This is a genomic window from Methylophilus sp. UBA6697 (genome assembly GCF_002454655.1).
In the GTDB taxonomy this organism is placed as follows: Bacteria; Pseudomonadota; Gammaproteobacteria; order Burkholderiales; family Methylophilaceae; genus Methylophilus.
Genome location: NZ_DKJH01000027.1, coordinates 1 through 48,569, shown reverse-complemented (window position 1 = coordinate 48,569; position 48,569 = coordinate 1). Strand labels below are relative to the sequence as shown.

52 protein-coding genes and 1 pseudogene are annotated in these 48,569 nt (G+C 51.9%); 39 read left to right on the top strand and 14 right to left on the bottom strand.

The window, feature by feature from the left end; genetic code table 11:
- The 5 genes from B3355_RS08905 to B3355_RS08885 form a co-directional block, all read left to right on the top strand.
- Nucleotides 1-526 (top strand): TonB C-terminal domain-containing protein (locus tag B3355_RS08905; protein ID WP_292782829.1); only part of this gene is annotated, 526 nt, incomplete at its 5' end.
- 49 nt (nt 527-575) lie between these two features.
- Nucleotides 576-2,204 carry a putative porin gene (locus B3355_RS08900; protein WP_292782826.1) on the top strand — a complete coding sequence of 543 codons (1,629 nt, stop codon included), beginning with the start codon at nt 576-578 and terminating at the stop codon, nt 2,202-2,204.
- A gap of 9 nt (nt 2,205-2,213) precedes the next feature.
- Complete coding sequence (locus B3355_RS08895; RefSeq protein WP_292782823.1) at nt 2,214-2,888, top strand: hypothetical protein; 675 nt, start codon at nt 2,214-2,216, stop codon at nt 2,886-2,888.
- 46 nt (nt 2,889-2,934) lie between these two features.
- Nucleotides 2,935-3,621, top strand: a complete 687-nt coding sequence (locus B3355_RS08890) for a CAAX prenyl protease-related protein (protein ID WP_292782820.1) — start codon at nt 2,935-2,937, stop codon at nt 3,619-3,621.
- A gap of 128 nt (nt 3,622-3,749) precedes the next feature.
- A complete protein-coding gene (locus B3355_RS08885; RefSeq protein WP_292782817.1) occupies nt 3,750-4,733 on the top strand; it encodes an EpsD family peptidyl-prolyl cis-trans isomerase in 984 nt (327 codons plus the stop codon).
- A 91-nt stretch (nt 4,734-4,824) separates the two neighbouring features.
- On the opposite strand, the gene B3355_RS08880 is transcribed toward B3355_RS08885, so the two are convergent.
- From B3355_RS08880 to B3355_RS08860, 5 genes are read right to left on the bottom strand one after another with little or no spacing between them, the layout of a single operon-like run.
- A complete protein-coding gene (locus B3355_RS08880; protein WP_292782814.1) occupies nt 4,825-6,249 on the bottom strand; it encodes a GldG family protein in 1,425 nt (474 codons plus the stop codon).
- Nucleotides 6,227-6,973 carry an ABC transporter permease gene (locus tag B3355_RS08875; protein ID WP_292782813.1) on the bottom strand — a complete coding sequence of 249 codons (747 nt, stop codon included), beginning with the start codon at nt 6,971-6,973 and terminating at the stop codon, nt 6,227-6,229. The genes B3355_RS08880 and B3355_RS08875 overlap by 23 nt, the downstream gene beginning before the upstream one ends.
- A gap of 14 nt (nt 6,974-6,987) precedes the next feature.
- Nucleotides 6,988-7,620 carry a response regulator transcription factor gene (locus B3355_RS08870; protein ID WP_019915176.1) on the bottom strand — a complete coding sequence of 211 codons (633 nt, stop codon included), beginning with the start codon at nt 7,618-7,620 and terminating at the stop codon, nt 6,988-6,990.
- A 15-nt stretch (nt 7,621-7,635) separates the two neighbouring features.
- Nucleotides 7,636-7,989 (bottom strand): hypothetical protein, encoded by a 354-nt coding sequence (locus tag B3355_RS08865; protein WP_019883040.1) that lies wholly within the window; start codon nt 7,987-7,989, stop codon nt 7,636-7,638.
- Nucleotides 7,976-9,343, bottom strand: coding sequence for a sensor histidine kinase (locus B3355_RS08860; protein WP_292782808.1), 1,368 nt, complete (start codon nt 9,341-9,343; stop codon nt 7,976-7,978). Before B3355_RS08860 ends, B3355_RS08865 begins: the two co-directional genes overlap by 14 nt.
- Nucleotides 9,344-9,642: 299 nt before the next feature.
- Here B3355_RS08860 and B3355_RS08855 point away from each other — a divergent pair, with 299 nt between their 5' ends.
- From B3355_RS08855 to B3355_RS08775, 17 genes are all read left to right on the top strand, one after another.
- Nucleotides 9,643-11,439: a methanol/ethanol family PQQ-dependent dehydrogenase gene (locus B3355_RS08855; protein ID WP_292782805.1), complete on the top strand. Its 1,797-nt coding sequence runs from the start codon at nt 9,643-9,645 to the stop codon at nt 11,437-11,439.
- A gap of 94 nt (nt 11,440-11,533) precedes the next feature.
- A complete protein-coding gene (gene moxJ / locus B3355_RS08850) occupies nt 11,534-12,376 on the top strand; it encodes a methanol oxidation system protein MoxJ (RefSeq protein ID WP_292782802.1) in 843 nt (280 codons plus the stop codon).
- A gap of 69 nt (nt 12,377-12,445) precedes the next feature.
- Nucleotides 12,446-13,021, top strand: a complete 576-nt coding sequence (gene moxG, locus B3355_RS08845; protein ID WP_292782832.1) for a cytochrome c(L), periplasmic — start codon at nt 12,446-12,448, stop codon at nt 13,019-13,021.
- Nucleotides 13,022-13,104: 83 nt separating this feature from the next.
- On the top strand, nt 13,105-13,380 hold the full coding sequence (locus B3355_RS08840; RefSeq protein ID WP_019883035.1) for a methanol dehydrogenase [cytochrome c] subunit: 276 nt from the start codon (nt 13,105-13,107) through the stop codon (nt 13,378-13,380).
- A gap of 129 nt (nt 13,381-13,509) precedes the next feature.
- Nucleotides 13,510-14,529: an AAA family ATPase gene (locus tag B3355_RS08835; protein WP_292782797.1), complete on the top strand. Its 1,020-nt coding sequence runs from the start codon at nt 13,510-13,512 to the stop codon at nt 14,527-14,529.
- Nucleotides 14,530-14,595: 66 nt separating this feature from the next.
- Complete coding sequence (locus B3355_RS08830) at nt 14,596-15,507, top strand: DUF58 domain-containing protein (RefSeq protein WP_292782794.1); 912 nt, start codon at nt 14,596-14,598, stop codon at nt 15,505-15,507.
- Nucleotides 15,504-16,433, top strand: a complete 930-nt coding sequence (locus B3355_RS08825) for a hypothetical protein (RefSeq protein ID WP_292782791.1) — start codon at nt 15,504-15,506, stop codon at nt 16,431-16,433. Before B3355_RS08830 ends, B3355_RS08825 begins: the two co-directional genes overlap by 4 nt.
- A 2-nt stretch (nt 16,434-16,435) precedes the next feature.
- On the top strand, nt 16,436-17,470 hold the full coding sequence (locus B3355_RS08820) for a vWA domain-containing protein (protein ID WP_292782788.1): 1,035 nt from the start codon (nt 16,436-16,438) through the stop codon (nt 17,468-17,470).
- The gene (locus B3355_RS08815; RefSeq protein WP_292782785.1) at nt 17,467-18,069 is read left to right on the top strand and encodes a hypothetical protein; all 603 of its coding nucleotides are present in this window, start codon (nt 17,467-17,469) and stop codon (nt 18,067-18,069) included. The genes B3355_RS08820 and B3355_RS08815 overlap by 4 nt, the downstream gene beginning before the upstream one ends.
- Nucleotides 18,069-19,145 carry a vWA domain-containing protein gene (locus tag B3355_RS08810; protein ID WP_292782782.1) on the top strand — a complete coding sequence of 359 codons (1,077 nt, stop codon included), beginning with the start codon at nt 18,069-18,071 and terminating at the stop codon, nt 19,143-19,145. The genes B3355_RS08815 and B3355_RS08810 overlap by 1 nt, the downstream gene beginning before the upstream one ends.
- A gap of 65 nt (nt 19,146-19,210) precedes the next feature.
- Nucleotides 19,211-19,804: an SRPBCC family protein gene (locus B3355_RS08805; protein WP_292782779.1), complete on the top strand. Its 594-nt coding sequence runs from the start codon at nt 19,211-19,213 to the stop codon at nt 19,802-19,804.
- A 14-nt stretch (nt 19,805-19,818) separates the two neighbouring features.
- Nucleotides 19,819-20,202, top strand: coding sequence for a hypothetical protein (locus B3355_RS08800; RefSeq protein ID WP_292782777.1), 384 nt, complete (start codon nt 19,819-19,821; stop codon nt 20,200-20,202).
- Nucleotides 20,199-20,579: a thioredoxin family protein gene (locus tag B3355_RS08795; RefSeq protein ID WP_292782774.1), complete on the top strand. Its 381-nt coding sequence runs from the start codon at nt 20,199-20,201 to the stop codon at nt 20,577-20,579. The genes B3355_RS08800 and B3355_RS08795 overlap by 4 nt, the downstream gene beginning before the upstream one ends.
- 134 nt (nt 20,580-20,713) lie before the next feature.
- Nucleotides 20,714-21,685: a cytochrome D1 domain-containing protein gene (locus B3355_RS08790; protein WP_292782771.1), complete on the top strand. Its 972-nt coding sequence runs from the start codon at nt 20,714-20,716 to the stop codon at nt 21,683-21,685.
- Nucleotides 21,686-21,838: 153 nt separating this feature from the next.
- Nucleotides 21,839-22,801 carry a beta-propeller fold lactonase family protein gene (locus tag B3355_RS08785; protein WP_292782768.1) on the top strand — a complete coding sequence of 321 codons (963 nt, stop codon included), beginning with the start codon at nt 21,839-21,841 and terminating at the stop codon, nt 22,799-22,801.
- Between the two features lie 96 nt (nt 22,802-22,897).
- The gene (locus B3355_RS08780; protein ID WP_292782765.1) at nt 22,898-24,277 is read left to right on the top strand and encodes an ATP-binding protein; all 1,380 of its coding nucleotides are present in this window, start codon (nt 22,898-22,900) and stop codon (nt 24,275-24,277) included.
- On the top strand, nt 24,274-24,912 hold the full coding sequence (locus B3355_RS08775; RefSeq protein ID WP_019883019.1) for a response regulator: 639 nt from the start codon (nt 24,274-24,276) through the stop codon (nt 24,910-24,912). The genes B3355_RS08780 and B3355_RS08775 overlap by 4 nt, the downstream gene beginning before the upstream one ends.
- A gap of 6 nt (nt 24,913-24,918) precedes the next feature.
- Here B3355_RS08775 and B3355_RS08770 read toward each other — a convergent pair whose 3' ends face one another.
- Entirely contained in the window at nt 24,919-25,815 is an 897-nt protein-coding gene (locus tag B3355_RS08770) for a LysR substrate-binding domain-containing protein (protein ID WP_292782762.1), read from the bottom strand.
- Nucleotides 25,816-25,925: 110 nt separating this feature from the next.
- Between B3355_RS08770 and B3355_RS08765 the strand changes: the two genes are divergently transcribed.
- The 3 genes from B3355_RS08765 to B3355_RS08755 all read left to right on the top strand — a co-directional run bounded on the left by B3355_RS08765 (nt 25,926) and on the right by B3355_RS08755 (nt 27,853).
- Nucleotides 25,926-26,618, top strand: a complete 693-nt coding sequence (locus B3355_RS08765; protein WP_292782760.1) for a type 1 glutamine amidotransferase domain-containing protein — start codon at nt 25,926-25,928, stop codon at nt 26,616-26,618.
- A complete protein-coding gene (locus B3355_RS08760; RefSeq protein ID WP_292782757.1) occupies nt 26,615-26,908 on the top strand; it encodes a DUF1330 domain-containing protein in 294 nt (97 codons plus the stop codon). The genes B3355_RS08765 and B3355_RS08760 overlap by 4 nt, the downstream gene beginning before the upstream one ends.
- 78 nt (nt 26,909-26,986) lie before the next feature.
- Nucleotides 26,987-27,853, top strand: coding sequence for a DMT family transporter (locus B3355_RS08755; protein WP_292782754.1), 867 nt, complete (start codon nt 26,987-26,989; stop codon nt 27,851-27,853).
- Nucleotides 27,854-27,867: 14 nt separating this feature from the next.
- Here the strand turns inward: B3355_RS08755 and B3355_RS08750 are convergent, their stop codons facing one another.
- Nucleotides 27,868-29,172, bottom strand: coding sequence for a Y-family DNA polymerase (locus tag B3355_RS08750; RefSeq protein WP_292782751.1), 1,305 nt, complete (start codon nt 29,170-29,172; stop codon nt 27,868-27,870).
- Nucleotides 29,173-29,317: 145 nt separating this feature from the next.
- Between B3355_RS08750 and pqqA (B3355_RS08745) the strand changes: the two genes are divergently transcribed.
- Complete coding sequence (gene pqqA, locus B3355_RS08745; RefSeq protein WP_081624291.1) at nt 29,318-29,389, top strand: pyrroloquinoline quinone precursor peptide PqqA; 72 nt, start codon at nt 29,318-29,320, stop codon at nt 29,387-29,389.
- Between the two features lie 77 nt (nt 29,390-29,466).
- Here the strand turns inward: pqqA (B3355_RS08745) and B3355_RS08740 are convergent, their stop codons facing one another.
- Nucleotides 29,467-30,093 (bottom strand): LexA family protein, encoded by a 627-nt coding sequence (locus tag B3355_RS08740; RefSeq protein WP_292782747.1) that lies wholly within the window; start codon nt 30,091-30,093, stop codon nt 29,467-29,469.
- A gap of 104 nt (nt 30,094-30,197) precedes the next feature.
- Between B3355_RS08740 and B3355_RS08735 the strand changes: the two genes are divergently transcribed.
- Nucleotides 30,198-31,013 (top strand): sulfite exporter TauE/SafE family protein, encoded by an 816-nt coding sequence (locus B3355_RS08735; protein ID WP_292782744.1) that lies wholly within the window; start codon nt 30,198-30,200, stop codon nt 31,011-31,013.
- A gap of 85 nt (nt 31,014-31,098) precedes the next feature.
- On the opposite strand, the gene pqqA (B3355_RS08730) is transcribed toward B3355_RS08735, so the two are convergent.
- On the bottom strand, nt 31,099-31,170 hold the full coding sequence (pqqA, locus tag B3355_RS08730) for a pyrroloquinoline quinone precursor peptide PqqA (protein WP_081624291.1): 72 nt from the start codon (nt 31,168-31,170) through the stop codon (nt 31,099-31,101).
- Nucleotides 31,171-31,410: 240 nt separating this feature from the next.
- Between pqqA (B3355_RS08730) and B3355_RS08725 the strand changes: the two genes are divergently transcribed.
- The 6 genes from B3355_RS08725 to B3355_RS08700 all read left to right on the top strand — a co-directional run bounded on the left by B3355_RS08725 (nt 31,411) and on the right by B3355_RS08700 (nt 36,090).
- Nucleotides 31,411-33,042, top strand: a complete 1,632-nt coding sequence (locus B3355_RS08725; RefSeq protein ID WP_292782741.1) for an alpha-D-glucose phosphate-specific phosphoglucomutase — start codon at nt 31,411-31,413, stop codon at nt 33,040-33,042.
- Between the two features lie 42 nt (nt 33,043-33,084).
- Nucleotides 33,085-34,638 carry a M48 family metalloprotease gene (locus tag B3355_RS08720; protein WP_292782738.1) on the top strand — a complete coding sequence of 518 codons (1,554 nt, stop codon included), beginning with the start codon at nt 33,085-33,087 and terminating at the stop codon, nt 34,636-34,638.
- Nucleotides 34,639-34,661: 23 nt separating this feature from the next.
- Nucleotides 34,662-35,024, top strand: a complete 363-nt coding sequence (locus tag B3355_RS08715; protein WP_292782735.1) for a putative quinol monooxygenase — start codon at nt 34,662-34,664, stop codon at nt 35,022-35,024.
- A gap of 49 nt (nt 35,025-35,073) precedes the next feature.
- Nucleotides 35,074-35,487 carry a hypothetical protein gene (locus tag B3355_RS08710; protein WP_292782732.1) on the top strand — a complete coding sequence of 138 codons (414 nt, stop codon included), beginning with the start codon at nt 35,074-35,076 and terminating at the stop codon, nt 35,485-35,487.
- A 100-nt stretch (nt 35,488-35,587) separates the two neighbouring features.
- A complete protein-coding gene (locus tag B3355_RS08705) occupies nt 35,588-35,830 on the top strand; it encodes a type II toxin-antitoxin system Phd/YefM family antitoxin (protein ID WP_292782729.1) in 243 nt (80 codons plus the stop codon).
- Entirely contained in the window at nt 35,827-36,090 is a 264-nt protein-coding gene (locus B3355_RS08700) for a Txe/YoeB family addiction module toxin (protein ID WP_292782726.1), read from the top strand. Before B3355_RS08705 ends, B3355_RS08700 begins: the two co-directional genes overlap by 4 nt.
- 12 nt (nt 36,091-36,102) lie before the next feature.
- Here the strand turns inward: B3355_RS08700 and B3355_RS08695 are convergent, their stop codons facing one another.
- Genes B3355_RS08695 through iscX form a run of 3 tightly spaced genes read right to left on the bottom strand, consistent with a single transcriptional unit; the run spans nt 36,103 to nt 38,231 of the window.
- Nucleotides 36,103-36,618, bottom strand: a complete 516-nt coding sequence (locus tag B3355_RS08695) for a retropepsin-like aspartic protease family protein (protein WP_292782723.1) — start codon at nt 36,616-36,618, stop codon at nt 36,103-36,105.
- An 11-nt stretch (nt 36,619-36,629) separates the two neighbouring features.
- On the bottom strand, nt 36,630-38,036 hold the full coding sequence (locus B3355_RS08690; protein WP_292782720.1) for a phosphomannomutase/phosphoglucomutase: 1,407 nt from the start codon (nt 38,034-38,036) through the stop codon (nt 36,630-36,632).
- On the bottom strand, nt 38,037-38,231 hold the full coding sequence (gene iscX, locus B3355_RS08685) for a Fe-S cluster assembly protein IscX (protein ID WP_019882999.1): 195 nt from the start codon (nt 38,229-38,231) through the stop codon (nt 38,037-38,039).
- Between the two features lie 146 nt (nt 38,232-38,377).
- Here iscX and B3355_RS08680 point away from each other — a divergent pair, with 146 nt between their 5' ends.
- The 4 genes from B3355_RS08680 (at nt 38,378) to B3355_RS08665 (ending at nt 43,006) form a co-directional block, all read left to right on the top strand.
- On the top strand, nt 38,378-40,423 hold the full coding sequence (locus B3355_RS08680) for an AsmA family protein (protein ID WP_292782715.1): 2,046 nt from the start codon (nt 38,378-38,380) through the stop codon (nt 40,421-40,423).
- Between the two features lie 404 nt (nt 40,424-40,827).
- Nucleotides 40,828-42,075: a serine hydroxymethyltransferase gene (gene glyA, locus B3355_RS08675; protein ID WP_024929305.1), complete on the top strand. Its 1,248-nt coding sequence runs from the start codon at nt 40,828-40,830 to the stop codon at nt 42,073-42,075.
- A gap of 21 nt (nt 42,076-42,096) precedes the next feature.
- A complete protein-coding gene (gene nrdR, locus B3355_RS08670) occupies nt 42,097-42,546 on the top strand; it encodes a transcriptional regulator NrdR (protein ID WP_019882994.1) in 450 nt (149 codons plus the stop codon).
- 82 nt (nt 42,547-42,628) lie between these two features.
- Nucleotides 42,629-43,006, top strand: a complete 378-nt coding sequence (locus tag B3355_RS08665; protein ID WP_292782710.1) for a hypothetical protein — start codon at nt 42,629-42,631, stop codon at nt 43,004-43,006.
- Nucleotides 43,007-43,012: 6 nt separating this feature from the next.
- Here the strand turns inward: B3355_RS08665 and B3355_RS08660 are convergent, their stop codons facing one another.
- Together B3355_RS08660 and B3355_RS08655 are read right to left on the bottom strand one after the other, a co-directional pair.
- Nucleotides 43,013-44,152 (bottom strand): phosphoserine transaminase, encoded by a 1,140-nt coding sequence (locus B3355_RS08660; RefSeq protein WP_292782707.1) that lies wholly within the window; start codon nt 44,150-44,152, stop codon nt 43,013-43,015.
- Nucleotides 44,149-46,296 (bottom strand): ATP-grasp domain-containing protein, encoded by a 2,148-nt coding sequence (locus tag B3355_RS08655; protein ID WP_292782704.1) that lies wholly within the window; start codon nt 46,294-46,296, stop codon nt 44,149-44,151. Before B3355_RS08655 ends, B3355_RS08660 begins: the two co-directional genes overlap by 4 nt.
- A 164-nt stretch (nt 46,297-46,460) precedes the next feature.
- Here B3355_RS08655 and ribD point away from each other — a divergent pair, with 164 nt between their 5' ends.
- Together ribD and B3355_RS08645 are read left to right on the top strand one after the other, a co-directional pair.
- Nucleotides 46,461-47,567 (top strand): bifunctional diaminohydroxyphosphoribosylaminopyrimidine deaminase/5-amino-6-(5-phosphoribosylamino)uracil reductase RibD, encoded by a 1,107-nt coding sequence (ribD, locus tag B3355_RS08650; RefSeq protein ID WP_292782700.1) that lies wholly within the window; start codon nt 46,461-46,463, stop codon nt 47,565-47,567.
- Nucleotides 47,568-47,573: 6 nt separating this feature from the next.
- Nucleotides 47,574-48,405 (top strand): annotated as a pseudogene (locus B3355_RS08645) (TatD family hydrolase).
- The last annotated feature ends 164 nt before the right edge of the window (nt 48,406-48,569 follow it).

Below are 48,569 nucleotides of genomic sequence, written 5' to 3'. Positions count from 1 at the left end.
GGATACGCCGCCCCCTCCACCGCCCCCACCGCCAAAAGAGCCACCCAAGGAAACGCCGAAAGAGCAACCTAAGGAAATCAAGGCGCCTGAGCCTAAACCGGCAGAAGCCCCGCCTGCTGAAAACCTGAAAATGGAAGGGGCGGCTGGCGATGGCCCTAGCCCGTTCCAGGCCGGAGCGGTGAACAATGAGTACAAAGGTGGCGATGTCACCACAGGCCCCAAAATTGGGGGCAAGAAAAATATGGCTGCATTTGCCTGGTTTACCAACAAGGTCGATGCGCAGATTAAAAAGGCACTTGATGCTGAAAATGGGTTGAACAAAATCAAGTACCAGGTTGATGTCAGGGTGTTCTTGAATGCGCAGGGAGATATTGATCATGCCGAACTGATTGATACCAGCGGTGACGCGGAAGTAGACGCCTTGATTCGCAAGGTGTTGAGCAGGATTCCGCCTTTGAAGGAATCTGCGCCTGAGGATATGCCAAGAAAAGTCGTCGTACGTATGGCTTCAAAAAATATGTCTTAAAAATGCGACAGGCAATGCGGTGAAAGCGCTTAGTAATTAGGGAAAGAGAATGAATATTAAAGCAAAAAACTGGATGATTCCTTTAGTGGTGGCTAGCCTGTTTGGCACACAGTCAGCAGGAGTCATTGCTGGCGAACGTGAGTCACTTGAAGAGGTGCGGGCGACTACCATGAGTTTGATTGAGTTGCTAGTGCAAGAAGGGGTGCTTTCTAAGAAAAAAGCAGATACTTTATTGCAACAGGCTCAGCAAGCCAGACAAAAAGCAAAAGAAGAGGCCGAGGCCTTAGCGGCCCAGAACCCACAGCCACTGGATCAGGCAGTATCAGGTCAGCCCAAGGCCATTCGTGTGCAATATGTGCCTGAACACGTTAAAAATGAAATGCGTGCTGAAATTGAGCAGGATGTGATGAAAAAACTCAATTACAAGGCGGGTGAACGACTAGGTATTCCTGAGTGGATAGACCGCATCGAGTGGACAGGTGCCCTCCGTTTACGTTATCAGGAGGATATGTTTAGCGATAGCAATACGATTCCGGGTACCTTGAATAACGAAGTGCAGAATATGGTCGTCAATAATACGACCGAGGACCGCCAGCGTCAGCGTGTACGTGCGTTTTTTGGGGCGAATATCCATATTAACGAGTGGCTGGATGGTGGTATTCGCTTTACCACGGGTATGTTGCAAACACCAGTCACCCCCAACCAGACCGAAGGGTTTTCCCAGGGCAAGTTTGTATTCGGGCTGGATCGCGCTTTTCTTGAAGCAAAACCATATGACTGGCTGACATTGAGTGGGGGGCGGTTTGCTAACCCATTCTTTACCGGTAACCAGGTATTTGGCACAGATTTGCTTTGGGATCCTGACCTGGCATTTGATGGTTTTGTGGCACGTGCGAACCCGGCTATTAACAGACATTGGAAATTGTTTTCCTCAGTGGGTGCATTCCCGATTGAAGAGGTCGAGAGCTCTAATACCAATAAGGCCGGTGACAAATGGTTATATGCCGCACAGGGCGGGATTGAGTGGACGGCCAGCAATGATAGCAAAGTGAAATTGGGCGTCGCTTACTACGACTTTAAAAATGTAGAAGGTCAGCGCAATCCGGTCAATGATAGCCTTCAATATGCCAGTACCGTGCCGCTATGGCGGCAAAAAGGCAACCACACCTTCAGTATTAATGATGGCACAACCAATGGTGCTTTATGTGGTTCGACGAACGGTCTATGTGGATTGGCCTCCCAGTTCCAGTTGATTAACTTCACCGGTGAGGTTGATCTGGCAGTGTTTGATCCGGTGCATGTCATCTTGCATGGTGCTTATGTGCAAAACATCGGCTTTGACGAGAAAGAAATACAGCGCCGCACTGGTAACACATACAAAAAAGAAAATGAGGGTTATGAGCTTGCGCTGATGGTAGGGCACCCCATGATCAAGAAACTGCATGATTGGCAAGTGTTTGGCGGCTACCGTCGCCTGGAGGCCGATGCCATGCTGGATGGGTTCACTGATTCGAACTTCCGTCTGGGGGGCACCGATGCCAAAGGCTTTTATGTGGGCGCGCAATATGGCGTAGGCAAAAATGCTTGGCTGTCTTCAAGATATGTCAGCGCAGACGAAATTTCTGGTTTGCCATTCTCTGTCGATACGTTCTTTGTTGACTTTAATGGCAGATTCTAAAGGAACAGCATGAAAACCATTTTGTCTCTCTTGGTCAGTGCTTGTTTGATGGGTGGCTATGCCACCCACAGCATGGCAGCCGAAAAGCAGGATAAAGCCGCCAAGCGCGCGGCCATCTTGATGCAGAAAATGAAGCAGGACCTAGAAACCGAGAAATCAGCCATGCAGACCCAGTTTGAGCAGGAGAAAAAAGGCCTGTCACAAGCATTGGGTGAGGCACAGAATTCGCAAAAAGCACATTCGGCCAAACTGCAGGGCCAGGTCAGGCGTAACCAGCAGCTAGAGTCCGATAAGCAGAAGTTAGGTCAGGAAAAAGACGCATTGTCGGCGCAGGTGCAGCAATTGCAGGCACAGTTGGCCGAGCAGGCGCAACGCCTGGAAACCACCGAGCAACAACTCAAGGTCGCGAAAGCAGATCTGGCTACTAATGATGGACAACGTAAAGGTCTGGTGACCAAAGTGAGTGCCACTCACCAGCAATTGGTAGCGTGTGAAGAAAAAAATGGCCGCTTGTATAGCTATGGCCATGACTTGGTCAATTTGTACGCGGATGCCGGGGCTTATCAGCGCTTCTTGCGCGCAGAGCCATTTTTCCAGCTCAAACGGGTAGAACTGGAAAATATTGTGCAGGGTAAGCAGACGCAGCTACTGGAAAATAAAGTTGATACAATAGCAACGCCTTGACCACTTTTTAGGCGAGGCCTGTGCTTTTTGATGATCGGCTGGCGCAATGACTGCTTTACTTGACTCTTGGTTTACCCGGCATGAGCGTGCCCGTATTTACCCGTTTGCCGGGTTTATCTTATTACTGGCGGCCGAGCCGTGGCTGGCAACGGCGTTGTCCTGGTTAGGTATAGGCGCAGAACCCACCTATTTGCTGCGCAGTGTATTGGCCTTGTGCCTGCTGTTATATTTCCGCCGCGATTACCTCGAACTGCGTGTGACACCCACGTTTAACCAAGCCTTAATCGCGCTGCTGGCTGGTTGGCTGGTCTTTCTGCTGTGGATTGCCCCTTATCCCGCCTGGCTGGGTGGGCATGGGGCGAGCCATACGGTTGCCATGCCGATGCAGAGCAGCGCCGATATTTTCTGGTTAATTTGTCGCTGGAGTGGTTCGGCATTGGTGGTGCCGTTGATCGAAGAGCTGTTCTGGCGGTCATATTTAATGCGCAGGCTGGATAGTAACGACTTTATGTCGGTCTCTCCTGCGCGCGCGACGGCTTATGCAATTGCAGTAAGTAGCGTATTATTTGCAGTGGAACATCAGCTCTGGTTAGCCGGGCTGTTGGCAGGACTGGTATATGCCTGGTTATACCGTCGTTTCCAGGTGCTCTGGGTATCAATCCTTGCCCATGTGACCACCAATGCCGTACTCGGTGTTTGGGTGGTATACACTGGTCACTGGCAATATTGGTAACAAGAGTGTGTTAGCATGTGTTTTGAAAATTTTGACAATGACCGCTAAAGACAGGCCTGAGGGAGGCCGTAATTAGTTTGGCGAACTGTCGCAACAGAACACAAAAAATACCAAAATATTAAAGGGTGATGATGAAAAAAATCGCATTAATTGTGCCAGCACTGATGCTGGTGATGGCCGGGTGCAGTAAACATGATGACGCGGCCAAAGCCGGGTCACAAGTCGTGGCCAAAGTGAATGGCAGCGAAATTACCGTGCATCAATTGAATTTTGCCTTATCCAAACTGGGTAAGCTGGATCAGTCACAAGTCAAGGCTGCTTCTGAAAAAGTATTGCAACAAATGGTCGATCTGGAGTTGCTCAAGCAGAAGTCTGTGGATGAAAAACTGGACCGTGATCCGAATGTACTGCAAGTGCTGGAAGCGACCAAACAACAGGTGCTGGCACAGGCTTACATGCAAAAGGTAGCGGCCAAGCAAGCCGCGCCATCTGCGGATGACATTAAGAAGTTTTATGATACGCATCCTGAATTGTTCAGCGAGCGTAACGTGTATGTGATTCAGGAGTTTGCAGTCAAAGATGGCAATGAACATGCCAGCGACATTGAGGCCGGGATTAGCGCCGCGAAAACGGCAGATGAGTTGGCTAAATGGTTAAAAGACAATAACTATGTGTTTAGTGCCAATGCCAGCCGTAAAGCGGCTGAGCAACTGCCTTTGGAACTGTTGAAAAAACTGAACACCTTGAAAGCGGGCGATACGCTGGTGGTGAAAAGCCCTCAGGCCTTGGTGCTGCTGTTTTTGGCCAAAGTTGACCGTCAACCGGTAGATCTGGAAAAAGCTAAACCTGTGATCCAGCAATTCCTGGTGAACTCTAATCAGCAAACGGTGATCAAGAATGAAGTGTCTGCCTTGCGCAAGGATGCTAAAGTAGAGTTCTACGGCGACTTTTCCAAACTGACCCTGGATAGCGGCGCCGCGACTGCGCCGGCAGTGCCTGTGGCGCCTGCTGAGGCAAAACCGGAATCAGCCGTGGCTTCGCCAGTGTCTGAGACGACTGAGCAGCCAACACATCATAATCAAGCGATTGAAAAAGGATTATCTGGCCTGTAATTCAGCGAGCAACCTTGCGAAAACCCCGGCTTGCCGGGGTTTTTTATTGGGTACGAGTTTTATCTACGCGCAAAATGGGATGGCAATGGTTTTAATGTTGCTGTTTTCTACGCCAGCGCAACCAGCCTGCACACAGCAACAGGGCTGGCAAGCCAAATTGAAAGCTATTAAATAACAAGATCAGCCAGGTCTGAGTCGATGGCAGGGCAATCACGCTATCTCTTAATGGGGTGACCGGCAAACTGATGCTAGGCTGATTATTGACCACCCATTGCAGGCTTTGCATACTGAGCGCCAGATTGCCACCGCGCTGTAACTGACTGTTGCTAAAAAACTGCCGGCTGCCGATGACCAGAATACGTTGATGCTCGCCCGTGGCCTGTTCTTTTTCTAAGGCCAGCATCACCGTGGCAGGCCCCTGCATATCTGTGTCAGCATTAAACGCAGGCAGCGCTGTTGACTGCCCAGGGCGATAACTTGCGCTGACCCAGCCATGCTCTGCCGCCGCAACCAGTGGTAGCGTACGCCATGTATCATTTGGCTGGCGCATGCGCTGGATGGCATGTGCCTCCTCAAAAAAGGTGCGCAGGGCAAACTCCTGGGTCGGGCCTTGTGCGGCATAGCGCTGTGTACTCAAGGCCTGAAGCGGTATATCGAACTGGCGATTGGCTGGGTCTATGACCATGCCCGGGCTGATATCGAGGCCTAACCCTTCAGCCAGCGCTTGCAGGCCTTGTGTGTGTGCTGAGTCGACCAGCCAGACCAGGTTGCCACCCTGGGTAAGATGGGCTTTGATGGCGGCTGCCTGGGCGGGTGTATAAGCCTGTGTGGCGCCTGCCAGCACCAGGGTGGGTAATGGTTTGCTTTTACTCGCGACATAAGTCAGCGATGTGCTCGCCATTACCTGTAAACCGGCTGCTTGCATGGCTTGTGCCAGCTGGCTGCCACCACTGGCAGAGGTGTTGTCCAGTGCGGGTTCACCCTGTCCGCTGGCAAATAATAGTGGCGCGCGTTCACCATGCTGTAGTTGTAGCAATACATTGGTAAACGCTTCTTCGGTGTATGGCAAATACATGCGCTTTTCTTGGCCGCGATAGCGGATGATCATTTCGCCTTCTTTTTTGATCTGCTGCTCGCGTGCCAGGGTCGGTGAGGTGGTTGGGTCAATAAATTGCACACGTAAGTCTGCATGCAGGTATTGATAACGCTGCAGCAGCGAGGTGATCGACTTTCTGAAATAACGCCCTTTGTAAGGGCTATTACTGCAAAAAGCGGTGATTTCGATGGTGCCTGGTAAATGTTGCAGCACCTGGATACTGGCTGCAGATAAGGTGTTGCGGTGATTGTGCGTCGTATCCGCCATGATATGGAACTGCCAGGCGAGCACGCCCAGTGCTAGCGTGAGCAGCAGCAAGGCAGGCACCGCCAGGCGGTGTTGCCACCAGTGTGCTGCACTCGCCAGCCAGTGTTTGATTGAGGCGCGTTGCCGGAGGTTAGCCATAAAGTCGGTCAGCATGTAAACGGCGGATAGAAAGCAGCACAAAAAACAGTGCGAACAGCACGAAAAATAATATGTCGTAGCTGTTGAGTATGCCCAATGAGAATTGGCGGTAGTGCTGCATCAGGGATAGGTCATGAAATAGCGCCTGGCGATTGTCACTAAAAAACTTGTCCATAAGCAAACAGACGGAGAGGGCTGTCATGCTGCAAAATGCCGCCAGGATCGGATTCGCCGTCAGGCAGGACACATATAGCCCCAATGCACTGCTGGCTACCACCAGCAACCATAAACCCAGTGCGTGCGTGAGTAAGTAGGGCAGGTCAATTTCTGCCCAGGGTAACAGCATGGCAATCATGAGCACCATGCTGATAATCAGTATGCTGAGATAGGTGACGATACCCAGCAGTTTGCCCAAAATAAGTTCACTCATGCTCAACGGTGCGCTCATCAGCAAGGCCATGGTCTGGTTTTTGCGCTCTTCACTAATGAGTTTCATCGATACCAGTGGTACCACAAACAGCATTAATATTGAGGCAACGCCAAACACACCTTCTGCCATAAACTGGGTGATGCCGATACGCTGCACTTGCCATTGTGCACTGCGCATGATTTCAAAATACTGGTTAAAACTCAGGCTGTAATAGGTGCCGACAATGGCCTGGAAAATGGCCAGAATCAGCCAGCCCATGGGGGTGGCAAACAGGCTGCGGAGTTCTTTGCGGGCAATAATCAGAATCATGGCGAATGACCTGATTACAGGCCTTTGATAATGCCGAAGCGCACGGCGATATGCACCACCTGGCCGGTGGTTTCCACCCCCAGTTTTTGCCGTACGCTGGTCTGGATATTGGCCACTGTTTTATAGCCGATATGCATGCCCTTGGCGATGGCTGCCAGTGCCTCGCCCTGGGCGATGCGGCGAAAGACTTCAAATTCGCGCGGGGATAATTTCTGGATCGGATTTTCCTGACTTTCCAGGTGATACATGGACAAACTCTGCGCTAGCTCGTTATTGATATAACGTCCGCCTTTGAGGATCTTCTGTACCGCTTCCAGCACCACTTCTGGCGGTTCGGTTTTGGTCACGTAACCACGTGCACCAGCCTGGATGGCGCGCGTGGCGTAGATGCAGTCATCATGCATGCTGAAAATCAGCACCCGCATTTGCGGTTTGCGATGCAAAATGCGCTTTAGGGTTTCCAGGCCACCGATGCCTGGCATATCCAGGTCCAGAATCAGCAGGTCAGGGTGATTCTTTTCTACCAGCAGGCAGGCCTCTTCACCACTTAGCGCATCCGCAGAAACCTGGTGGTTTGCCTGTTCCAGCATGGTGCGCAAGCCTTGCCTGAGCATGGCATGGTCATCCGCGATCATTACTTTTGCCATGGGTCTGCGTGCGCCTTATTTTTTATTGGCAAAGGTGATGTTCACACATTTGTCGTTGGCAAAGGTGAGCTCGGCAGTATTGAAAAACTTGTTTGGCGCATATTGAATCTTGCCGCGGTAATACCACATCTCAATCTGTTCGCCAGCACCAGGGGCTGCTTGCTGTTGTTGTTGCAAAATCTGGTCTGCGTTGTGTGGTTTCACTGCCATTTCTTTTTTGACCGGTTTGCCTAGTTGCTCTTCTACAAACTGGCGCGACTGGCCACTATAGGCCTGCAAAAAAGGTTGTTCTTCTGTTTGCAGATCTTTTGCAGACAATGCCAGCGGCATCATCAGTGCAATCAGACTTAGCCATTTAAGGGGTTGCATAGTCGTTTACTCCCGGGTTTGACAATAAGGATGCAGCAGGGCGTACCTGCTTGCTGGTGTTGAGTGGCAGCAGGCCGGTAATCAGGGTGCCAGCCTGTAAGCCGCTCATGAGTTTGAAACTGCCTTGCAGCGACTCGATACGCTCGCGCATGCCGACCAGGCCGACACCTTCGGTTGCCTGCGTGGTATCCATGCCTTTGCCGTTATCACGGATTTCGATTTGCAGCATGGCTTTGTCCTGGCGCTTGATGATATGGATATCTATCCACACTTCACTGGCATGGGCGTGGCGTGCAATATTGGTCAGCGCTTCCTGCACAACGCGGAAAGCAACAATATTGGTGTCTTCGTTCAATGTCTGTTCGCTGGTATCCAGTGTGAGGTGGCAGTCGACGGACGGATTGAGTTTCTTCCAGTCATTGACCAGGCGCTCAACGGCGCCAATCAGGCCTAACGAATCAAGTGCCGGTGGTCGTAAATGCTTAATCAGCGCACGTATGGACTGCTGCACATGCTGGGTATTGGAGGCAATCCTCACTGCAATCACATGGGCCTGATCAGGATTACTTTTTTGCAAGGTCAGTGCATCCATGCGAATCGCCGTCAAATATTGACCCGTTTCGTCATGAATCTCGCTGGCAATATATTTACGCTCCTGCTCTTGCATCTGCATGGCATGGCGCGCCAGCACGCGGTTTTCTTTCAAGGTGCGTTCAAGGTCAAGTTCCACCAGGCATTGCTCGGTCATGTCGACCAGGTAACCGTGAATTTGTGCCGGTTTGCGCTCTGCTGCCGGCACATAGACAAAGCGCGCGCCCACATAGCAGGGCAGGCCATCTGGTCGCCGGATTTGCAGCTTGTTGAAATTGAGTTCCTGGTGGTATTGCAGTTGCGATACAAAGGTTGGCCAATCAAATGAAAACAGTACGCAGGCGTTTTTGTCATCATTCATCGGGCGGCAGATACGGTCAAATGCACGATTGTGCATGCCGATATTGCCATCAATGTCTAGCACCACATTGCCGGTCAGGTCGCCATCGAACAGCGTTTTATATAGTTGCTGGCTGCTGCTTAATTGGGCTTCTGTGTGTTTTCTGCGCTGGATTTCAGCATGAATTTCCCGCATGCGGCGCTGGCTGAACCAGACGCTCAACAGCACAAACACAAACAAGGTGAGCGGGACCTCGTCCAGTTGCGCATATTCATAGGTCAGTAACCAGGCATTGACGCGCTCGGCCAGGTCGAATTCAGATGCACAGACAAACGTCAGCAGCACGCCCGTCATCACAATGAGCGTGTCCTGGCTGGCCCGGCTTAATTTGCCGAGTTTGTGTAGAGCAGTAATAACTGGCATAGATCGTTGATAAGAATGCATGACTGAGTGACCAAACGCTGTGAAGCTATATGGCGGTAGCCAACTTGCTCCCGCCTTGTGTGAACCTGCGCCACTATAGACCACATCTCAATCAACTGCCCCGTGAAAAATTCCCTTATATGGCTGGTCTGCATGAATGAATTGTTGAAGCAATGATAGGGAATCATTCATCTATTGCCTTTGTTACAAATTATTAACAATTCAGGTCGTGCAGTGCGGCATTCGGGGGGATGTCGCAACACCACGTGAAACTCATTCTTGAGAGATTAGGAGATAGTATGAAAGTAACATCATCTAGTGCCATTTTAGGCGCTTTGGTCGGGGGCTTGTTTGCAAGCTTTTCTGGCCTGGCCATGGCAGATGCAGACTTGGACAAGCAGGTCAACACACCTGGCGCCTGGCCGATCGCAACTGGTGGCTATTATAGCCAGCACAACAGCCCATTGGCTCAAATCAACAAATCCAACGTAAAAAATGTGAAAGCTGCGTGGTCATTCTCCACCGGTGTACTGAATGGTCACGAAGGTGCGCCATTGGTCATTGGTGACATGATGTACATCCACTCTGCTTTCCCAAACAATACATACGCCCTGAACCTGAACGATCCAGGCAAAATTGTCTGGCAACACAAGCCTAAGCAAGATGCTTCTACTAAAGCAGTGATGTGCTGTGACGTGGTTGACCGCGGCTTGGCATACGGCGCTGGTCAAATTATTAAGAAACAGGCCAATGGCCATTTGCTGGCTTTGGATGCAAAAACCGGTAAAACCAACTGGGAAGTGGAAGTATGTGATCCAAAAGTGGGTTCTACACTGACACAAGCGCCTTTCGTGGCTAAAGACACTATCCTGATGGGTTGTTCAGGTGCCGAGCTGGGTGTACGTGGCGCGGTAAACGCCTTCGACCTGAAAACAGGTGAGTTGAAATGGCGTGCATTCGCAACCGGTTCTGATGACTCTGTGCGTCTGGCTAAAGACTTCAACAAAGACAATCCACATTACGGTCAATTCGGCCTGGGTACAAAAACCTGGGAAGGCGATGCCTGGAAAATTGGTGGCGGTACAAACTGGGGTTGGTATGCATACGATCCTAAATTGAACCTGTTCTACTACGGTTCAGGCAACCCGGCACCATGGAACGAAACCATGCGTCCTGGCGACAACAAGTGGACCATGACTATCTGGGGTCGCGATCTGGACACCGGTATGGCGAAATGGGGTTACCAGAAAACGCCTCACGATGAGTGGGACTTTGCTGGTGTGAACCAGATGGTACTGACCGACCAGCCAGTCAATGGCAAAGTGACGCCATTGCTGAGCCACATCGACCGTAACGGTATCCTGTACACACTGAACCGTGAAAACGGCAGCCTGATCGTCGCTGAAAAAGTCGACCCTGCTGTAAACGTGTTCAAAAAAGTGGATCTGAAAACCGGTACACCAGTACGTGATCCTGAGTTTGCAACCCGCATGGACCACAAAGGGACCAACATTTGCCCATCAGCGATGGGTTTCCACAACCAGGGTGTTGACTCTTACGATCCGGAAAGCCGTACTTTGTACGCTGGTCTGAACCACATTTGTATGGATTGGGAGCCGTTCATGCTGCCATACCGTGCAGGTCAGTTCTTCGTTGGTGCAACGCTGGCGATGTACCCAGGACCTAACGGCCCAACCAAGAAAGAAATGGGTCAGATCCGTGCTTTCGACTTGACGACAGGTAAGGCGAAATGGACCAAGTGGGAGAAATTCGCGGCTTGGGGCGGTACTTTGTACACCAAAGGCGGCTTGGTATGGTACGCAACACTTGATGGTTACCTGAAAGCTTTGGATAACAAAGACGGTAAAGAGTTGTGGAACTTCAAGATGCCATCCGGTGGTATCGGATCTCCTATGACTTACTCCTTCAAGGGTAAACAGTACGTTGGCAGCATGTACGGTGTAGGCGGCTGGCCAGGTGTTGGTCTGGTGTTTGACCTGACAGACCCTAGCGCTGGTTTGGGTGCGGTTGGTGCGTTCAAAGAACTGCAAAACCACACACAAATGGGCGGTGGCCTGATGGTGTTTAGCCTGTAATTCATACAGTAAACCTGTTGATGTAGTGTGCAGGATGGCCGTCAGACGCAAGGATGGCCGGTCATCCTGTTCTCTCTAATGGAGAAGAGAACAAATGTTTGCTGAAGTTAAAAAGAATAGTCGTACCTGGTTGAGCGTCTGCTTGTCCTTGACCCTGAGTGTGTTTGCATTGCCCGCACTCGCTGCCGATGCACTGAATATCTGTGCCGGTAAATCCGAATTACCTTTTTCCAATGACCAGAAACAAGGCTTTGAAAACAAGATCGCTGCTGTCATTGGCAAAACACTGAATGTCCCCGTCAATTATTTCTGGTGGACCAACCCGTTAACCCTGCAAAAGGACATGGAAGAAGGCAAATGTGATGTGCTGATTGGCACTGACCCGAATGATCCGCGTGTGCTGGTGACCAAGCCTTATTACCGTTCTTCTTACGTGTTTGTCACCCGTGTAGATCGCGAAATCGACGTCACTTCCTGGGATCATCCTTACCTCAAGGAAAAGAATTTCCGTATTGGCGTCATGCCGGATAGCCCTGGTAAGAACATGTTGCTGCAAATCAACCGCTTTGATGACATGTTTGATTACTTCACTGAAATCCAGAATTTCCAGTCAACACGTAATCGCTATGTGCATGTTGAACCTTCACGCTTGGTCAATGATGTCGCCAACATGCATCTGCATATGGCCATGCTGTGGGCGCCGGAAGCCGCGCGTTATGTACGTGCCTCTGAAGTGCCATTGAAAATGGTGATGGTGGAAGACAACGCCAAAAAAACCAATGGTGAAAAAATCCCCATGCATTACGACGTGGTCATGGGCGTGAGCAAAAAACGCCCTGAGCTGGTACAGGCCCTGAATGGCGTCATTGAAAAACACGGGACGGAAATCACCGCCATTCTCAAAGAGGAAGGTATTCCTCTGCTGAACCTTCAGTAAATCACAATCTTGATTAATTAGTTTTTGGAGTTTGAATTGAAAGAATCTCAACAATCTCAATCGCAGGCCATGCCGTTGCGCCGCGTGAAACAACAGCTGGCGATGGCGTTTGGACTCTCTGGCTTGGTCATGGCGACTTTCTTTACCGTGGCGTGCGCCAAGGATGACACCTCTGCGCAAACCCAGGGTGCCAGCAAAACTGCGCCAGCGAAAGTGGTACTGAAGGATGGCCCGGCGATCGAGTTCCGCGGCACACTGTCCGGCGATGTGCTGGACCTTGCGCCGATGGAAGATGAAACCTTCACGCCTGAAGCCAAGCATTTCATGGCAACCGGCGAAAACCCGTACCGTGGCAATGAGGAAGAAATTAAAAAAGGCTACACCATTTTCTCTACCGCCTGTTCCGGCTGCCACGGTCACTTGGCTGAAGGCAAGTTGGGACCAGCACTGGCTGATGATTACTGGACCTACCCTAAGAATGAAACCGATAAAGGTATTTTTGAAACCATTTATGGCGGTGCTGCCGGCATGATGGGGCCGCAACAGGGCCGTATGACTGTTGATGAAATCCTGCATGTGATCGCCTGGATTCGTCATCAGGCCGAAGAAAACCTTAAAAACGGTGGCGCTGCGCCGCACGGTTAAACCCATTATCGGATTGTTAGGCTGGTGGGCAATCCGTTAATCGAAAACAATACACCAGCTAATTTATGATTAAGGAGAAAGTGATGAAACACGTATTGGCATTACTGGCTGTTGCCAGTGTGTTTGCGGTGTCAAATCAGGCGCTGGCTTACGACGGTCAAAGTTGTAAAGAGCCAGGAAACTGCTGGGAAGCCAAACCTGGCTATCCGGAAAAAATTGCGGGTTCCAAATATGACCCGAAACATGATCCGGTAGAGCTCAACAAGCAAGAGGAATCCATCAAATTGATGGATGCACGCAACGCAAAACGCATTGCGAATGCCAAATCCAGCGGTAATTTCGTGTTTGACGTGAAGTAATCTTAATTCCCCCCTAGGAAACTGGCATCGTTTCCGGTGTCAGTTTCGCCCCCTCAATGCATGTGGCAAACCGGTGTCGATTGTATGCAGTCGACAGTGGCCTGTTTCATTCTGAATCATGGATGGTGTATGGAAAATAAAATCGAATTAGCCGCCTGGCGTGAGCGCGCCCTAGCATTTGAACAGGCCATTAACACCGTGGTGGTGGGCATGCCGGAGCAAACGCGCGCACTGACCATTGCGATTTTTTCACGTGGGCACGTGTTGCTGGAAGGCGATGTCGGCGTAGGTAAAACCACGCTGTTACGCGCAGCAGCCCAACTATTGGGTGGCGGTTATCAGCGGATAGAAGGCGCCATTGATTTGATGCCTAGCGATTTTCTTTACCATGCTTATATCAATGAGCAAGGCCAGGCGGCGGTTAAACCTGGCCCGTTATTGCAGCACGATGAAGCCCTGGCGGTATTTTTCTTTAACGAAATCAACCGCGCCCGTCCGCAGGCACATGCCCTGTTTTTACGCTTGATGGCTGAACGTTCAGTCAATGCATTCAACCGCGAATACCGTTTCCCGCACCTGACGGTGTTTGCCGACCGCAACCGGCTGGAACGTGAAGAAACCTTTGAAATCCCTGCCGCCGCACGTGATCGCTTCTTGATGGAAATCTCGGTGCAGGCGCCGGATGCGCGTGACCTGCAGCGGGCATTGATGTTTGATACTCGTTTTTATGATGTGGATGCGCTGATTGCGACACTGCCCGCCGGATTAACGCCTTACGACCAGTTAAACCTGGTCGCGGAAACCATACAGAATTCAGTCCGGGCCGAAATCGCATTGCAGGAGTATGCCGTTGATTTATGGCGTGCGCTAAAAGACCCGGTAGCAGCCGGCATCCAATTACCCGATGTCGATATGTCACGCTTGCTGGCTGGCGGTGCCAGCCCGCGCGGTACCGCCATGCTCATGCGCAGTGCGCGTACCCGTGCCTGGATAGAAGGCCGTGATTATTTAACGCCGGACGATATCCGTGCCGTGTGGCCATTTGTCATGACGCATCGCGTATTCTTCAATGGCGCTTATGCCTTGCAACACGCACGACTGGCGCCACTGTTATTGCAAGCGGTTCTGGACAAGGTGTCTGCCCCTTAAGTCTGGCGGCAGTCTGTTTTTATCTTTATGGCTATCCTGTCAGTACCCACGGCGAATGCTTCCGAGATGAGTCCATCATCGTCGCAGTTGCAGGCTGCGTTTGAGCCAAGCCAGTTTTTTTACAATATCAACTGGCGCTCCAAGTCATACCACGCCGGGGCAACGCTCACTACGCACCATGGCAATGGCAGTGACTTTGCCGGGTTTGCCTCGTTGCTAGCGTGCCCTGACCCGAAACGCATCGATATCCGCGCCAGCGTGCGCACTGTACCCAGGCAATGGCTGGTGAGAACCTATCTGGAACGCGCTGCTGTAAGGGTCTATGCGATTATCGATGTCTCCAGCTCCATGTTTTTCCAGGGCGAGGCCAATATGCGCCAGCAGGTGACCGAGTTTGTCTCTTCACTGGCCTGGTCTGCCAACCGGCAAGGTGATGCGTTTGGCATGCGCGCGGCGGATGATCACGAACAACTGGCATTGCAAGTATTGCCCAGTTTTCAACCAGGCACAGCGCAGGCCGTGGCACAACAAATCACACGTTACTGGCAGCAGGCAGAAACAATGAGTCGTGCTGATGGCCGCAGTGCCAACGCTATCCCGGAAACGCTCATGTCGCTAGGTTCGCAACGCGCGCTGGTTTTCCTGTTGTCTGACTTTTACTGGCCGGATGCCTTGTTGCAACAGACCCTGCAAGCTGGACAGCATCACGATGTGATTCCGGTTGTTCTACGCGACCGTACCGCGACAGCGGGTTTACCCAGCTTTGGCTGGGCACGCCTGCGCGATATGGAAACCGGTGAAGAACGCAGCTGGATGTTGAGGCGTAAGTTGCACCAGCAGATCGCTGACCATGCAAAACAGCAAAAAAAGTCACTCAATGCACGATTTTTAACCGCGGGTACGCGCGCTCCCTTGTGGTTAAACCCGGGCTGGCGAGCAGAAGAAGTGAGTCGTCATTTGATGGAGAGCATGTCATGACTATGGGATTGCATGCAATGCATGGGCAAAAACATAAAAGGTTGTTGAAACTGGTAGGTAGCCTGCTGTGGCTGGCTGTGATGCAATCATCATATGCGAACGATGCTAATTTTAAGCCACGCGCCGAAAGCCATACTCGTGAAGCCGATTACACCCTGGGCAGTATTGCTCGGCAACATATTAAGCTGCATGTGCCGCCAGGCTTTGAACTGGATCCTGCCAGTCTACCAGCGCCAGCACAAAATGAAGCCATAGAACTCAGGAAAGCACACTGGACTAACAGTGACAGCAAAGCTGAACGCCTGATCCAACTCGATATCGACTGGCAGATATTTGTGGCAGGTGACACGGTGAAAACCTTGCCGCTGAAAAACCTGCACCTGCAATTTAAACGCGACCAGCAACGCCTGACGATAGATATACCTGCTGACAAAGTCATTGTTTCCAGCCTGCTGCCAGCGCGTATTGATGCCGAGCACGTCAAACTTTACCCGGATGCGCCATTGCCCGAGTGGCCGCTCTCCACTCAACTGTGGCAGCTGGCTGCTTGGTTTCTTCTGTTAGGTTCAGGCCTGGTTTACTTTGCCTGGTATCTGGGCTGGATCCAGTTTCCGCAGGAAAAACGCATGCCGTTCAGGCAGGCGTGGCATGGTATCCGTCGGTTCAAGCAAGACCAGGATGAAACGCGTATGCAGGCCATGCGCCTGATTAGTCGCGCAGTCGATCAATTTGCCGGTTACGCCGTCACCGCAGAAAATTTGCCCAGGCTGCTGGCCAGTCAATCAGCCATCACACCTTATCGCGACAAATTGCAGGATTTTTACCACAATGTTCAGCAAACTTTTTTTGCCGGTCAACCAGTGTCTTTGTCACTGAGTGAGTTGAAACAGCTCGCCAAAACCTTAAGCCAGGTGGAGATTTCCTGAACATGTGGGAAGAAGGCGCGCAAACCGTATTACTGGCTTCAGGCTTTAATGAGCACTGGGGGCTGACGGATTTCTGGCCATTGCTGTTGTTACCTTTGGCCGTATTGCCATGGGTATTGCGCGGGCAAATGAATTTCCCGCATCCGGCGTTACAAGGGTTGCCAGCAGATCCGCTATCTGCCTGGCTGGATCGCCTGTGGAAGATGGCATTAAGTCTATTGATACTGGCCTTGAGTCTGGCGCTCACCGGCCCTTACCTGAAATCGCAATATGTCGAAAAGATAGGACGTGGTGCGCATGTCATGATCGTGCTGGACCGCAGTGCCAGCATGAATGAGCCATTTGTAAAAAAAGGTGACGATGCACAAGCACGCGTGCCCAAGATGGAAGTCGCCCGCAAGGTCCTTAAAACGCTGGTCGCACAAGGGCATGATGATTTAATGGGCATGGTGACTTTCAGTACTTCCCCAATTCTGGCGGCACCACTGGGCAATGACCGCGAGTTTGTGCAGGCGGCACTGGATGCCACCGAAGCCGGTGGCATGGGCTTTACCGCCGTGGCGCGTGGCTTGGGTATGGCGCTGGATTACTTTGCGGACCAGCCGGTTACCGGCGCACGCGCCATGGTGCTGGTGTCAGATGGCGGGGCGCATCTGGATGGCAAAACGCAGGATATGTTACGCGCCATGTTTATGCGCCAGAAGGCTTCGCTGTACTGGATTTATCTACGCTCCGAGAGTGGCGTCAGCCTTAAGCAAAGCCTGGCAGAGGGCGAAAATATTGATGCTTATCCTGAGTATGCCCTGCATGAATATTTCCAGACGCTGAATGTGCCATATCGCGTGTATGAGGCTGAAAACCCGCAGGCGGTGATGGCGGCGGTGCGCGATATCTCCACACTGAAAAATAAACCGACCAGATACCTGGAACCCGTGTCGCGGCAGGATTTAAGCCAGTATGCCTATGGCCTGGCGTGGCTGGTGGCGGTGTGTTTGATGTGTTTGTATGCATTGGAATTGAAACGGTGGCAGGCATGAATAAAAAACTGGCAGGCGTCCTGCGGCGTGGCGTGTTATGGGCAGGGCTATTGATATTAATTTCAGTGGTGATGCTGATCAGGCAGGTCATTGATATCTATCAGGCTGAAGTCTATCGCCGCAGTCTGCAACCGCATGTGTTGATTGAAAATACCTTGCTTGGTGCAAACCAGACGCCGCAGGCCTTGTTTGCCAATGCGGTGTTTTATGACAACCAGGTTAAGCCCGAACAGGCATTATCTGAATTCGCCGCGCTGATTAGCAAGGTGCCTGAAGGTGACCCGCTACGTCAACAAGCCTATTTTAATTCGGGCAATATTTACCTGCGCACAGCGATCCGCTTGCTGGAACAGCGCGGCCTGCCTGCGTGGGATGAAGCGGGTCCGCTGGTCGCACTGGCCAAAGAGAGCTACCAAAAAGCCTTGCGCGTAGAGCCTGACTGGTCTGAGGTGAAATACAACTACCACCTGGCCTTACGCCTGGCACCGACTACGCATGGCATGTCCGGGCCGCAACAATATGAAGATGAGCAGATCAAGGCAGAAGAAGAGCCAAGTGGCTGGCCAGCCATGCCGGGTAATCCTAGAGGCATGCCCTGATGCGTCTGCGTTTTTCTGAGGCATGGCGAGCGGTCGTAAAAGGCCTGGTGGGGGGCTGGTCTGGGCAAGGGTCCAGGCTGTATGCCTGGCGCAAAGCGTGCCTTATCGCAACATTTGTGTTGCTCACCATCATCTTATTCCGGCCACATCTAATGCTACCCAATCGCGTTTATGACTGGTATTTCGTGGTGGATATCACGCAAAGCATGAATGTGCCTGATTACCAGGTGGCTGGTAAAAGTATCAGTCGCTTGCAAATAGCCAAGCAAAGTATACGCAAAACCTTATCGGCCTTGCCTTGTGGTTCACGGGTGGCGCTGGGGATGTTTACCGAACGCAATGTGGTGAATGTGGTGGAGCCGGTTGAGGTCTGCGCCCATTTCGCCGCGCTGGACCAAACGGTTGCCAGCATGGACTGGCGCATGGCCTGGGCTGCGGATTCGTTTATCGCGCATGGTTTGTACAACGCCCTGGAACAGGCACCGGAATTAGGCAAGCAGATACGCGTCATGTTTTTCACTGATGGCCAGCAGGCGCCACCTGCCAATCCTAAATACATGCCCGGCTATGCCGGTAAACCTGGCGATGTGCAGGGATACCTGGTCGGCATGGGCAAGTCGGTCGCCAGCAAAATCCCCAAACTGGATGAAAAGAATGCGGTTTCCGGCTATTGGGAACAGGAAGAAGTACAGCGATTCGGTAACTTTGGCATGGCTGAGACTTTGTCGGTACTGGCGATGGAGCAGGGCCAGCATGACCGCAATGCCGGTCACGGCCCGGGGACTGATTTGCTGAATAATGCGCACCTCTCGGCACTGGATGAACAGAACCTGCAACGCCTGGCTAACACTACTGGCCTGAATTATGTGCGTCTGGAGCAGTCAGCGCAAGGCAGCAGTTGGGCGACTGGTTTAGGTATGACTGCCTGGCGATGGGCCGATACCGACCTCAGGCCTTGGCTGGCCGTGCCGGCGATAGTTTGCTGGCTGCTGTACCTGCTGCTGACATTTTCCGGTAGTCGCTGGGTCAAGTGGTTGGCGCGACGCTGGTCTGGCATCAGGTTGCACAGTCACTAAAAGTTTTAAGTGAACAACAGATTTTAAGTAAGCAATACGTTTAGTTTTTTAGAGAAGGAGCAACAATGAAGTGGTCTTTATTACTGATTGGATTAATGAGTGCAAATGCCTGGGCGCATGGCCCGACACCGCAGAAAACCGATGAATCCATTCAGGTAAATGCGGCAGCCGATGCCGTATGGAAGCGTATCAGCGCGCCTTGTGCACTGGCACAATGGCATCCACAAGTGACGGCCTGCGAGGCAGTCAACGACAAGCAGCAAAAAATTACCCTTAAAAACGGCAAGCATTTATTACAGGAAATCGATGAGGTTTCTGCCGCAGACATGACGGTGGCTTATCGCCTGTCGGGCGACATTGACCTGGAAGCGCTACCTGTCAGCTCCTTGAATGGAAAAATCAAGGTGGTGGCCGATGGCAGCAATGCCAAGGTGGTGTGGACAGCACGCTATTACCGCGCCTTTACCGGCAATGAACCGCCAGCCGGACAGGATGATGAGTCAGCCAAAAGTGCGGTCGACAGTTTTGTCAAAGACGGCTTGCAAGGCCTGAAAGACGGTCGCCAGAATGCAGCGGCCAATAGCAGTGGCTGGCGCAACAAGATCTGCGCACATTTGCGCCCTTTGTTTAAACGCATGGGTACAAGCGTGTGCGCCTGAATCAGTTAGCCAGCATGATGATCCGCATACGCTTGCTGGTTGCTGTCAGTGCCTGGATATTCCTGGCCACTACCCCGGCCATGGCTGCTAGTGAAAACAGTGAGGTCACGCTGGTCGAAACCGATGACAGTCTATGTCTGGCACATGGCGGTCAACTGGTGTCGCTGCAACTGTCCGCTGTCAGCATTGAACAGGACGCCTCAGCAGAGGTTGAGGTGTGGGTAGATCGCTGGTTTATGCAAGTGCAAACGGCAGACCATACCCGCCATGTGTTGAGTGCGCAGGTGCCGGTCGCAGAACTCGGCTGTTCGCAAAGCATAGCCGGACCGCAACACTGGACCCTGAGTGTGATTAAACGCCTGCCAGCAGCAGGCGCCCCTTCCAAGGAAACTCCATGAGTGTCAATAATCTTTACCCCATAGACAGCCAAGCCGCGTTTAACCAGCAAGTAACCGCGCATGATTTTATGGTTGTACTGTTTACCGCCAAGTGGTGTGCGCCTTGCCAGACATTTGCACCGGTATTTGCCGAGATAGCCGCACAAACGCCCCACATCTTGTTTGCTACGGTAGATATGGATGTGGCTACAGACCTGGCGGCCAATTTTCAGGTTGCACAAGTACCAGCGTTGATGGTGGTACGCGAGCGCGTGGTGATTGACCTGGTCAATGGCGCTATGCACGCCCACGAGCTGAAACATCATCTGCATATGTGGCAAGCGCTGGATATGGCGGCGATTAATGCCCATTTTGCGCAAAGAGTATCTGCTTCCTAGCCTCCCTGCCGTGAAAAAATCCCTGCCAGTTGCAGGATACTGTCTGACGTTTTAAGGCAGATAAACACCTATAGTTAAACATCGCTCAAAGACCATACGCGAGGAGAAGTATGTTTTTTCGGAAGACGTCCAGCATGGCGTCTGCACACCCATACTTTCAAAGATTTGCCGGGTTATGGTTGGCCTGTATGGTGCTGCATGGGCAAGCAGCAGAGCTTGCTTATATCACCAACCAGGGTGATCACACGGTGTCGGTGGTCGATATGCAGCAGCGCACCGTGCTGCATACCCTAGTGGTGGGCAAGTCGCCGGTTGGTGTGGCGGTCGATCAGCAACAGCAAAAAGTGTATGTAAGCAATGTTGAAGGCCACTCATTGTCGGTCATCGATATGCAGCACCAGCAAGTGATACGTACGATTGATTTACCGATTGCGCCAGTCGGACTGGCCGTGAGTAAAACCGGTGACCGCTTGTATGTGGCAGACTGGTATCACGACACCTTGTTGGTCGTGGCTGCAGATAACGGGCAGGTACTGGCAAACATCCCGGTTGGGCAGGCGCCTGGCGGCCTGCAAATGAGTCCGGATGGTAGCACTTTGTATGTTGCCAATCGCGACAGTGACGATATCAGTGTGATTGATACCCACAGCAACAAAGCGCGTCATCGGGTCAACGTTGGCAAGCATCCGTTTGGCTTGAGTTTAAGTCCGGATGGCCAGCAATTATTTGTGGTGAATGTGTATTCAAATACGGTCAGCGTGATGGATACGCGCACTCAACAGGTACTAGCGACGCTGAATACGGGCGATCACCCGTATTGCGCGACGCCGGACCATCGCGGGCAACGCTTGTTTGTCAGTAATACGGGAGATGATAGCGTGAGCGTGATTGATCTGGCAACGCGGCAAACCATTCGCAAGATTCGTGTGCCGGGCACGCCGGAAGGCATTGCTTTCGATGCTGAGCACCAGCAGGTGGTGGTGGCCAGCTGGATGGATAACGTTATTGCCATTATCGACAGTGAACGCCTGCTTGTTAAAGTAACGGTTGCCGTCGGTGCGCAGCCGCGGGCGTTTGGTCAGTTCATCGGGAGTAAATCCCGATGAAATCGGGAAGGCTGCCGCTATTGGGGCAGTCGCAGCATGCTTAATATGCAATTATCAATTTAAATGACTTAATTTAATTGATTTGCATAAAGTATATCTCCATGTTCAGGCCAGTTGTTGCAGCAACTGGTCGATTTTTTTGAAGGACACTCTATGCAACAAGCACTGCAACAGCTTCTATTCACAGCGGCTTTGGCCACTACCTCTTTCTCAGCGTTCTCTCAACCTTTAGCGTATGTGCCCAATGAAAAAGATGGCACGGTGTCGGTCATTGATACCAGTACCGATGAGGTGGTTAAGCGCCTGCCAGCCAAGGGCCAGTTCGGTAAAAAAGTTCAGGCCGCCGCCGTACACCCTGGCAATCAAAACTTGTATGTCGTCGTGCGCGATAAAAATGCGGTAGCTGTGGTAGATACCCAACAAGGCAAGCAAGTCGCTTTGATCAAGGTTGGTGATGAGCCTGAGGGAATAGATATTTCACCGGATGGCAAGCTGCTGGCTGCCTGCCTGGAAGAGGAAAATGCGGTGGCGCTGGTAGACCTGCAGGCCAACAAGGTCAAATACACCATTCATACCCAGGGCAGAAACCCCGAGCACTGTGTATTTTCGCCGGATCAGCAGTGGTTATTGGCGAGCAATGAAGAAAGCAATAATGTGGATGTGATCAATCTGACATCACTCAAATCCGAACATTTGATTGCTGCCACCAAGCATCCGCGCGGCGTGGGCTTCAGCCCGGACGGCAAATGGGCTTATGTCGCCAACGAAGCGGCAAATTTGCTGGAAATTGTATCCACCAGTGACTGGAAGGTCCAAGCCAATATCAAAGTCGGCTTGCGCTCTAATGGTGTCAAGGTCAATGCCGATGGCAGCCGTATTTATGTCAGCAACGGCGGTGACCATAATATCAGCGTGATTGATACTGCCAGCCGTCAGGTGATTGCCACTATCGCGGTGGGGCAACGGCCGTGGAATATGGCACTGACGCCAGATGGCAAAAAACTGTATGTCGCCAATGGCCGTAGTCATAGCGTGTCTGTGATTGATACGCAAACGAATCAGCGCTTAAAGGATATTCCGGTAGGCACCTTGCCTTGGGGTGTCGTGATTCGCTAGTCCGCCTATAATGCGTGATATCCCTGCATGCCAGGGGTATGAATCGGGAAAAATTCCCGATAGTTTTTGGGCGATCGACTTTAAAATCCACACAGCATGATGAAATCTCTCAGTCTTCAGTTCAAACTTAATCTGATCATTACCTTGTTATTGCTCGGCTTATTGCTGACCTGGGCAGTATCCGTGGTGAAGAATGCGCGCGAAGACGTATTGGCTGAGGTGGATTCAAGCACCAATCTGGTGATTCATTTGCTGGATGCAGAAATTGCGCATTACATGACAGATTTTGGCTGGTTGAATAACAGTGAAAATGGTCAAACCAATCTGTTCAGGCTGGATGAGCTGACCAATATCCGCCATTTGAAGGTGGATTTTTTTGATATGAATGGCCGCTTGCGTGAGTCTAACCGCTCGACGCGATTGGAGCATACCGGTGAAGAGCCACCGGCGTGGTTTGTACGCCTGCTGGATATTTCCAGCGTGCTCAATGAACCCAAACGCAAGAATATTATTTTAAACGGCCGCTTTATCGGCGAGCTGGTCATTACGCCAGACCCGAGTTTTGAGTTGCGCGAAATTTGGGATGACACCTCTGGTTTGCTGGCGATTGTCGGCCTGTTTGGTCTCAGCGTATTGTTGTTTGTTTATTGGACGGTGCGGGCGACGTTTAAACCGGTGAAGCAGATTATTCATGGTTTGAACCAGATTGAGCGCGGTGAATATCAAAGCCGCTTGCCTGGGTTTGAGCAGATTGAGCTGAGTGAGATCAGTGACAAGTTCAACAGCATGGCCAGCACGCTGGAGCAAAGCATACGCAATAATCACCGTTTAACGCAGCAGATTATTCACCTGCAGGAAGAAGAACGTAAAAAACTGGCGCGTGACCTGCATGACGAAATCGGCCAATACCTGACCGCGGTGCATGTAGATGCCAGTGCGCTGGTGGCAGCAAAAAAACTCAGCGTAGCGCGTGAAAGCGCGCAGGCAATTGCGCAGATCACACGGCAAATGATGGTGACTATTCAGGATATCCTGGCGCGTTTGCGCCCGCGCGTGCTGGATGAGCTAGGGTTGAGCCTGGCGTTGGCTGAGTTGATTCATCACTGGCATGATCGTAATCGCGGCATCATGGTAGTGAATGCGATTTCCAACCACCTGAGCCAACATGATGAGTCAGTGTCGGTGACGGTTTACCGTATTTTGCAGGAGTGCCTGACGAATATCAGCAAGCATGCGGCGGCTACCCGCGTGACGATAGAAGTGACGGAAGATGAGCAAGGCTTATCGCTGATGATAGAGGATGATGGACGTGGGTTTGATACCAGTGTGCAAAGCCGCGGCTATGGCCTGGCGGGTATGCAAGAGCGGGTAGAGGGCTTGATGGGCAGCATGAAAATTACCAGTGCGCCGGGCCAGGGGACGCGTATCGAAGTCCGTTTTCACACAACAGAAGGTTTTCAGGAAGCAGTGACATGACAGTTAAAGTTGTTTTGGTGGATGATCACACCGTGGTGCGTTCAGGGTTACGTCGCTTGCTTGAGAGCCATAAGTCGATTGAAATCGTGGCCGAGGCAGATACCGGGGAGTCGGCATACCAGGTGTACGGCGAGATTCTGCCAGATGTCATGCTGATGGATATTTCCATGCCTGGCATGGGCGGCCTGGAAGCCGCCAAACGTATTTTGCAGCGCTATCCGCAAGCCAGAATCGTGATTTTCTCCATGCACGAGGCGGTATCGTTCGCAGCGCAGGCACTCAAAACCGGCGTGAAAGGGTATGTGACTAAAACCGGTGTGGCTGAAGATCTCGTGCAGGCGGTGCTGGATGTGGCCAAAGGTCGCACGTTTTTAAGCCAGGATGTGGCGCAGAAAGTCGCTTTGCAAACCTTGATTGGTGAAAGCAATCCCTTGCAGCAATTGACGTCACGCGAGTTCGAAGTGTTCCGCTTGTTGGCCGAAGGCAAGCGCGTGGAAGAGGTGGCTGATATGCTCAAAATCAGCCAGAAAACAGTGGCCAATTACTATACCCTGATCAAGCAAAAACTCTCGGTGAACAGCCCGGTAGAAATGGTGCGGCTGGCCATGAAGCATGGCCTGATTGATGCCGCGTAAGCACGACTAAAGTGTTTGCGCCACGTCTTCAATCAATGACCGCAGCCAGCGGTGTGCGGGATCCTGCCGATACCTGACATGCCAGGCGATATCTACTGGAAAAGTGCCCAGGTCGACTGGTGTTGGCAGGATTTTTAAGCGCGTATCATTTGCCAGGCGGCGGCAAATCTGGATCGGCAGTGTGGTGCAATAATCGGTGACGGAAATCACTTCTGGTACCGACAGAAAATGCGTGACCGACACCGCCACTTCACGTTTCAAACCATGCCGGTCTAATGCCTGAAACAACCCTGCGCGCATGCGTCCTGGCGGCAATACATTCACATGTTTCAGCTGTTCATATTGCACCTTGGTGATTTCGTCGCCAACGGTCGGGTGATCGGCGCGCACCACACAAGCCAGCCTGTCATCCATCAGGTGCTGCACAATCAGGTTGTCTGGCGGGTCGACGAAACGCCCCATGACCAGCGCTGTGCTGCCTGAAATCACCCCGGTTTCAGCAAGATCATTGCCGTAAGGAATAATGCGCAGCTTAATGCCAGGGGCCAGTACGCGCAGCTTGGCCACGACTGCCGGAATCAGCACATATTCGACATAACTATTAGGTGCAATGGTGAATAACAAATTGGCACTGGCCGGGTCAAAAGCTTGCTGTTCCAGCACGATTTCATCCAGTTGCCCAATCGCTTCCATAATCACTGGCGCCAACGCCTCCGCTTTCTGTGTCGGTTGCATGCCATAACGTTCACGGATAAATAATGGATCCTGGAGTATCTCCCGCAGGCGGTTCAATGCATTCGACAATGCAGGCTGCGTGATGCCAAGCCGGTCAGCCGCGCGCGTCACACTGCGCTCTTCCATCAAGGCGATAAATACTCGTAATAGATTCAGGTCGTAGCGCATTTTAATTATTCATATGGTGAATAATTAAAATATACATAATAAATTTCAAAAATGGAATCAAAGCGTTCATGATGGACTCACCTGATCACTTAATCACTAAGGAGCTTTAAATGAACATCCTGATCGTCCTCACCTCGCATGACACTCTGGGTAATACCGGCCTTAAAACTGGTTTCTGGCTCGAAGAGCTGGCTGCGCCTTATTACGCGTTTAAGGCTGCGGGTGCGCAATTGACATTGGCATCGCCTAAAGGCGGCCAGCCGCCGCTGGATCCTAAAAGTAATGATCCCGCTTTTCAAACAGCGGACACCAAACGTTTTGAAGCCGATGCAGAAGCAGGCAAAGCCTTGGCGACGACCGTGCCCTTAAACTCAGTGTCACATAATGGTTTTGATGCAGTATTTTATCCAGGCGGGCACGGGCCATTGTGGGACCTGGCAGAGGACCGCGACTCCATTAGCTTGATCGAGTCGACATTGAATGCAGGTAAACCTGTCGCGCTGGTTTGTCATGCGCCTGGCGTGTTGCGCCATGCCAAACAGCCGGATGGTCGCCCGCTGGTGGCTGGCAAGAAAGTCACAGGTTTCACTAATACGGAAGAAGAAGCCGTCGGCTTAACCAATGTCGTCCCTTTCCTGGTCGAAGATATGCTGGCCAATCATGGCGGTATTTTTTCAAAAGGCGCTGACTGGCAACCCTATGTGGTCGAGGATGGTTTGTTGATTACCGGGCAAAATCCGGCGTCGTCTGCCTTAGCCGCACAGTCTCTTGTACAACGCCTGCAGAGTGCGCAAACATCATGAGTGCCTATGTGGTCATGATGCGTGAACAGACCACTGATCAGGCCGCCATGGATACTTATGCCAGCCTGGCCCCTCTCGCCCGGGAGGGGCATGCGGTCACGCCGCTGGTGAAATATGGCGCGCTCAATATCCTGGAAGGCCCGTCCTTTGAAGGATGCTTGATCCATCGCTTTCCCACCGTCAAAGCGGCCGAAGCCTGGTACTACAGTCCGCAATATCAGCAGGCCGTTAAGCATAGGCACCAGGGCGCGCAATATCGGGTGTTTATTGTGGAAGGGATTGACGGCTGAAGCAGACACAGGCTATAAGGATTTGTTGCGGCAGTGAAATGCGTCCACTTTAAAAAATCGAACGGTATATAAAATTAAATGAATCACTTCAAAACCTATTTAATGGCCACCATGGCAGCGATTTTCTGGGGCGCTAATTTCAACCTGGCGCGCCCGGTCATTGCTGAAATGGGGCCTTATGTCGCGGGCGCAAGTCGCTATGTGCTGGCTGCGGCTGTCATGGTCTTGATTGCGCAAATGCGAAAAGAGGCGATTCCCGCGCAGCATTGGAAAGCGTATCTGACGCTGGGCGTTGTCGGTGTGTTTGGATTCAACCTGTTTTTCTTTCTGGGCATGGAAACGTCTTCTGCCATCAATGGGGCACTGATTATGGCTCTGAATCCCTTGCTTACGGCCGTGCTGGGTTATGTGATTCTGCGCGACAGGCCAAGCAAGCAGCAACTGCTTGCATTCCCGATTGGTATTGCGGGCGTGGCAATCGTGGTGCTGGGTGCGGGTGCGCAACTGAAGATTGCAGTTGGCGATATCTACATCCTGATTGCCTCGCTAAATTGGGCGCTCTATAACGTATTGGTCAAAAAAATGATGCCTAAGCAGGTGGGCGGTATTGCGAATACTGCGGGCATCATGACCGTTGGGGCGATGGCGTTGAGCATTGCTGCCATCATGCATGGCGATCATGTTGTCGTGCCGACGATACATGCCGGGGCTGCGCTGCTGACGATGTCGCTAGGCGGCGGAGTGCTGGCTTATCTGTTCTGGAATGCCAGCATTTCACATCTTGGGCCCTCAAAAGCGGCAATCTTTATGAACCTGGTGCCGGTCACCACCATGGTCATTGCGGCGTTTGAGCATGTGCCCCCTAATCATGCGCAGTTGCTTGGTGCCATGCTGGTCATCAGTGCGGTCACTTTTAGCTCGGTGTCTGTATCCAAAACGGCTTAAGATTTGGCGACTGATTAGTCCACCTTTAATAGCGCGTCCCAACTGGTGGTGTAAGCAGGGCTTTTAAGCGCCTGCTTCATGCGCCAGGGTTGCTGGCGCTGTACTCCTTCGCTCGCCAGTTTGAGGGTGGCTCTGCCCATTTTTTGATTGATAGTGTCCAAGGCATGCATCAAGCGGCCTGTTTTCTCGTGCGAGTCCGTGGACCGGAATAAATCTTGTTGCTGCGCCTCCGCTGTCACCAACTCGCCTAGTGATACACCTGCTTTCATATAGTCATAGCCTGGCCGGTAGATCTGCCGTAAGGCCAGCAGGGCTGCCTGTACTAGTTGCAAGGTGTTGTTGGTGGCGATATGCAGCGGCAGGCGCAGGCTGTTATCGTATTGCTGTTGTGCATCGCGAAACGGGCTGGTGCGGATATAGACGTAGACACTGCCTGCATATAATCGTCGCTTGCGCAGCTTTTCGCCAGCGCGGGTTGTATATAGCGTGACGGCTTCAGCCAGGCTTTGCAAGTCACGCACAGGATGGCCAAAGCTGCGCGTGCTCAGAATCTGCTGCTGTGGGCCGCGTATTTGTTCTAACTCAAGGCAAGTCGTGCCATTCAATTCGCGCACGGTTTTCTCCATCACCACGTTAAACCGCTGGCGCATGGTCGCCGCATCGCTGACCTTGAGGTCATAGGCCGTATGAATGTCTGCATCATGCATGTGCTTGCTCAAATTGCGGCCTATGCCCCAAACATTGCCGACGTCGATGTCGCGCAAGGTATCGTCTACCAATGTGATTGGCATGGTGTTGAAGTTACAGACACCATTCAACGTGATGTGTTGTTTGGCACAATGATTCGCCAGCTTTGCCAGCGTTTTGCTGCTGGCAATGCCGACACACACTGGCAAGCCCGTCGATTGCAGCACTGTTTGCCTGAGTTGCTGTGCATAGGCGGTCAGGTCGCGCCTGGAGAACGCAGTCAAGTCGAGAAATGACTCGTCAATTGAGTATACCTCCTGTGACGGGCTAAACTGCCGCAGCACCGACATCACACGATTGCTCATGTCTGCGTACAAAGCATAATTTGACGAATAGGCAATCACCCCCTCTTGCTCGGCATACTTGCGTACCTTGAACCACGGTGCACCCATGGGGATGTCCAGCGCTTTAGCTTCTGTGCTACGGGAGATAATGCAACCATCGTTATTGCTGAGCACCACCACCGGGCGGTCACGTAGTTTGGGGTTAAACACCCGTTCGCAACTGACGTAAAAATTATTCACATCGACAAGCGCCATCGCCCTGATGGCAGGTTGATTCAAGGCTGGCATATTCATTTGCATGAGGGGTGTTTCATGAAATTCCCTAAACGCTGTTCATGATCCGCAATAGCAGGATTGTTGGGGCATGGGCCGATAATACATTCACACGAGCCAGACATGGGGTCGGTTCGGGGAATCAAAAAAGGAGATCATTATGTGGACTAAACCAGCTGCTACCGAAATGCGTTTCGGCTTCGAAGTAACCATGTACGTGATGAACAAATAAGTTCATCTGCGTTCAGGAAACCCGGTTGCCCATGATCAATAGGCGCCGGGTTTTTTATTGCCCGCAGCACTGTTTTATTACCTGAAGCGCCTGAATGAGCCTATTACTACGCCCCAGACTTCAAACTGCATGGGCGCTTGAATCAGGATAGGTGTATAGCGGCCAGATGAGTTTGCCGGCAACAATTTTGGTGTGCCATCTTGTTGTTTGGCCAGCGTTTTAATGGTGAACTCGCCATCTATCATTGCCAGCACAATATCGCCGACCACGGGTGATTTACCTTTATCTACGACCGCCTTATCGCCCGGCATCAAACCGGCCTCTATCATCGACTCCCCCTGTATGGTGACAAAAAAAGTGGTGTCGGCCTGGTCAATCAAATATGCGCTAGGATCCAGGCGCTGCTCAACATGGTCATCGGCGGGGGAGGGAAATCCGGCGGGTACCTTGGACGCATAGAGCGGCACTGCCATCGGTTGTGCTGCACTGTCAGGAAACGCGAAAACTTGCGGACTGTCCAGACTCTCCCTGTTTTGCCGTTGTTGCTGTTGTTTGGCATAGACCGCCAGCAAGTCACCAATCGCGGTTTTCTGGCTGACAGGCACGCGCATCACGGTGGTGCTTTCCTGGTATAAACCAGAGCCCGGTTTACGTCCCGCACCCGCCCGTCTGCCACCTGCCTTTTTCACATATTGATCGCTCATTTGATTATTGTAACAAAAATTATTGCAGGCCAGCGTAAAGAAAAATATGCAAATGGTGCTGAGTCAGCCGTTATACTGTTGCGCTTTCAACGGATGAGTGTCGCATGGACTGGATACAACTTTTTATTGAGCAATATGCGCTGTTTTGCCTGATCGGCGTGGTGGTTGGTGTGCTGTCTGGTTTGCTGGGAATAGGCGGCGGCATTGTGTTGGTGCCTATGTTACATGCCATGCTGGTGGCCAAGGGCTTTTCGGCTGATGCGGCTTTTCATATGGCGCTGGCGACCTCGATGGCCTGCATCGTGTTTACTTCCCTTTCCAGTATTCTGGCGCATCATAAAAACCAGAATATCGTCTGGCCGTATGTCTGGGCCATGGTGCCGATGGCGTTTATTGGCTCTTTGCTGGCAACCCTGGTGGCGATTCACCTTGATGCGTTTTACTTGACGCTATTTTTTGCTACCTTTACTTTTTTTGCGGCGATCCAGTTATTCCTGGATCGCAAACCCACCCAGCACAAAGTACCGGGCAAGGTGGAAATCAGCCTGGTGTCATTGTTGATCGGTGTGATCTCTGCGCTGGTGTCTATCGGTGGCGGCACATTGACGGTGCCTTATCTGGCCATGCGTAATGTGTCTGTGAAGCAGGCGATTGGCACATCAGCAGTGCTGGGCTTCCCGATTGCATTGGCGAGCACAGTGAGTTATCTGCAAGACGCTGTCCGACAGGCGACACATGCGCCAGATACATTTGGCCTGCTCTATTTGCCTGCCATTATGCTGATTACCCCGCTTAGCGTGTTATTTGCCCCGGCAGGCGTGGCGTTGACCAAGCGCTTGCCAGTGAAAGTGTTGAAACGCATCTTTGCTGTTTTCCTGATGGGGGTCAGTATCAATTTGTTGTGGTCGCAGCTGGCTTGATTCCATTATCGCAGGCAATAAAAAAACCGCCGTATTCCGGCGGTTTTTTGTTCAGCGTAATCTTGATACTTAAGATAGGTGCTGATTATTTGTTCATGACGTACATCGTCACTTCAAAACCAAAACGCATTTCAGTAGCAGCTGGTTTAGTCCACATAATAGTCTCCTTTGGTTGTTTGGTAGTACATCGTGCTTGATGTACTTGTATGACTGTCACTATACGCCGGTGTTTCAAAACTACCCTGAAGCGAATCCGTAAAAGCGGCTCATGATTTTACGTAGTTTGCAGGGACGGGAAATGATAAAAAGTGTGAGGAAATCGTCTGTGTAGCAAAAAAACTGACATGAATCTGTAATACAATCAAAGCAGTCCATTAATAAAAAAGAGTGTGCTTGCATGTCGATTCAAACTGTCGCAACTAATCCCTTTTCTGACCAGAAACCCGGTACTTCCGGCCTGCGTAAAAAAGTACGCGTGTTTCAGCAACCGCACTACTTGCAAAACTTTGTGCAGAGTATTTTTGATACGCTGGAGATTCCTGCCAATGCGACCTTAACGCTTGGTGGTGACGGCCGCTTCTATAACAAAGAGGCTATCCAGGTGATTATTAAAATGGCAGCTGCCAACGGTTTTGCCAAGGTGCTGGTCGGCCAGCACGGCATCCTGTCCACCCCGGCTGCGTCCAACATCATCCGTAAATACCAAACCTTTGGTGGCATCATTCTCTCGGCCAGCCACAACCCGGCCGGGCCAGAGGACGACTTCGGGATCAAATACAACACCAGCAATGGCGGCCCGGCACCGGAAAAAATCACCGATGCCATTTTTGCCAATAGCAAACACATTACACAATACAAACTGATCGATTTACCTGAAGTGGATTTATCGAGCATAGGCGTGACCACGCTGGATGGCTTTGAGGTCGAAGTGATTGACTCAGTGGCTGATTACGCGGATCTCATGCAAAGCATGTTTGACTTCGCTGCCATCAAGCGCTGGTTGGCGGCAGGCCACCGCTTGCAGTTTGATGCCATGCATGCGGTGACCGGGCCGTATGCCAAAGAAATTTTCACTCATCGCTTGGGCGCTTCGGTGGATAGCCTGATGAATTGCGAAGTGTCGGAAAACTTTGGTGGAGGTCACCCTGACCCGAACCTGACGTATGCAGAAGACCTGGTCAAAATAGCCTATGGCGGACAAGCGCCAGATTTTGCGGCAGCGTCTGACGGCGATGGCGACCGCAATATGATTCTGGGTAACCATTTTTTTGTCACGCCGTCTGATAGCCTGGCGCTGATTGCGGCGAATGCCAAGCTGATTCCTGCTTACGCCAAAGGCTTGTCCGGCGTGGCGCGCTCTATGCCGACCAGTGGTGCAGTGGATAGGGTGGCTGCCAAACTCGGTATCGCCTGCTACGAAACACCTACCGGCTGGAAATTTTTCGGTAACCTGATGGATGCTGGCCGCGTGACCCTGTGTGGTGAAGAAAGCTTTGGCACCGGTAGCGACCACGTGCGTGAAAAAGATGGTTTGTGGGCAGTGTTGTGCTGGTTGAATTTGCTGGCCGCGACGGGCGAGAGTGTTGAGTCGCTGGTGCGCAAACACTGGCAAGTGTATGGCCGCAATGTCTATTCGCGCCATGATTACGAAGGCGTCCCGACCGAACAGGCCAATGCCGTCATCACTCATATCAAGGCGCAATTTGCCAACCTGCCAGGCCAGGTGTTTGGCAGCTATACCGTGAAAACAGTGGATGATTTTAGCTATACCGATCCGGTTGACGCATCAGTCAGCACTGGCCAGGGTTTGCGTATCCTGTTTGCTTGCGGCTCACGTGTGGTCATTCGTTTGTCTGGCACCGGCACTGAAGGCGCCACTATTCGCGTTTACCTCGAAGCCTTTACTGAGGATGCTGCACAGCAGCAGCTGGATGCACAAGAGGCATTGGCGGAGCTGATTAGCGTATCACACCAGATTTCGCAATTGCCGCAACTCACCGGCAGACAGCAGCCAACGGTTATTACTTAAGGCCAAATGGCTGCGGCTGGATGGGGAAACAGCAGAATGACAATGATTAAAAAAAGTACTCTTTGCCCGGTGTTGCTCTCTGTGGGCCTACTGGCCTGCGGCGTCAATCCGGTGACCAAAGAGCGCGAGTTCCAGTTTGTCTCGCAGGACAAAGAGATTCAGCTGGGTCAGCAAAACTATAGTCCTGCCCGCCAGTCGCAAGGCGGCGATTACACGCTGGATGCTGAATTGACGCGCTATGTGCAGCAAGTGGGACAAAAGCTGGCGGCCGTATCAGACCGTCCCGATTTGCCCTATGAGTTTGTAGTGCTCAATGACTCGGTGCCTAATGCCTGGGCGATGCCGGGCGGCAAAATCGCGTTTAACCGTGGCTTGCTTTATGAACTGCATAGCGAAGCAGAGCTGGCTGCCGTGCTGGGCCATGAGATTGTACATGCAGCAGCGCGACATGGTGCCAAAGGCATGGAGCGTGGCATGTTTATGCAAGGGGCCATGCTGGCAGTCGGCCTGGCCACGAGAGACTCTAATTACGCCAACCTGGTTGTTGGTGGCGCGCAACTGGGTGGTCAGCTGATTACCAGCAAATATGGCCGCGATGCTGAATCAGAGTCTGACCACTATGGCATGAAGTACATGAAACTGGCAGGCTATGATCCGGCCGCAGCCGTGACCTTGCAAGAGACGTTTGTGCGCCTGAGTGAAGGCAAACGGCAGGACTTTATCAGTGGCCTGTTTGCCAGCCATCCGCCTTCACAAGAGCGGGTGGATGACAACAAAAAAACGTTGGCAGAACTGGGCGCAGGCGGTGACATGGGTAAAGACGTCTATGCGCAAAAAGTCGCCAAGTTGATGGCCACGCGTGAGGCCTACAAAGCCTATGATGAAGGCAAAGAGGCATTGCAAAAAGGCGATGCCGAGAAAGCCAAAACCCTGGCCAAAAAAGCCATTAGTATTGAGCCGCACGAAGCACGCTTTCAGGAGCTGTTGGGCGATATTGCCCTGACCAAGAAAAACACCACGGAAGCGCTGGCGTTTTACGACAAGGCGATTCAAATGCAGCCGGATTATTTCAAGCCCTATGTGCAAAGCGGTATCGCCTTGTTTAATGATGGCAAAAAAGCGCAAGCCGAACCTTTTTTGAAAAAAGCCAATGCCTTGCTGCCGACCGCACCTGGCTATGCCTTGCTCGGCCAGATTGCCGAAGGGCGCGGTGAAACTGCACTTGCCTTGCAACACTACCAGTTAGCCGCCAGTTCAGACTCCGAAATCGGCAAAGAAGCCGCTGGCCGCGCCATGCGCATAGACTTGCCGCGCAACCCGGCGCGCTACCTGCCTTCTGGCCCGCTGGCAGATAACACCGGCATGGTTTACGCTGCGGTACAAAACAATAGCAGCGTGCCAGTCGGGCGTGTGCAAGTACGCATGCTGCAATACGACAACCGTGGGCGTTTGGTGGACCAGACGCGCTCTATGCTGATTACCGGCGGCATTGCGCCAGGCAAGCGCGGTTCGGTAGCAACTGGTATCCGGATTCAAGACCAGGCTGCGTTGCAGTTTTTCCGCGTCGTGGTTGAGGGCGCAGAGCTGGCGAATTAATTTTAAACAATAATAATCACGTTATGGCCACCCAAGATACCTGCTGCTCAGTTTCCCCTTACTTTGAAATCCATGCTGGCAAAACTGCCGCTTTTCGCGCCATCTGTGAAAAGTATGTCGAGTGGTCATCGCGTGAGCCTGGCTGTTTGTATTATGGCTTTAGTTTTGACGGTGACCTCGCACATTGCCGGGAAGGCTTTGAGAACGCGGAGGCACTGCTGGCTCACCTCGACAATCTGCGCCCGATTCTGCATGAAATGGGCGAAGTTTCTACACTGGTGCGTATTGAAGTGCATGGCCCGGACGCTGAATTAGCCAAGCTGCGCGTACAGCTGGCTGGGCTGAGTCCGCAGTATTTTGTGCTGGAATATGGGTATAGAAAATAATAGTTATTACTTTATTCGTGTGTTGTTTAGCAGGGTCGAGGAGTAAGCATTGCTAACTGGATTTATCTCATTTTTTGGCGTCATTATTGGTGCGTCTCTTCAGTACTTTTTCACTCGGCATATTGAAAATCAACGCCATCTGAGAGACTTACGTTCCCAAGCATATATGGATTATTTAAAGTGCATATGTGAGCAAGCACAGTTTCGCCCACTGTCTGGAACAAAAGAGCAACAGGAGTTATTTTCAAGAACTGCTGACTCAAAGGCGAGAATTTGTCTTTATGGTTCAAAAGAGGCTATATCTGCATTTTCTCACTTCGAAGTGTTGGGAGCTGCGATGGGTTCAACAGAGCAGCGCATAGCATTTATTCAAATGGTATCTGTGATGAGAACGGATTCAGGTAGTGAACTTTGTCTAAACAATTCAGATATACAGAATGTACTTCTTGGCGTTAAAGATTAAGCTAATTGCCATTTAGACTAAGCCTAATGAGAGATTTATGCTGTTGTTTTGTTTGGCGTACGTTTTAACGTACAATATCTTTTGTTCATAGGAGATCTTTATGCAAACACTTTCAGCGAGTGACGCACGTGCAAATCTGTACCGATTATTGGATCAAACCGCAGAGTCACATGAGCCGATTATTATTTCCGGCAAGCGAAATAATGCAGTATTAGTGTCTGCTGAGGATTGGTCAGCGATTCAAGAAACGCTATATTTGTTATCTGTGCCCGGTATGCGTGAGTCTATTAAAGAGGGCATGGCAGAGCCATTGGAAGACTCTGTCAAGGAACTTAACTGGTGAGTTGGCAATTAGTTTTTACCAAGCATGCACAAAAAGATGCGGTCAAAATTGCGCAGTCTGGGTTGAAGGATAAGACTCAGGCTTTGTTAAACATCATTGGCGAGAGTCCTTTTCAAAATCCGCCGCCTTATGAAAAGTTGGTGGGGGATTTAAGTGGTGCTTACTCCCGCCGTATTAATATTCAGCATCGGTTAGTGTATGAAGTATTAGAGCCGCATCATACTATCAGGGTGTTGCGGATGTGGACACATTATGAGTGATCGCTGATTAAATCACTTCGCACTTTCTCCATCCCGTATCGTCATCACTCCCCGATACAACCTGATATCCATCCTCCCCAGAAAACTCATGCCGAGCAGGGCGTCGCCTTCCAGTCCAGGTGAAATCGTCGCCGCCACATCATGCGCGATCACGCCGCCTAATTGCACGGTTTTCAAACGCACCAGGTAAGACACGGCATTGCCGTTGGCGGTGTGTGTATTGATCGCATCCCGACTGGCTAGCCCCAAACGGTCTGCGACATGTTGTGAGATGGCGACGCCGGTGGCGCCGGTATCCACCAGCACGCGCACACGTTCGCCGTTAATCAGGGCTTCGGCACTGTAGTGACCGTCAGGGCCGCGTTTAAGGCTGACGACTTCTGGCTGGCCGATCTGCTCCAGGGTGTTGGGGTGTTGTACGCGATCGACTAACACCCACACCAGTGCGGCGAGTGCCAGCCAAGTGAGGGTGTAGAGCAGGCCGCGCCCGCGTGAATAACGTTTTTGAGTGGCATTGTGCATGCTCATTCAATGGTGGCTTAAAACGGGATTTTCAAGTCTGGCCTGGTATTGCTTAACACCTGTTTGAACGCCTGTTGAATGCGGAGAAGCGCGGTTTCATCCTCAGCTTCAAAGCGTAGCGTGAGGACGGGCGTCGTGTTGGAGGCGCGAATCAGGCCAAAACCGTCGGCATATTCCACCCGCAGACCATCAATCGTGATCACCTCAAGTGCATCTGGAAATGGTGCGGACTGTTGCAGGCTGGCAATAAAGGCATGCGGCTCACCTTCTTGCATGGCGATTTGCAGTTCGGGTGTGTTGACGCTATCGGGCAGGGCTTCGAGTACTGCGCTGGCATCAGGGCTGCGGCTGACGATTTCGAGCAACCTGGCGGCGCTGTAGAGGCCGTCATCAAAGCCAAACCAGCGTGGCTTGCCTGCTTTGGCATCGTTAAAAAACAGGTGGCCTGAGAGCTCGCCGCCCATGGCGGCACCGGTTTCCTTGATTTTGGCTTTCATCAGTGAGTGGCCGGTTTTCCAGATCACCGGTTTGCCGCCATGCTCGCGTATAAAAGGGGATAAGTGGCGCGTAGATTTGACGTCAAATACGACTTTGCTGCCTGGCTGCTCTATCAGCACATCTTCAACAAATAGCATGAGCTGGCGGTCGCTGCGGATAATCTGGCCGGATTTGGTGACTACGCCCAGGCGGTCGCCATCGCCATCAAAGGCAATACCGATTTCAGCCTCACCAGTCTGTAATGTGCGTATCACATCTTGCAGGTTTTTCGCTTCAACCGGGTCCGGATGATGGTTGGGGAAATGTCCATCCACGTCGCAAAACAAGGGTTCAACCTCGCAGCCAAGGGCTTTAAACAAGGCCGGTGCATAAGCGCCGGCGACGCCATTGCCGCAGTCGATGACCACCCGCATCGGGCGTGCCAGCTGAATATCAGACACAATCGCCGCCTGGTAAGCCGGATAAATATCATAAAACGATTGTTTGCCGGGCTCTGGTGGCTGGGCAAACTGCTGCTGGAGAATGCGTTGCTTGAGTGCCTGGATGGCTTCGCTACTGAGCGTTTCACCTGCAATCACCATTTTAAGGCCATTGTATGGCGGCGGGTTGTGGCTGCCGGTGATCATGACACCGCTGCTGGTCTGGGCCAGGTAGTGCGCCGCAAAATACAGCATGGGGGTGGTGACCATGCCCAGGGCAATCACGTTGGTGCCTGTGTCTGCAATCCCCGCTGTCAATGCTGCAGCCAGGGTTGGGCTGGACAACCGTCCATCGTAGCCCACGCAGAGGCTGTGCTCGCCGCGCTCTTGTGCCACTGTGCCCAGTGCCAGTCCGATCTGGCGCACGATGTCTTCCGTCAGCGACTCACCGACAATGCCGCGAATATCATAGGCTTTGAAAATGGACTCTGGCAGGAAGGTGGTCATTTACTCAGCTTCTTCTATCCAGGCCAGTTGAATGGCTTCGAGGATTTTTTCGCCACAATGGGCAGGCTCATCATCAAAGCCGTCCAATGCCAGTACCCATTGCATCAGATCCGTGAAACGGATGGTTTTAGGGTCTATGTCAGGATGTTTGTCGTACAGTTCTTCAGCGATCCGCTGGCTGTCTGTCCATTTCATTGCAATCGGCTCCAGTGTTTAAGTTGAGGATATCTTTACCCTCATTATAACTGACAGCTTGCATCCGGTTTGACAGAATCGGCCTACACGCGTGTCAGCCATGCAGGACTAGCCAGTCCGGCCTATCATTGTCATCATAACAAGCTATGAATGATACCGAGATAACAACAAAAAAATCTGCACCTATCACCAGATGGCTAATCGGAAGCTTGCTTGCGCTGGTGTTGGCCGTGATCGTGTGTGAAATCGCCGGTTGGCCGTTTTTGCGTCAACCGTTACAACAATTGCTGCAAGATAAGTTGCACCGATCTGTCGAGATTGAGCGCCCGTTTCGCTTGCAATTGCTGGGCGGCATCCGCCTGCAAGTGGGCGGCTTAAAGCTCGCGGCACCAGAAGGCTTTGATGCACCTTACTTTGTCGATGCACACGGGCTGGACCTGGCGTTGCGTTATCGTGATTTATGGTCGCTCAAGGAAACCGATCCTTACCGTATTGAAGCGATTCGTGCGGATCAACTGAATGCCTATCTGCTTCGCCGTGCAGACAGGCATGCGAGTTGGGAGTTTGAGCTGGATGATAGTGGCTCGCCACGGCCTTTTCCACTGATTGAGCAACTGGCGGTGAATCAGGGCCAGGCAAAAGTCGCCGATGCCGTGACCAATGCACAACTGGCCGTGACATTTTTTACCGAGGAGGGCGAGCATCTGGCCACGCCGGAATCCAGGGTCAAAGTGAATGGTCAATTTCGCAAGCTGCCGATACAGGGGGAGCTGGTGACACAAGGTTTCTTGCCAGTGGCGACCCAGGGGAGCAAGTCTCCGCCTATTAATTCTCAAGGCTGGTTGAAATATGGCGCGGTTAATGCGCAATTTCATGGCGTGGTGTATGACTTGTTCGGTACGCAACGCGTGAAAGGCAACGTTGAAGTCAAAGGCGCATCGTTGGCTGACGTAGGCGATTTTCTTGACCTGACTTTTCCACGGACCGCTTCGTTTAAAGTCAGCGCCGATATTGAAAAAGGCATAGACCAATGGCAGGTGAATATTCCCTCGGCACATATTGGGCATAGCCGTTTATCCGGGCAGTTTGTCTATGACTTTGCGCCTGAAACGCCCATGCTGCGTGGCAAGTTGCAAGGTTCGCTACTCATGCTGGCCGATTTGGCCCCCGCATTCGGGGCGACACAAGATAATCGGGCCGCCAAAACGCATCCCGGCAAGCTGTTCCCGGACGAGTCGCTGGATTTCACGACTTACGGGCGGATGAATGCAGATATTGATGTGCATCTGGATGCGGTTGATTTAGGTCATGCATTTAAGCAACGAATTTCACCTTTGAAATTGCGTTTGACCTTGATTAAACACAAATTAAGTCTGGCTGAACTGGAGGCTAGCACGGCGCAAGGCACACTGACAGGTGCACTGAGTATTGATGCACATGATTCCAGCAATGCCGATTTATCGCCACCACCTGCGCCTGAGTGGGATATACAGTTGGCTGTGCGTGATATCCGTCTGGAGCAATGGTTGAAAGTGACGCCTGCCGATAACAAGGCGCCAGGTAAGCAAACGCCGTCAGCCAAACAGTCGTCGAGTCCGGCACCAGCCTATATCTCGGGTAAGTTAAACGGTAAAGCCAAGTTGCAAGGCCGTGGCCGCTCTACGGCCGCGTTACTTAAATCGCTGGATGGTCAGCTGGCGCTAATGGTGCGCCAGGGTGAAATCTCACACCTGGTGGTGGAAGCTGCAGGCCTGGATATTGCACAAGCCGTGGGTGTGCTGATTAAAGGCGATCAACCCTTACCCATGCAATGTGCGGCCATGGGGTGGCATGCCAAGCAGGGCGTGCTAACGCCAGAAGCCGCCATCATAGACACACCGGTGACCACCGTGAACATTCTTGGCGATATTAATCTGGGCCAGGAACAACTCAACCTCAAGTTGCAAGCCAGCCCGAAAAACTTCTCACCGTTGACGGTGCGTTCACCCATCCTTGTCACCGGGCCGTTTGTCGACCCGAAAGTGTCACTGAGTCCCGGGCCGATTGCTGCACGCGTTGCGGGAGGTGTGCTATTGGCGCTGATCAATCCATTTGCGGCGATTCTGCCTTTTCTTGACCCGGGCAGTACGCCGGAAGTGACGGATGAAGGTTGCGAGCAGACGCTGCAACAACTTAAAGCACGCAAGCATTAATGGGCGGTTGCGGGCGACCACAAAAAAAGAACCCAACCGAAGTTGGGTTTAGGGAGCGATTTTGGAGATATACGCTTACGGTTACTACTAAGCATAAGCTGTGCCAGATTTGATAATTACATTTAAATCAATAAGATAGTCTCATTTTAAGATTTTATTGCCTGCTGCACGATCAGCAACTGTTTGATTGTGTGCACTGATTTGGTGCGGTGCGTGCAATGCTGGCGCATCCATCCCTGACATAAATACCAATTGCCTTCTTGCATCGGCCCTATGCACATCTAACACACGTATCAGCCCAGAAAAACAGGCCGACTTGGCGAGCCTGACGCTAAAGGTGCATGCCATGGTCGCCTCATGGTAAAATTACGCTTTATTGTTATTGATACGGAAACTTGATCGTCATGTTTAGCTTTTCAAGAAACTTAAGCGTTGCAGACCCGGCATTAGCCACAATGATTTCTTCCGAAGTCGAACGTCAACATCAGCATATTGAACTGATTGCCTCAGAGAACTACACCAGCCCGGCAGTGATGGAAGCGCAGGGCTCACAACTGACTAACAAGTATGCGGAAGGTTATCCGGGCAAGCGTTTTTACGGTGGCTGTGAGTTTGTTGATCAAGTAGAACAATTGGCGATTGACCGCCTGAAAGCACTGTACGGCGCTGAGTATGCTAACGTGCAACCGCACTCCGGTTCACAGGCCAACCAGGCGGTGTATTTCTCCATCCTGAAACCAGGCGATACCGTGATGGGTATGAACCTGGGGCACGGTGGTCACCTGACCCACGGTTCCCCGGCCAACTTGTCCGGTAAATTGTTCAACATCGTGCCTTATGGCTTGAACGACAAGGAAGAAATTGACTACGACGAGATGGAGCGCATTGCCATTGAGTGCAAACCAAAACTGCTGATTGGCGGTGCCTCTGCTTACGCCCTGCGTTTTGACTGGGCACGCATGGCCGAAATCGCTAAAAAAGTCGGTGCTTATTTCATGGTCGATATGGCGCATTACTCTGGCCTGATCGCGGCCGGTGTGTACCCGAACCCGGTGCCGCATGCTGACTTCGTCACTTCTACTACGCACAAAACATTGCGTGGCCCACGTGGCGGTATCATCATGGCCAAAGCCGAGTTTGAAAAATCAATTAACTCCAACGTATTCCCAAGCTTGCAAGGTGGTCCGTTGATGCATGTCATCGCTGGTAAAGCGACTGCTTTCCTGGAAGCCGCACAACCTGAGTTCAAGGTATATCAGGAGCAAGTATTGAAAAACGCCAGCGCCATGGCTAAAACCCTGGCGGCACGTGGCTTGCGCATTATTTCTGGCCGGACTGAGTCACACGTGTTCCTGGTTGACCTGCGTCCTAAAGGCTTGACCGGTAAAGCCGCTGACGCCTTCCTGGGCCAGGCACACATTACCGTGAACAAAAATGCGATTCCTAACGATCCTGAGAGCCCATTCGTGACCTCCGGTATCCGTATCGGTTCGCCAGCGATTACCACCCGTGGCTTTAAAGAGGCTGAAGCCGAGCAAGTGGCCAACCTGATCGCTGACGTACTGGATAATCCGGAAAATGCAGAAGTGATTGCAGCAGTCAAAGCCAAAGTACATGCTTTGGCCGACAAATTCCCGGTCTACGGCAAATAATCTTTACGGCCATTTTTAGCCATGAAATGTCCTTTTTGCGGTGCTGACGATACGCAGGTGGTGGATTCCCGACTCAATGAGGAGGGGAACTCTATCCGCAGGCGTCGTCGCTGCCAGGCTTGCGATAAGCGTTTTACAACCTATGAAACGGCTGAGTTGCATCTGCCACAGGTGGTGAAGCAAAATGGCAACCGCGAAGAGTTCAAGCGTGAAAAACTGCGCGTGTCTTTCACACGTGCGTTACACAAGCGTCCGGTGCCGACTGAGTATGTCGATAAGGCGCTGGACCGCATTATTCAAAAAGTGCTTGGTTTGGGCGTGCGTGAAGTGCCTGCGCGCCTGCTGGGCGAAACCGTGATGCAAGAGTTGAAACAAATGGATCAGGTGGCGTATATCCGTTTTGCTTCTGTGTATAGAAGCTTTTCGGATGTGGATGATTTCCATAACGCCATCCGTGACCTGGATAATTAACAGAAGCGGCTAAGCGGATGAATGACACTTCATCCGGCGCGCTCGTTTCTCATATGTTGTTTGCATTTGAAGGCGGGGGCGTATGAAACTGATCAAGTTGTCTGCAATGGCGTTAGCGGTATTTACGGTCATTCTCACCATTGTGTTTTTTACCTGGTGGGCATTTAAAGACCAGGCGGTGTTTGGCAGCGACAAGTTTGACCAGACGCGCTGGATGGAACTGGCCAACACGGTACAAAAAGAGTGTAGACGTGGTGACATGGCCTACGACCTGAAAAATCATATCCTCATTCGTGGCGCCAAAAAAGAAGCGGTGATGGCCTTGCTGGGTCGCCCCAGTTTAGAAGATGCCAATGCGCTGGAGTACGACCTCGGTAAGTGCATGCATGTCTACCATGCCTTGCGCATTTATTTTGACCAGGATGGGCGCTTAACCCATAGCCAGATTTCTTCCCACTAAACGCTGTTAAGCGTAAGCAGGCGACAGGACTGTAGTTTGTGTTGTCGCTTTATAACGCTTACGAAATGTCTGCATAAAGTCAGCCAATTGTTCAGCGGCGGCCATCTCCAGGCCGTTATAAATTGATGCACGGATGCCGCCTATGCTACGGTGACCATTCAAACCTGAAAAGCCTGCCTGTTGTGCGGCCTGCAAAAAGGCTTGCTCAATCTCTGCGTTGGGTAAGTTAAACACCACATTCATCTTCGAGCGGTCAGCGACGGCGGCACGACCGCGGTAAAAGTCGGCGTGGTCATCCAGTACCTGATACAAACAGTCCGCTTTTTGATGGTTGCGTTTGGCGATGTTGTGCAAACCACCGATTTCGTCCCGTAACCAGCGCGTGACCAGCAAGACGCTATAAATCGCAAACACTGGCGGTGTGTTGTAGATTGAATGCGCATCGGCTTGTGCGTGATAGTTGATAAAGCCAGGCAGGTCATCTGGCAGGCTATTCATAAAGTCATCCCGCAAAATCACCATGGTGACCCCGGCCGGGCCGATGTTTTTCTGTGCATGGGCGTAGATCATTGCGTAGCGGTTAAAGTCCCCAGGTGTCGATAACAGGTCTGAGGACATATCACAGATGCGCGGCACATCGTCACGGCCAGGCACACGATGAAATTGCAGGCCTTCTACCGTTTCATTGGAAATGTAGTGAAAATACGCAGCGTCTTTAGATAACTGTAATTCGGCATCGCTGGGCAGGCGGCCAAACTGGTCCGCTTTACCACTCCAGGCCAGTTGTAGCCGGCCGGATTTCTCCGCCTCATGAATGGCCTTGCCGCTCCAGTAACCGCTGTGAATATAATCGGCAGATTGCCCATTGCGCAGCAGATTCATTGGCAACATGGAAAACTGTTGCGTGGCACCGCCTTGCATCATCAGCACGCGCGTGGATGCTGGCAAGCCCATGAGTTGGCGCATATTGTCCTCCAGCTCATGCACGACTTGCGCAAACCATTCGGAGCGGTGGCTGATGCCCAGAATCGACAGGCCGACTTCTGGTACACAGAGCATGGCAGTATGCAGTTGTTGCAATACGCTCTCAGGCAAGGCACCCGGGCCGCCAGAAAAATTTAGTTGATTGGCACTCAGTTTCATCATGCGCTCTCCAGTAAAGGTTGCGGCTGTAATGCATATAAATATTGCTCAAAGGCCTGTTGTAGCTTGGCGATTTGCCCGGCTTTAAACGGGAACAGGCTGGCAGAGTCCATGGCATGGACTGCCATGATGTGGTCGATCTCAAACACCAGCAATTTGCCGTCTTTGGTTTCTGCGCAATCGATACACAAATAGTCGAGTTGCAAGCGCTGGTAAATCGCGGCCAGTGCTGACTGGTGGCGTGCAGCAAAGCTGGCAAAGTTCTGCATAAACGCGCCTTCTTCGGCGCGTTTGTCGGCAGAGTCATACATGCCTGCATTCACGTAATGCACCATCCAGTCGCTGGAGATTGCCATATGACAGATAAACGGCTGGCCACGCAGCATGGCAATGCGGTATTTGCGGAACTGGCCATCCTGGCTGCTGTAATCAACAAAGCGAGATACAAAAAACGCTGTGCTTTGCACCTGTTTTAAATAGTCTGCCAGTTCAGTTGCCTGTGTGATTCTCGCCAGGTCGTTACCGGCTTGTGAGCCGACCGGACGGATAATCAAGGGCAAGCTGGGTAGCGCATTGTGGTCGGTTGCCTCTGCGGGACGTTGCATGCTTAAACGCGTGACAACCTGACTACGGGTCAGCCGGTGTGTGCGTGGCATATCCAGGCCGGAGATGCCTTGTAGCAGCTCACTTAACTGGTCACGGTTGACGTTGGGCAGCAGGTGTGGCGGATTAATCACTGGCCGCGCGTGGTCAAGCAGGCTGGCTTGTACTGCCAGTAGTAAGGCGCGGTTGGCCTGGCTATCTGAGAGTGCGACCATCACTGCGTCGTGTTCCGGCATGGGGGATGGCAATGGCTGCTCGACGGATGCGTAGTAATACAGGAGTTCTACCGGGCTGTTTTCGAGCAGGCAATCAATCGGTGTGTTTTCAGATAAATCGCCTGGTGTCATGATCATGAGCAGGCGGAAGCGTGGCGGCTGACAGTTTGCTGGGCGGCGATAGAGCCGTTGCAAGGACAAAGCCTGTTCCTGGATCGCCAGGCCCATGTCACGCATTTTCAGGCATAAAAAGCCGGTGGCCAGGTTCATCCACAAAATGGCATTCTCCTGGTCCTGATTGGCTTGTACCAGTAGTGATTGCGCATGCGACCGCAAGTCGGCGCCATTGAGGCTCATGCGCAGAAAGGGTGCCAGCCCCTGAAAAGTATGGCTTGCATTATTGTGCGCCAATGCTTCAAGCAGGTTGCGCATATAACGCTTTTTTTCGCTGGCACGGGCCGACGCCCAGAAGTCATCACTGCGATAGACCGGATTGCCGTCTATCGTCACCTGCATGTGGTAAGGCTGTCCTAGTAATTCTGTATGCACATAGGTGGCAAAGCACTCGGCAAAGTCCTCTTGCACGTCCATGCTGGCGTATAAGGTGGGAAACGATGTTCTCGCCAGGTCCCGGTACAAGTCTAATGCCTGGCTGGCATGCAGGGCCGGCTGGCGATAGAAGCTAATTTTCTCGCGATGAGGGAAGTTCTGTTCTGGCCGGATCGCCTTGCTGCCACTGGTTTGCCAGCTCAGTTTGCTAAAGTGACCTGCCAGCTTGGGTAAGGTGAATGACCAGTCCTGGGGACAGAGGTCAGTCATGGTTGCCAGGATGTGGCCGAATTCATGCAATAGCAGAAAACGCAGTGCCTGTATGCGATGGTCGTTTTCCGGCGTTGCGATCTCTACGCTGATTTGCACCTGCGGGTCTGTAATGAACGCTGAATTTTCTTTCCAGCTGGCCCAGGCGTTTGCCGATGGTTGGCTAAATGCCTGGCTGTCGAGCACAATCACAAAGCCGATATTGTTACTGCCATCCCCCAGTGCGACCATATCGGTAAAGCCAGAAGCATCCAGGCCTTTTGCAAAGAAAATACCCAGTATGGATTTTTCGAGTGTATCCAGCAGACTCTCCGGGAGTGGTGCCAGCGCCTGCGCGAGGGTATCCTGCCAGTCTATGCTTGCGTCCAGGCTCACCTTCTCTGGTAGTCCGTGCGTGAGGCCATACTCTGACAGAAAGTCCTGCAAGTCTGCGGTGGGTGGTGTCAGGCGCGTATGCAGCGGTTGCGCATACATGGCCAGCCATGGATTGGGATCGGCAATATAAATCATGCCTCAGTGTAGCGCCATCACGCGCGCGGATTAGTGGCAAAAAAACCGGCAAATACCACGGTATTCAACGGTTAACCTGTTATTTACTAGTCGTTTGTGCGCGATGGTGCGCAATTTGATGACAAAAAACCGCAGAGCCGTGTTTTTTTGTATCATGGCAGTCTATGCAAGTGAGCTCACAAGATATTGAATGGATGACGCGTGCGTTGCGACTGGCGGCGCGCGGGCTATATACAACGACCCCTAATCCGCGTGTAGGCTGCGTGATTGTCAATCATGGCCAGGTGGTCGGCGAGGGCGCACATCTTAAAGCGGGTGAACCGCATGCCGAAGTACATGCCTTGCGCGCGGCTGGCGAGCAGGCACGTGGGGCGACAGCCTATGTGACGCTGGAGCCGTGTAGTCATTTTGGCCGTACTCCGCCCTGTGCCGATGCCTTGGTCAATGCTGGCGTCAGTCGGGTGGTGGTGGCGATGCAGGATCCGAATCCGCTGGTGGCAGGCAATGGCATTGCCCGCTTGCAGGCGCAAGGGATTGCGGTGACTGTTGGTGTGTGTGAAGCGCAAGCGCTGGCACTCAATCCCGGCTTTATATTGCGTATGACCCAGCAACGGCCTTATGTTCGTCTCAAGGTGGCGGCCAGCCTGGATGGCCGGACCGCACTGGCCAATGGCGACAGCCAATGGATTACTTCGGCTGCTGCCCGCCGCGACGTGCATCACTGGCGGGCGCAAAGTTGTGCCATTGTCACCGGCATTGCCAGCATATTGAAGGATGATTCTTCCCTGACTGTACGTGAAGTCAAAACCCCAAGGCAACCTTTGCGCGTGATTGTCGATAGCCAGTTACGGATTCCGATTGATGCCAAGGTGTTGCAGGATGGCAATGCGCTGGTGGCTTACGCGCAAGGCGATGCGGCCAAGCTGGAGGTATTACAGGTGATGGGCGTACGCACTTTGCATGTACCCAATACAGCAGTGCCTGGCACGCAAGCACAGGTTGATCTGGCCGTGTTGATGCAGGCTTTAACCGCATTGCCATGCAATGAGGTACTGATCGAGGCCGGGGCGACCTTGAATGGCGCGTTTCTGCAAAATGGTTTTGTTGACGAATTATTGCTGTATTACGCGCCTAAGTTGATGGGTCATACCGCCCGCGGCATGTTTGCCCTGCCAGAACTCACGCAGATGTCCGCGGTGCGTGATTTGAATATGCTTGATGTGCGCCAATTTGGTCAGGATCTGCGTATCCAGGCCAAACTGCAACCTTAATCTTTTATGTTAATAGACACCCATTGCCATCTTGATGCCAGCGAGTTCGATGCAGATCGCGACCAAGTGTGGCAAGAGGCGCAAGCACAAGGCGTGCGTGCCGTGGTGATTCCCGCCGTCACGCAGGCAACGTTTCAACCGATCATGCAGTGGTGCGCACAACACCCGCAGGCTGGTTTTGCGCTGGGTTGGCATCCTATGTATGTGGCGCAAGCGCCGGATGACGCCTTGCAGCAATTGCAGGAGATCGTGGCGGAGGTACTGGCCGGGCCGCAGGCGCATCAATTATTGGCGATTGGTGAGATCGGCCTCGATTTTTACCTGACGCGAGACAATGAGGCCAAACAGATTGCTTTGTTTGAAGGGCAGCTACAGATTGCTAAACAATTTGAGTTACCCGTTATCCTGCATGTGCGTAGCGCGATAGACAGCATACTCAAATACCTGCGCAAGCATCGCGTACGTGGCGGCATTGCCCATGCGTTTAACGGCAGCATGCAGCAAGCAGCGGTTTTTGGACAGTTAGGATTCAAGTTAGGCTTTGGTGGCGNNGTTGGGATTCAAACTAGGCTTCGGTGGGGCCATGACCTGGCCACGCGCATTAAAAATCCGGCAACTGGCCGCTGAATTGCCGCTGGAACTGCTGGTTTTGGAGACGGATGCGCCTGATATTCCTCCGGTTTGGATCGGTCACCAGGGACGAAACAGCCCTGTTCAATTAAAAAGAATAGCGGAGGAATTGTGCCTAATTCGTGGCTTGGAAACTTCGCAACTCATTGAAATGATAGGCAAAAATTCTACGCAAGTTTTACCGAAATTAGCCCATTTATGCACATGACTTAAAGTGACACATTAAGAATGTGTCGAAAGTGTTTCAATTATAGTGGTGCATTGTAAGTCGTTGATTTTATTGAATAAAAAAATAGATTAAAAAATGAACTTTTGGAAAAAGTCCTTTTAAATTGGTAAGTTACGGAATTAAGACACAGCAATCCACAAAGT

What these genes read in the sequence shown, in the direction of transcription:
- B3355_RS08890 (WP_292782820.1), top strand. Translation starts at nt 2,935, where the DNA reads ATGACTGCTTTACTTGACTCTTGGTTTACCCGGCATGAGCGTGCCCGT.
- moxJ (WP_292782802.1), top strand. Translation starts at nt 11,534, where the DNA reads ATGTTTGCTGAAGTTAAAAAGAATAGTCGTACCTGGTTGAGCGTCTGC.
- B3355_RS08855 (WP_292782805.1), top strand. Translation starts at nt 9,643, where the DNA reads ATGAAAGTAACATCATCTAGTGCCATTTTAGGCGCTTTGGTCGGGGGC.
- B3355_RS08860 (WP_292782808.1), bottom strand. Translation starts at nt 9,343, where the DNA reads ATGCCAGTTATTACTGCTCTACACAAACTCGGCAAATTAAGCCGGGCC.
- B3355_RS08820 (WP_292782788.1), top strand. Translation starts at nt 16,436, where the DNA reads ATGTGGGAAGAAGGCGCGCAAACCGTATTACTGGCTTCAGGCTTTAAT.
- B3355_RS08770 (WP_292782762.1), bottom strand. Translation starts at nt 25,815, where the DNA reads ATGCGCTACGACCTGAATCTATTACGAGTATTTATCGCCTTGATGGAA.
- nrdR (WP_019882994.1), top strand. Translation starts at nt 42,097, where the DNA reads ATGAAATGTCCTTTTTGCGGTGCTGACGATACGCAGGTGGTGGATTCC.
- B3355_RS08795 (WP_292782774.1), top strand. Translation starts at nt 20,199, where the DNA reads ATGAGTGTCAATAATCTTTACCCCATAGACAGCCAAGCCGCGTTTAAC.
- B3355_RS08790 (WP_292782771.1), top strand. Translation starts at nt 20,714, where the DNA reads ATGGCGTCTGCACACCCATACTTTCAAAGATTTGCCGGGTTATGGTTG.
- B3355_RS08900 (WP_292782826.1), top strand. Translation starts at nt 576, where the DNA reads ATGAATATTAAAGCAAAAAACTGGATGATTCCTTTAGTGGTGGCTAGC.
- B3355_RS08800 (WP_292782777.1), top strand. Translation starts at nt 19,819, where the DNA reads ATGATGATCCGCATACGCTTGCTGGTTGCTGTCAGTGCCTGGATATTC.
- B3355_RS08690 (WP_292782720.1), bottom strand. Translation starts at nt 38,036, where the DNA reads ATGACCACCTTCCTGCCAGAGTCCATTTTCAAAGCCTATGATATTCGC.
- B3355_RS08830 (WP_292782794.1), top strand. Translation starts at nt 14,596, where the DNA reads ATGAGTCCATCATCGTCGCAGTTGCAGGCTGCGTTTGAGCCAAGCCAG.
- B3355_RS08885 (WP_292782817.1), top strand. Translation starts at nt 3,750, where the DNA reads ATGATGAAAAAAATCGCATTAATTGTGCCAGCACTGATGCTGGTGATG.
- B3355_RS08740 (WP_292782747.1), bottom strand. Translation starts at nt 30,093, where the DNA reads ATGAGCGATCAATATGTGAAAAAGGCAGGTGGCAGACGGGCGGGTGCG.
- B3355_RS08765 (WP_292782760.1), top strand. Translation starts at nt 25,926, where the DNA reads ATGAACATCCTGATCGTCCTCACCTCGCATGACACTCTGGGTAATACC.
- B3355_RS08655 (WP_292782704.1), bottom strand. Translation starts at nt 46,296, where the DNA reads ATGATTTATATTGCCGATCCCAATCCATGGCTGGCCATGTATGCGCAA.
- B3355_RS08775 (WP_019883019.1), top strand. Translation starts at nt 24,274, where the DNA reads ATGACAGTTAAAGTTGTTTTGGTGGATGATCACACCGTGGTGCGTTCA.
- B3355_RS08815 (WP_292782785.1), top strand. Translation starts at nt 17,467, where the DNA reads ATGAATAAAAAACTGGCAGGCGTCCTGCGGCGTGGCGTGTTATGGGCA.
- B3355_RS08880 (WP_292782814.1), bottom strand. Translation starts at nt 6,249, where the DNA reads ATGCTGACCGACTTTATGGCTAACCTCCGGCAACGCGCCTCAATCAAA.
- B3355_RS08840 (WP_019883035.1), top strand. Translation starts at nt 13,105, where the DNA reads ATGAAACACGTATTGGCATTACTGGCTGTTGCCAGTGTGTTTGCGGTG.
- B3355_RS08695 (WP_292782723.1), bottom strand. Translation starts at nt 36,618, where the DNA reads ATGAGCATGCACAATGCCACTCAAAAACGTTATTCACGCGGGCGCGGC.
- B3355_RS08680 (WP_292782715.1), top strand. Translation starts at nt 38,378, where the DNA reads ATGAATGATACCGAGATAACAACAAAAAAATCTGCACCTATCACCAGA.
- glyA (WP_024929305.1), top strand. Translation starts at nt 40,828, where the DNA reads ATGTTTAGCTTTTCAAGAAACTTAAGCGTTGCAGACCCGGCATTAGCC.
- B3355_RS08750 (WP_292782751.1), bottom strand. Translation starts at nt 29,172, where the DNA reads ATGCCAGCCTTGAATCAACCTGCCATCAGGGCGATGGCGCTTGTCGAT.
- B3355_RS08720 (WP_292782738.1), top strand. Translation starts at nt 33,085, where the DNA reads ATGATTAAAAAAAGTACTCTTTGCCCGGTGTTGCTCTCTGTGGGCCTA.
- B3355_RS08665 (WP_292782710.1), top strand. Translation starts at nt 42,629, where the DNA reads ATGAAACTGATCAAGTTGTCTGCAATGGCGTTAGCGGTATTTACGGTC.
- B3355_RS08715 (WP_292782735.1), top strand. Translation starts at nt 34,662, where the DNA reads ATGGCCACCCAAGATACCTGCTGCTCAGTTTCCCCTTACTTTGAAATC.
- B3355_RS08755 (WP_292782754.1), top strand. Translation starts at nt 26,987, where the DNA reads ATGAATCACTTCAAAACCTATTTAATGGCCACCATGGCAGCGATTTTC.
- B3355_RS08780 (WP_292782765.1), top strand. Translation starts at nt 22,898, where the DNA reads ATGATGAAATCTCTCAGTCTTCAGTTCAAACTTAATCTGATCATTACC.
- moxG (WP_292782832.1), top strand. Translation starts at nt 12,446, where the DNA reads ATGCCGTTGCGCCGCGTGAAACAACAGCTGGCGATGGCGTTTGGACTC.
- B3355_RS08835 (WP_292782797.1), top strand. Translation starts at nt 13,510, where the DNA reads ATGGAAAATAAAATCGAATTAGCCGCCTGGCGTGAGCGCGCCCTAGCA.
- B3355_RS08865 (WP_019883040.1), bottom strand. Translation starts at nt 7,989, where the DNA reads ATGCAACCCCTTAAATGGCTAAGTCTGATTGCACTGATGATGCCGCTG.
- B3355_RS08735 (WP_292782744.1), top strand. Translation starts at nt 30,198, where the DNA reads ATGGACTGGATACAACTTTTTATTGAGCAATATGCGCTGTTTTGCCTG.
- B3355_RS08725 (WP_292782741.1), top strand. Translation starts at nt 31,411, where the DNA reads ATGTCGATTCAAACTGTCGCAACTAATCCCTTTTCTGACCAGAAACCC.
- B3355_RS08895 (WP_292782823.1), top strand. Translation starts at nt 2,214, where the DNA reads ATGAAAACCATTTTGTCTCTCTTGGTCAGTGCTTGTTTGATGGGTGGC.
- B3355_RS08870 (WP_019915176.1), bottom strand. Translation starts at nt 7,620, where the DNA reads ATGGCAAAAGTAATGATCGCGGATGACCATGCCATGCTCAGGCAAGGC.
- B3355_RS08810 (WP_292782782.1), top strand. Translation starts at nt 18,069, where the DNA reads ATGCGTCTGCGTTTTTCTGAGGCATGGCGAGCGGTCGTAAAAGGCCTG.
- B3355_RS08805 (WP_292782779.1), top strand. Translation starts at nt 19,211, where the DNA reads ATGAAGTGGTCTTTATTACTGATTGGATTAATGAGTGCAAATGCCTGG.
- B3355_RS08875 (WP_292782813.1), bottom strand. Translation starts at nt 6,973, where the DNA reads ATGATTCTGATTATTGCCCGCAAAGAACTCCGCAGCCTGTTTGCCACC.
- B3355_RS08660 (WP_292782707.1), bottom strand. Translation starts at nt 44,152, where the DNA reads ATGATGAAACTGAGTGCCAATCAACTAAATTTTTCTGGCGGCCCGGGT.
- B3355_RS08760 (WP_292782757.1), top strand. Translation starts at nt 26,615, where the DNA reads ATGAGTGCCTATGTGGTCATGATGCGTGAACAGACCACTGATCAGGCC.
- ribD (WP_292782700.1), top strand. Translation starts at nt 46,461, where the DNA reads ATGCAAGTGAGCTCACAAGATATTGAATGGATGACGCGTGCGTTGCGA.
- iscX (WP_019882999.1), bottom strand. Translation starts at nt 38,231, where the DNA reads ATGAAATGGACAGACAGCCAGCGGATCGCTGAAGAACTGTACGACAAA.
- B3355_RS08705 (WP_292782729.1), top strand. Translation starts at nt 35,588, where the DNA reads ATGCAAACACTTTCAGCGAGTGACGCACGTGCAAATCTGTACCGATTA.
- B3355_RS08785 (WP_292782768.1), top strand. Translation starts at nt 21,839, where the DNA reads ATGCAACAAGCACTGCAACAGCTTCTATTCACAGCGGCTTTGGCCACT.
- B3355_RS08825 (WP_292782791.1), top strand. Translation starts at nt 15,504, where the DNA reads ATGACTATGGGATTGCATGCAATGCATGGGCAAAAACATAAAAGGTTG.